This is a genomic window from Streptomyces sp. NPDC101234 (genome assembly GCF_044767525.1).
GTDB lineage: Bacteria > Actinomycetota > Actinomycetes > Streptomycetales > Streptomycetaceae > Streptomyces > Streptomyces sasae.
Window position 1 is genome coordinate 1 of the sequence record NZ_JBIWOA010000026.1, and the last position, 57,671, is coordinate 57,671.

47 protein-coding genes (1 of these 47 running past the window's edge) are annotated in these 57,671 nt (G+C 68.5%); 22 read left to right on the top strand and 25 right to left on the bottom strand.

Going from position 1 to position 57,671, the window contains the following annotated elements; genetic code table 11:
* On the bottom strand, positions 1-626 hold a 626-nt coding region (locus ACIRR9_RS37370; RefSeq protein WP_403761411.1), incomplete at its 3' end, for an ATP-binding protein.
* 12 nt (positions 627-638) lie between these two features.
* Positions 639-2,276, bottom strand: coding sequence for an IS21 family transposase (gene istA, locus ACIRR9_RS37375; protein ID WP_403761414.1), 1,638 nt, complete (start codon positions 2,274-2,276; stop codon positions 639-641).
* Between the two features lie 457 nt (positions 2,277-2,733).
* Between istA and ACIRR9_RS37380 the strand changes: the two genes are divergently transcribed.
* Positions 2,734-3,456 carry a hypothetical protein gene (locus ACIRR9_RS37380; RefSeq protein ID WP_403761418.1) on the top strand — a complete coding sequence of 241 codons (723 nt, stop codon included), beginning with the start codon at positions 2,734-2,736 and terminating at the stop codon, positions 3,454-3,456.
* 329 nt (positions 3,457-3,785) lie between these two features.
* Here ACIRR9_RS37380 and ACIRR9_RS37385 read toward each other — a convergent pair whose 3' ends face one another.
* Positions 3,786-4,766, bottom strand: coding sequence for a TRM11 family SAM-dependent methyltransferase (locus ACIRR9_RS37385; protein WP_403761421.1), 981 nt, complete (start codon positions 4,764-4,766; stop codon positions 3,786-3,788).
* A 22-nt stretch (positions 4,767-4,788) separates the two neighbouring features.
* Complete coding sequence (locus ACIRR9_RS37390; protein ID WP_403761424.1) at positions 4,789-5,460, bottom strand: hypothetical protein; 672 nt, start codon at positions 5,458-5,460, stop codon at positions 4,789-4,791.
* Between the two features lie 469 nt (positions 5,461-5,929).
* Here ACIRR9_RS37390 and ACIRR9_RS37395 point away from each other — a divergent pair, with 469 nt between their 5' ends.
* The 10 genes from ACIRR9_RS37395 to ACIRR9_RS37440 all read left to right on the top strand — a co-directional run bounded on the left by ACIRR9_RS37395 (position 5,930) and on the right by ACIRR9_RS37440 (position 18,682).
* On the top strand, positions 5,930-6,718 hold the full coding sequence (locus ACIRR9_RS37395; protein WP_403761427.1) for a hypothetical protein: 789 nt from the start codon (positions 5,930-5,932) through the stop codon (positions 6,716-6,718).
* 429 nt (positions 6,719-7,147) lie between these two features.
* Positions 7,148-7,420, top strand: a complete 273-nt coding sequence (locus ACIRR9_RS37400; protein ID WP_403761430.1) for a hypothetical protein — start codon at positions 7,148-7,150, stop codon at positions 7,418-7,420.
* Positions 7,421-7,695: 275 nt separating this feature from the next.
* The gene (locus tag ACIRR9_RS37405; protein ID WP_403761433.1) at positions 7,696-9,390 is read left to right on the top strand and encodes a hypothetical protein; all 1,695 of its coding nucleotides are present in this window, start codon (positions 7,696-7,698) and stop codon (positions 9,388-9,390) included.
* Between the two features lie 7 nt (positions 9,391-9,397).
* Positions 9,398-10,348 (top strand): PrgI family protein, encoded by a 951-nt coding sequence (locus ACIRR9_RS37410; protein ID WP_403761436.1) that lies wholly within the window; start codon positions 9,398-9,400, stop codon positions 10,346-10,348.
* Positions 10,345-12,201 (top strand): VirB4 family type IV secretion system protein, encoded by a 1,857-nt coding sequence (locus tag ACIRR9_RS37415; protein WP_403761439.1) that lies wholly within the window; start codon positions 10,345-10,347, stop codon positions 12,199-12,201. The genes ACIRR9_RS37410 and ACIRR9_RS37415 overlap by 4 nt, the downstream gene beginning before the upstream one ends.
* Complete coding sequence (locus tag ACIRR9_RS37420; RefSeq protein ID WP_403761442.1) at positions 12,198-14,603, top strand: type IV secretory system conjugative DNA transfer family protein; 2,406 nt, start codon at positions 12,198-12,200, stop codon at positions 14,601-14,603. Before ACIRR9_RS37415 ends, ACIRR9_RS37420 begins: the two co-directional genes overlap by 4 nt.
* Before the next feature lie 54 nt (positions 14,604-14,657).
* Positions 14,658-15,647, top strand: coding sequence for a replication-relaxation family protein (locus ACIRR9_RS37425; RefSeq protein WP_403761445.1), 990 nt, complete (start codon positions 14,658-14,660; stop codon positions 15,645-15,647).
* Complete coding sequence (locus ACIRR9_RS37430) at positions 15,644-16,582, top strand: NlpC/P60 family protein (RefSeq protein ID WP_403761448.1); 939 nt, start codon at positions 15,644-15,646, stop codon at positions 16,580-16,582. The genes ACIRR9_RS37425 and ACIRR9_RS37430 overlap by 4 nt, the downstream gene beginning before the upstream one ends.
* Positions 16,579-17,430, top strand: a complete 852-nt coding sequence (locus tag ACIRR9_RS37435) for an extensin (protein ID WP_403761451.1) — start codon at positions 16,579-16,581, stop codon at positions 17,428-17,430. The genes ACIRR9_RS37430 and ACIRR9_RS37435 overlap by 4 nt, the downstream gene beginning before the upstream one ends.
* Before the next feature lie 373 nt (positions 17,431-17,803).
* Positions 17,804-18,682 (top strand): hypothetical protein, encoded by an 879-nt coding sequence (locus tag ACIRR9_RS37440; protein WP_403761454.1) that lies wholly within the window; start codon positions 17,804-17,806, stop codon positions 18,680-18,682.
* Between the two features lie 727 nt (positions 18,683-19,409).
* Here the strand turns inward: ACIRR9_RS37440 and ACIRR9_RS37445 are convergent.
* Positions 19,410-21,932 carry a hypothetical protein gene (locus tag ACIRR9_RS37445; RefSeq protein ID WP_403761457.1) on the bottom strand — a complete coding sequence of 841 codons (2,523 nt, stop codon included), beginning with the start codon at positions 21,930-21,932 and terminating at the stop codon, positions 19,410-19,412.
* A 631-nt stretch (positions 21,933-22,563) separates the two neighbouring features.
* The gene (locus tag ACIRR9_RS37450; protein ID WP_403761459.1) at positions 22,564-22,857 is read right to left on the bottom strand and encodes an SH3 domain-containing protein; all 294 of its coding nucleotides are present in this window, start codon (positions 22,855-22,857) and stop codon (positions 22,564-22,566) included.
* 544 nt (positions 22,858-23,401) lie between these two features.
* Here ACIRR9_RS37450 and ACIRR9_RS37455 point away from each other — a divergent pair.
* A protein-coding gene (locus tag ACIRR9_RS37455) for an IS5 family transposase (RefSeq protein WP_403761462.1) occupies positions 23,402-24,210 on the top strand; the annotation gives its coding sequence in 2 pieces (ribosomal slippage) (positions 23,402-23,719 and positions 23,722-24,210; 807 coding nt in all).
* Between the two features lie 19 nt (positions 24,211-24,229).
* Here ACIRR9_RS37455 and ACIRR9_RS37460 read toward each other — a convergent pair.
* The 3 genes from ACIRR9_RS37460 to ACIRR9_RS37470 form a co-directional block, all read right to left on the bottom strand.
* Positions 24,230-24,631 (bottom strand): hypothetical protein, encoded by a 402-nt coding sequence (locus ACIRR9_RS37460; RefSeq protein WP_403761464.1) that lies wholly within the window; start codon positions 24,629-24,631, stop codon positions 24,230-24,232.
* A gap of 109 nt (positions 24,632-24,740) precedes the next feature.
* On the bottom strand, positions 24,741-25,235 hold the full coding sequence (locus ACIRR9_RS37465; RefSeq protein WP_403761466.1) for a DUF4265 domain-containing protein: 495 nt from the start codon (positions 25,233-25,235) through the stop codon (positions 24,741-24,743).
* A 170-nt stretch (positions 25,236-25,405) separates the two neighbouring features.
* Positions 25,406-25,894: an HIT family protein gene (locus tag ACIRR9_RS37470; RefSeq protein ID WP_403761469.1), complete on the bottom strand. Its 489-nt coding sequence runs from the start codon at positions 25,892-25,894 to the stop codon at positions 25,406-25,408.
* Positions 25,895-26,037: 143 nt separating this feature from the next.
* Between ACIRR9_RS37470 and ACIRR9_RS37475 the strand changes: the two genes are divergently transcribed.
* Positions 26,038-26,802: a transposase family protein gene (locus tag ACIRR9_RS37475; RefSeq protein WP_403761472.1), complete on the top strand. Its 765-nt coding sequence runs from the start codon at positions 26,038-26,040 to the stop codon at positions 26,800-26,802.
* 159 nt (positions 26,803-26,961) lie between these two features.
* On the opposite strand, the gene ACIRR9_RS37480 is transcribed toward ACIRR9_RS37475, so the two are convergent.
* Positions 26,962-27,282 carry a hypothetical protein gene (locus ACIRR9_RS37480; RefSeq protein ID WP_403761474.1) on the bottom strand — a complete coding sequence of 107 codons (321 nt, stop codon included), beginning with the start codon at positions 27,280-27,282 and terminating at the stop codon, positions 26,962-26,964.
* Positions 27,279-34,286, bottom strand: a complete 7,008-nt coding sequence (locus ACIRR9_RS37485) for an RHS repeat-associated core domain-containing protein (protein WP_403761477.1) — start codon at positions 34,284-34,286, stop codon at positions 27,279-27,281. The genes ACIRR9_RS37480 and ACIRR9_RS37485 overlap by 4 nt, the downstream gene beginning before the upstream one ends.
* Positions 34,287-34,832: 546 nt before the next feature.
* Between ACIRR9_RS37485 and ACIRR9_RS37490 the strand changes: the two genes are divergently transcribed.
* Positions 34,833-39,923: a LamG-like jellyroll fold domain-containing protein gene (locus ACIRR9_RS37490; RefSeq protein WP_403761480.1), complete on the top strand. Its 5,091-nt coding sequence runs from the start codon at positions 34,833-34,835 to the stop codon at positions 39,921-39,923.
* 115 nt (positions 39,924-40,038) lie between these two features.
* Here ACIRR9_RS37490 and ACIRR9_RS37495 read toward each other — a convergent pair whose 3' ends face one another.
* The 4 genes from ACIRR9_RS37495 to ACIRR9_RS37510 form a co-directional block, all read right to left on the bottom strand.
* Positions 40,039-40,296: a hypothetical protein gene (locus tag ACIRR9_RS37495; RefSeq protein ID WP_403761482.1), complete on the bottom strand. Its 258-nt coding sequence runs from the start codon at positions 40,294-40,296 to the stop codon at positions 40,039-40,041.
* Between the two features lie 30 nt (positions 40,297-40,326).
* Positions 40,327-40,722 carry a peptidoglycan-binding protein gene (locus tag ACIRR9_RS37500; protein WP_403761485.1) on the bottom strand — a complete coding sequence of 132 codons (396 nt, stop codon included), beginning with the start codon at positions 40,720-40,722 and terminating at the stop codon, positions 40,327-40,329.
* Positions 40,723-40,820: 98 nt separating this feature from the next.
* Positions 40,821-41,177: a hypothetical protein gene (locus tag ACIRR9_RS37505; protein ID WP_403761487.1), complete on the bottom strand. Its 357-nt coding sequence runs from the start codon at positions 41,175-41,177 to the stop codon at positions 40,821-40,823.
* Between the two features lie 40 nt (positions 41,178-41,217).
* Complete coding sequence (locus ACIRR9_RS37510; protein ID WP_403761490.1) at positions 41,218-41,427, bottom strand: hypothetical protein; 210 nt, start codon at positions 41,425-41,427, stop codon at positions 41,218-41,220.
* A gap of 56 nt (positions 41,428-41,483) precedes the next feature.
* Between ACIRR9_RS37510 and ACIRR9_RS37515 the strand changes: the two genes are divergently transcribed.
* Complete coding sequence (locus ACIRR9_RS37515; RefSeq protein WP_403761493.1) at positions 41,484-41,711, top strand: hypothetical protein; 228 nt, start codon at positions 41,484-41,486, stop codon at positions 41,709-41,711.
* Between the two features lie 107 nt (positions 41,712-41,818).
* On the opposite strand, the gene ACIRR9_RS37520 is transcribed toward ACIRR9_RS37515, so the two are convergent.
* The 6 genes from ACIRR9_RS37520 to ACIRR9_RS37545 all read right to left on the bottom strand — a co-directional run bounded on the left by ACIRR9_RS37520 (position 41,819) and on the right by ACIRR9_RS37545 (position 47,229).
* The gene (locus tag ACIRR9_RS37520) at positions 41,819-42,196 is read right to left on the bottom strand and encodes a hypothetical protein (protein WP_403761496.1); all 378 of its coding nucleotides are present in this window, start codon (positions 42,194-42,196) and stop codon (positions 41,819-41,821) included.
* Positions 42,197-42,782: 586 nt separating this feature from the next.
* On the bottom strand, positions 42,783-43,118 hold the full coding sequence (locus tag ACIRR9_RS37525; RefSeq protein ID WP_403761499.1) for a hypothetical protein: 336 nt from the start codon (positions 43,116-43,118) through the stop codon (positions 42,783-42,785).
* Positions 43,119-43,187: 69 nt separating this feature from the next.
* On the bottom strand, positions 43,188-43,625 hold the full coding sequence (locus ACIRR9_RS37530) for a hypothetical protein (protein WP_403761502.1): 438 nt from the start codon (positions 43,623-43,625) through the stop codon (positions 43,188-43,190).
* A 41-nt stretch (positions 43,626-43,666) separates the two neighbouring features.
* On the bottom strand, positions 43,667-44,143 hold the full coding sequence (locus ACIRR9_RS37535) for a hypothetical protein (RefSeq protein WP_403761504.1): 477 nt from the start codon (positions 44,141-44,143) through the stop codon (positions 43,667-43,669).
* An 89-nt stretch (positions 44,144-44,232) separates the two neighbouring features.
* The gene (locus ACIRR9_RS37540) at positions 44,233-46,071 is read right to left on the bottom strand and encodes a hypothetical protein (RefSeq protein WP_403761507.1); all 1,839 of its coding nucleotides are present in this window, start codon (positions 46,069-46,071) and stop codon (positions 44,233-44,235) included.
* An 87-nt stretch (positions 46,072-46,158) separates the two neighbouring features.
* On the bottom strand, positions 46,159-47,229 hold the full coding sequence (locus tag ACIRR9_RS37545) for an AAA family ATPase (protein WP_403761800.1): 1,071 nt from the start codon (positions 47,227-47,229) through the stop codon (positions 46,159-46,161).
* Between the two features lie 1,151 nt (positions 47,230-48,380).
* Here ACIRR9_RS37545 and ACIRR9_RS37550 point away from each other — a divergent pair.
* From ACIRR9_RS37550 to ACIRR9_RS37570, 5 genes are all read left to right on the top strand, one after another.
* Positions 48,381-49,487 (top strand): tyrosine-type recombinase/integrase, encoded by a 1,107-nt coding sequence (locus ACIRR9_RS37550; protein ID WP_403761510.1) that lies wholly within the window; start codon positions 48,381-48,383, stop codon positions 49,485-49,487.
* The gene (locus tag ACIRR9_RS37555; protein ID WP_403761513.1) at positions 49,469-49,807 is read left to right on the top strand and encodes a helix-turn-helix domain-containing protein; all 339 of its coding nucleotides are present in this window, start codon (positions 49,469-49,471) and stop codon (positions 49,805-49,807) included. Before ACIRR9_RS37550 ends, ACIRR9_RS37555 begins: the two co-directional genes overlap by 19 nt.
* A gap of 1,181 nt (positions 49,808-50,988) precedes the next feature.
* The gene (locus ACIRR9_RS37560) at positions 50,989-51,630 is read left to right on the top strand and encodes a hypothetical protein (RefSeq protein ID WP_403761516.1); all 642 of its coding nucleotides are present in this window, start codon (positions 50,989-50,991) and stop codon (positions 51,628-51,630) included.
* Positions 51,631-51,686: 56 nt separating this feature from the next.
* The gene (locus tag ACIRR9_RS37565; protein ID WP_403761519.1) at positions 51,687-52,256 is read left to right on the top strand and encodes a hypothetical protein; all 570 of its coding nucleotides are present in this window, start codon (positions 51,687-51,689) and stop codon (positions 52,254-52,256) included.
* Between the two features lie 49 nt (positions 52,257-52,305).
* The gene (locus ACIRR9_RS37570) at positions 52,306-53,829 is read left to right on the top strand and encodes an ISKra4 family transposase (RefSeq protein ID WP_403761522.1); all 1,524 of its coding nucleotides are present in this window, start codon (positions 52,306-52,308) and stop codon (positions 53,827-53,829) included.
* 61 nt (positions 53,830-53,890) lie between these two features.
* On the opposite strand, the gene ACIRR9_RS37575 is transcribed toward ACIRR9_RS37570, so the two are convergent.
* Positions 53,891-54,301 carry a nuclear transport factor 2 family protein gene (locus tag ACIRR9_RS37575; protein WP_403761525.1) on the bottom strand — a complete coding sequence of 137 codons (411 nt, stop codon included), beginning with the start codon at positions 54,299-54,301 and terminating at the stop codon, positions 53,891-53,893.
* Between the two features lie 265 nt (positions 54,302-54,566).
* Here ACIRR9_RS37575 and ACIRR9_RS37580 point away from each other — a divergent pair, with 265 nt between their 5' ends.
* Positions 54,567-54,962 carry a hypothetical protein gene (locus tag ACIRR9_RS37580; RefSeq protein WP_403761528.1) on the top strand — a complete coding sequence of 132 codons (396 nt, stop codon included), beginning with the start codon at positions 54,567-54,569 and terminating at the stop codon, positions 54,960-54,962.
* Between the two features lie 57 nt (positions 54,963-55,019).
* Here ACIRR9_RS37580 and ACIRR9_RS37585 read toward each other — a convergent pair whose 3' ends face one another.
* The gene (locus tag ACIRR9_RS37585) at positions 55,020-55,643 is read right to left on the bottom strand and encodes a DUF6000 family protein (protein WP_403761530.1); all 624 of its coding nucleotides are present in this window, start codon (positions 55,641-55,643) and stop codon (positions 55,020-55,022) included.
* Between the two features lie 224 nt (positions 55,644-55,867).
* Here ACIRR9_RS37585 and ACIRR9_RS37590 point away from each other — a divergent pair, with 224 nt between their 5' ends.
* Positions 55,868-56,446: a hypothetical protein gene (locus ACIRR9_RS37590; RefSeq protein WP_403761533.1), complete on the top strand. Its 579-nt coding sequence runs from the start codon at positions 55,868-55,870 to the stop codon at positions 56,444-56,446.
* Here the strand turns inward: ACIRR9_RS37590 and ACIRR9_RS37595 are convergent.
* Positions 56,428-57,012 carry a YrhB domain-containing protein gene (locus ACIRR9_RS37595; protein WP_403761536.1) on the bottom strand — a complete coding sequence of 195 codons (585 nt, stop codon included), beginning with the start codon at positions 57,010-57,012 and terminating at the stop codon, positions 56,428-56,430. The two genes, ACIRR9_RS37590 and ACIRR9_RS37595, sit on opposite strands and share 19 nt — an antisense overlap.
* 259 nt (positions 57,013-57,271) lie before the next feature.
* Positions 57,272-57,671, bottom strand: the final stretch of a protein-coding gene (locus ACIRR9_RS37600; RefSeq protein WP_403761539.1) for a DUF6461 domain-containing protein. 407 nt of this gene lie beyond the right edge of the window; the window shows 400 of its 807 coding nt (coding positions 408-807); the start codon falls outside the window, past its right edge — the gene reads right to left on this strand; its stop codon occupies positions 57,272-57,274.

Here is a 57,671-nt window from a genome sequence, read left to right on the forward strand (position 1 = left end):
CCGCGACTATGCCGAGCATCACGGCCCTCACACCAACTGCAGCCCCGCTCAGGGTCCTCAAGCTCGGCATAGTCGCGGTCTCGGCATAGGTCAATACAGAGAAGATCGACCCGTCCGTAACGGGCGATCGTCTTGGTCAGCACCTTCTCGTCGGCCGCTTCGACGAGCTCGTTGACCAGCTTGGTGGCCAGGACGTACTTGACCCGGAAGCCGGCCATCGCGGCCTCGGTGCCCAGCGCGATCAGCAGGTGCGACTTGCCGGTGCCGCTGTCGCCGATCAGACACAGCGGCAGCCCTTTGCGGACCCACTCGCAGGAAGCAAGGGTGTGGATGGCGGCTGGGTCGATGGCGGGGTTCGCGTCGAACTCGAAGGTGCGCAGTGCCTTCTCGCGGGGGAAGCCCGCGGCTTTGATCCGGCGCTCGGAGCGGCGGCGGTTGCGGTCGTCGCACTCGGCCATCAGCAGCTCGGCCAAAAACCCGCGGTAGGTCATCTGGTCGCGGGCCGCTGCGTCGGCGAGCTCGGAGAACTGGCCGCGCATGGTGGGCAGCCGCAGGTTGCGGCAGGCGGCATCAATGGCTGCGTCAGCAGCTGGTTCGGTCAGTCCGCGGTGACGGGTGACGCTCATGGCGGGACTCCCTTAACTGGTGGGACGCCCGGCCGACGGCCGGGTATGACGCAGGAGTTGGTCGTAGGCCGCCACCGACGGCAGCGGACGTGAGTCGGGCGGCAGCGCGGCCAGACGGCGTTCAGTCAGCGAGACCACAGGGGAGACGATCCGCCCGAGTGCGGTGTCAGGGCCGGCCTCGCTCGGGGTCTCGCGTTCGGCGGCTCGGCGTGCTTCCAGGGCGACCGCGTCCGAGGTCAGGGCCCCGGCCTGTAGGGCGGCGGCGATCCCGGCGACGACGTGGTCGTGGCTCATGTGCCGGTGCAGCAGCAGGACTTCGATCAGCGCGCGGGTGCCGGCCGCGTCGCCGTGTGCGCGGCTGGTGGCCTCCCACCAGGCGTCGTGCACCGGGGTGAACTTTCCCGCCGCCCGGGCCTGGTCCAGCGCGGTGGCGCCGGGCAGTGCTCCGGGTTTGCGCAGCAGTCCTTCCAGGTAGTGGTCCAGGTCCAGGCGGCTGCCGCCGCGGGTGGCCAGGCGCTCGTGGCGGGCGACTTCGGTGCGGCCGTCGTAGACCACCACCTCCGAGGCGTGCAGCAGGACGCGGACCTGGCGGCCGATCAGTCGCACCGGTACCGAGTAGCGGTTCATCCGCACGGTGATCTGCGCGTAGCGGTCCACTCGCGGGGTCAGGAGCCGTCCGGTCTCGAAGTGGTCCTCGGGCAGAGGTTGCAGCAGGGGCTTCTCGATGGCGAAGTACTCGCCGACGGTGCGGGGGCGCTCGCCGATCCGGCGGTGGTCGTCCTGCTGGTCCCATGCGTCGATGCGGGCGTTGAGCTCGGCGAGGGTGGTGACTTCGGGAACGGGCACGAGGTGGTTGCGGCGGAATCGGCCGACTTCCCCTTCGACGCCGCCTTTCTCGTGGGCGCCGTCGATGCCCGGCGTGCAGTAGAAGACCTCCAGGCCGGCCCATGAGCGGAACGCCGTCCAGCGGTCGGTCTCCACGCGGGCCCGGGTGAAGCCGAGGACCCGGGCGACGGCGGAGGTGAGGTTGTCGTAGCGCACCTTGCCACGCGGCAGGCCGCCCAGCACCTGGAAAGCGTGGAGATGGCCTTCGAAGAAGGCTTCCTGTCCCTGTGAGACGAAGATGCGGTGGACAGCCTTCCCGGAGAAGGAGAGCCGGAAAACGAACAGGTAGCACAGGGTGCGCACGCCGTTGAGGGTGATGTAGACGTCGCCGAAGTCGACCTCGGCTTCTTCGCCGGGCCGGTGGGTCTGCGGGATAAACACAGCGGGCGGTCCACGGCCCTCCTCGACCCAGATCTCGGGCCGGCGGCGCTTGATGTAGTCGCGGACCCGGCCGTAGGAGACGTTGTCCATGCCGTGCTCGTCCACCAGCCGGTCGAAGACGCGCTTGGCGGTGTGACGCTGCTTGCGCGGAGCATTCAGGTCGGCGCGCAAGATCGCGTCGATCAGGTGCTTGTACGGGTCCAGGACCGATGCACGCTTAGGCATCGGCTTACGCGGAGTAGGCCACGGTGAAGTCAGTGCCTCGCGGACCAGCCGCCGGTGGACCCCGTAGCGGCGGGAGAGCTCATGGATCGACAGCTTCTCCGTACGCGAGTCCCGGCGGATCGCCGCGAAGAGCTCAACCTTGGATCTCGGGCCGTCCATTCGGGCCCCCTGGCTGTCGGAAGCACAACTGATGCTCCCACCGCAAGACCGCACCTGGGGCCACTTCTGACGAACACTCAATTCCTGATCAAGCCCCTGGGGCCAACGGACTCGTTCCACCGGGGCCAGAGAAGCCGTTCACAGCCACCCGCCGCCTGATTGACATAGGCGCCATCGGACTCGCTCCGCAACGCCCTTCTGCCACATAACGGCCGCCCCTGAGTTGGTCGGACACCGAGCGGATAACCAGCGCTTGACTTCATACCCGTATCCGAGCGTCCATGGTCGCGGCCGACCGCCGAGGGGGATCACGGACCACCGCGATCCACCACGTCGTCGGCCCCGTCAGCCCGGATCACCCGCGATGCGCACGCGCCGGCGACACCAGCGGCCCGCACGGGACCGCACCCCGGCCGGGGACCTCACCTCTTCACCTCTCAGGAAACGAGGCCCCTTCATGTCCCAGACCACGACGGTCGATCAACTGGCGGACCTGGCCCCCGCCGCCATCACCGTCTACACCCAGCTGGTCGCCTTCACCGAACCGGCCGCCGTCGACGACATCGCCAGTGCAGCCGGAGCCGCCCGCTCCAGCACCTTCAAGGCTCTTGTCGCGCTCGAGAAACGCGGTCTCGCCCGCCGCGACCGCGGGATCCAGAACGGACCCTGCCGCCGCCCTGACCTCTGGTGCGCCACCACCGTCGATTCCTGTGCGGCGCCCGACAAGGCCGCCGCCCAAAAGGGCCCGGTCGACCCAATGACCGACGCGACATCCGCCGGCGAACCGGCTGCGGACGTCACCGACTCTGACGCGGTGCCGGACGCGCCCACGGCGGACAGGAGTGAGAGCACCTGTGATGCCCCGGAGCCTGAGAAGACCGCCGCTCCCACTCCTGCCCAGCACACCGAACGCGCGGTGCCGACCAGCCTCGCCCCCGGTGGCTCCCTGCCCGGCGGAAACCAGCGACTCGCCCCCGGAGGCCTCCGCCAACTCGTCACCGACCACCTCAACGCCCACCCCGGTGAAGCCTTCACGGCCACCCGGATCAGCCGCGTGATCGACCGTTCCTCCGGCGCCATCGCCAATGCCCTCGCCACTCTCGCCAGGCAGGGCCTCGTCGAACAGGTCACCGACCGCCCGCGCACCTACCGCGCGGCGATGCCGGAACGGACCGTGTAGTCCATCGACGAGGCACGCCGGGCCCGTTCCAGTCCAGAAGAGGAACGGGCCCGGCGGCTCACGTCCTCGCTTTCCCACCGACTCCGCGAACCGCGCCCAGTGGGGTTCAAAGCGGTGACGGACCGCTCCTTGGCAGCCATGGGGCGGTCAACTGCCTTGACGCCCGTCACGAGCGGTGGTCGAAAGAACCCGGTGCTGCTCGCGCGCAGGGTGATGCGGAGGTGGCGTTTATGCAGGAAGCCTGGTGCGCGAGCCACCTGCGAGCCACTGCCGGACCACCTGCCGGGAGCCGCGCGTCCGGGGGTTGAGGTCCGAGTCGACGTCCGCCATCAGCGTTCGCCGCGATTGCCTTCTGGCATGCATGTGCGAGAACGGCACGTCTTTCCGGTGGCCGGTGTACGGGTACCCCGGGTCGTGCATCGCGGTGTATTGGGCAGTTGTGTGTGGCCGGCGGGGCACATCGGGGTGAGGGCGGGGCGGGTGAAGACCAGGACGTCCTCGTGCTGGATCACGGCAAGTGGGATGCCCTGGCGGCGGGCGTCGCGCACATTCTTCATCTGGAAGAACGACGGACGCATGATCAGGCGGCTGTTACGAATCCCGGCCAGGAGCGCGACGCAGCGTTCGGTGGGGGTCAGTCCGGCCGCCTGGCCGGCGGCGAGGACAGCGGAGGGCAGGTCGATGAGTTCGCCCTGCTCGCGCCAGGGGCGGGTAGTGACGACCACGGTGCCGCCGGGGCGCAGGACGAGCCGGCACTGGGTGAGGATCCCTGCGAAGGCGTCCAGGAGTTGCTCGGTGGAGACGTGGGCGAGGTTGGAGGGGTCGTGGCTGTAGCGGTAGTCCTTCTTGACCACGCCGCGGTCGCCGGTCTCGCGGCTGGAGCGGACCTGGCCGTGCACTGAGTTCCCGTACGGCGGTGAGGTGACGACGAGTGCGATCCTGCCGTGGTGGCGTTCGTCGATCAGGTCGGTGAGGTGGCGGGCGTCGCCGCATGCGACCTGTCCGCTGCCGCCTTCCGTCGCCTGCAGGGTGTGGGTGACGTTGGCCCGGGCCAGGTCGGCCCAGCGCGGTTCGTACTCGGTGCCCAGGGCGTGGCGGCCGAGGCGGATGGCTTCGACGAGGGTGGTGCCGATGCCGCACATGGGGTCCAGGACCAGTTCGCCGGGGCGGGTGTAGGTGGTGATGGCGTGGGCGGCGATCTGCGGGAGCATCTTGGCGGGGTGGGCGGCGGAGCCGGATACGTATCGGTCGGCGCGCTGGGCGGGGGCGGAGGTCGGGGCGGTGTTCCACACCGAGAGGGGGGAGGGCATTGCGGTTGTCCTGTTCCTCGGTCTACGCGTGGGTGATCGCGGAGAGTGCGATCAGGTCGCAGTGCGCGACGCCGCGGGATGCGTCCGGGGGCGGTGCGGGGACGAAGCGGTTGCCGATTGGGGGGCCGTAGACGACCGCGATGTGCTGGAGGTAGCGGAAGCCAGCGGTGCGGGCGGATGCGATCAGCGTGCCGAGCGGGTCGGTGAGGCGTCCGGAGTCGCGGCGCTGGCGGGTGGCCAGCAGCAGGAAGCCGTTTGTGGGGAGGAGCCGGTGGGCGCGGTGGAAGAAGCCGGGCCAGCCGTCCTCCAGTGCGCCGGGCATCTCGCTCGGGCTGGCCGGCAGGTCGCCTGCGGGGGCGGGGAGGGCGTCGGGGTGAAGCTCAGCAAGAAGAATGGGCGGCTTGACCGTGACGTCTTCGGCGTCGGTCTTGGAGGAGAAGGACGTGCACGGGATCCGGGCGTCCATGCCGGGCGCCATGTCCCGGATCGCGATCTTGAACAGCGGGGCGGGCCCGTGGTCGGGGCGGCCGATGAACTCGGTGCGGACCTTGTCGATCGCCCAGGCGGGCAGTACCGCGCCGGGGATGGGGGCGGCGTTGGGCTCGTCCGGGTCGGGGAACCAGATCGTCGTCGGCAGGGGGCTGGACGTATGCGGGCGGGAAGCGGTGGAGCGGCGGGACGGAGTCTTCGACATGGGCGGGGTGGCGCCCGGGATCGTGGGTGCGGCCGTCTCGTGCTGACGTGAAGTAATAGGAACTCAGCAGCCGATCTTTGCCATCGCCGGGCACGTGTTCGACCAGCGGTCAGCTGCCGCTGCACGCTAGAAGGTGTCCCCGGTCGCCCCCGCCGCGCACCATGTCTGTGCAGGTCATCACGTATGCGAACCAGTGGCGCGCCAGCACCGAGCCACCGCCGGGCCACCTCAGTTCACCGCACAGCGAGGACGGAAAACCGGAGCCGAGATTTTCTGTGTTCGATTCCCGTTCCGGCGGCTGACGCGTCGCATCAGGTCATCAAGGGCGGGCCAGTGTCAGGCCATCGCACGCGCCGGACCATTCGACCGCGGCAGGCACGGCGTTGGCGTGGGGGTGGGTCGTTGATGGCACGAAGGCTTGGGAGGGGTGGCGGCGGAAGTTGTCCGCACCGCTCACGGGAGATGCGCCATGCACCACCGTCACCACGCCAACCGCCCTGTCGTCCACCCGGAGAGCGCCGCGCGCTCACCGCTCGGGGAACTGGAGCAGGCGTTCCTCGCCCTCGCTCACAGGGTGGAGCCGCTCACGCTGCCCGCGCACCTGGTGTGCGACGCCCCGGACCGCACGGCGTGGCCCGTCGACCGGGTGCGCACGCATCTCGCCCACCCCTCCACTCGGCCCGAACTGCGTGAACGGACCTGGAACGAGGTGATCCGGCGCGCCCACGAACTGGGCGAGCCGTGGGACGTGGTGGCGGTCGCCATGACGGTTCCGGTGCTGCGCCGGATGCTCGCCCGGCTGGCCCGCCCCGTTCACCTGGAGCGCGCCGAAGTCGAGCAGGAAGCCCTGGCCGCCGTCGCCGCAGCCCTGCGCACACTCGCCCCCGGGGCGGAGCGGCTTGACCGGGAGCTGTTCAGCGCCGCCGACCGGGCCGTGCACCGACTGGTGTACGCAGCACACCGTCGCGCCAACCGAGAAACCGTCCCGGCGGCGCTGCTCCTCGACCACCTCTGCTCCGTCCCCCAGGCAGAGCACGGTGAGCCGGCGGACGAGTTCACCGTGCTGGCCCGCGCCGTACAGGCCCGCGTGGTGGACGTGTCCGAAGCCCGGCTGATCGCCCGTACCCGCCTCGGCGGCGAGCCCATGGACCGCTTGGCGGCCGAGCGCGGGGTGAGCGTGCGTCAGCTCTACCGGCACCGCAGCACTGCCGAGCAGCACCTGGCCACCCATCTGCGGTGCCAGTTGCAGGAGCAGTAGGCGGCCGGCCGGGGGATGTTCGGTGGTGGGATGTCAATTCCCGTCACCGGGATCTCTATTCACGGTGACGGCGGCCCGCCCGGCTTTGTGTCGGACCGTCTGTCGTGGTCCGGGGCGGCGGCCGACGCCCCGGACCACAGCTCCGCGACACCGTGCGGGGTGAGCACGACCGTCTCGTGCTGACACCCGAGAACCGCCTGCTGCCGCACTTCCGCGAGGAGGTCGGCGCCCGGGCCAAGGGTCTGCTCGCCCCGCACCGTCTCTTCTACGCCCCTGCGGCGTCCTCGTCCCCTCCCGCTCCCGTCCGGCTGTGTGCCCCGATGGAGGTGTGCTGTCTTGCCCGCAAGGTTCCCTCGGCCACGCCGACCGCTCGCCCGCTGGTCCCTCCGGCTCGTTTGCACCACTGCCCTCACCACGTGCGCGCTCCTTATGCAGGCGCCTCACGTTTGGGCGGTCGCCGACATCCCGACCGTCATCAACAATCTGCGGGACTGGATCATCGGCCTCCTCACCGCACTGGCCACCCTGTTCCTCACCTTCGGTGGGCTACGCTATCTGATGGCCGGCGGTGACCCGGGGGAAGTCGAAGCCGCAAAGAGGGCGTTGAGGGCCGCGGCCATCGGCTACGGGCTGGCGGTCCTCGCCCCGGTGATCGTGACCGTGTTGCAGGGCATCGTCGGCGCGGACGGAGGCGGGCGGTGACTCCCGGCGGGCGCCGCGCCCGCGCTGTGCCCGCGCTGCTCGCTCTGGCCGTCTTCGTCCTGGTACCGGTGGTGGCCACCTCCACCGCCATGCGCCCGGCGTATGCGGCGACTCGGGCGCCTGTGGCTCCGCTGCCACCCGAACCTCAGCCCGCTCCTGGCCCCTCCGCTTCCACGCCCGGTCCCGGAACTGAGCCGAGACCTGATCCGCCCCCGACACCGGGTCACCCCGCACCCGCACCGAAGCCCTCGCCACCAGCACCGTCACCGGGCCCCATGCCGTCCGCATGCGAAGCGACCGGCGTCGGATGCGACAAGGGCACCAGCTGGGACTTCCTCGACATCCCCGGCATGATCGTGAACGCGATCACCTCGTTCCTCGGCATGCTGATCGAGCAGATCATGAAGCCGGTCCGCGAGTTCCTCGCCGACACCCTGCTGGCCACCCCGGATGTCACCCGGCAGGCCGACATCAAGCGGCTGTGGGCCGCGATGCTGGGCATCACGACGGGGATCTACGTGCTGTTCGTGACCGCGGGCGGCATCACGGTCATGGGCTACGAGACCGTCCAGAGTCGCTACGCCATCCGGCAGATCGCCCCGCGCCTGCTGCTCGGCATGATCGCGGCTGCCACCTCGCTGACCGTGATGGGCAAGGCGATCAGTCTGTCCAACGCCATGGCTCACGCAATCATGACCACCGACATGTCGGACGCCGGGCAGGGCATGGTCGAACGCGTCCTGCCCTTCGCCCTGTTCGGCGTAGCCGGGCTGAAGCTGTACCTGCTCATCCTCGCGATCGTGATGATCGCTCTGGTGCTCGCGGTACTGATCGGGTTCCTGGTGCGCGTCGCGGTGATAGCGCTGCTCGCCGTGGCCGCACCGCTGATGCTGGCGTGTCACGCTCACCCGCTCACCGATCCTGTCGCACGGTTGTGGTGGCGTGGACTGGCCGGCTGCATGGCCATCCAGCTCGCCCAATCGACGGCCTTCATCCTCGCTCTGAAGCTCTTCTTCGCCCCCGGTGCCACGACCCTGGGCATCGCCCACTCCGACCAGCTGGGCACGATGCTTGCCGGAGTGGCCCTGTTCTGGGTGCTGTTCAAGATTCCCGGCTGGACTCTCCAGGTCGTTCTGCGCGGCACCCCCGTGCACAACCCGCACGCCCCTGCCGGAGTGCGGGTCCTCAAGCACCTGGCCGTGTACCGCCTGATGGATCACTACCTGCCGGGCATCCGCCAGCTGCCCCACCGACCCGGCGGAGGCGCAGGAGGCGTGGGAGGCGCCGGGTTCGGCCCTGGCCGCGGTGGACCGGGAGGCCGCGGAGGCATCCGCCCAGGACGAGGCGGTGGCGGTGGCCGACCACCTGCAACCGGGCCGGGGCCCGGTCGTGGTCCCGCCCGCGGGGCCCGGGGGTGGGGTCGTGCGCTGCTCGCCCACGGGCGTGGGGCCCTGGCCCGCCCCGCCGGCCGATCGCCCGCAGTCGGCCAACCCTCAGCCAGCCAGTCCGCCCAAGGTGCTCAGGCCGGGCAGCCAGGCGGGCGTCGCGCGGGCACCGGTGGCGCGCGACCGGCGTCTACGGCGGGTGCCAGGGCCCGCGCCCAGACGTCTCGGCGCCCCGGCCGTGCCGTCAATCCCCCCGTTCGTACACCGGGAGGTCCCCGCACTGTGATCCACCCCGCTCAGGCGCGGCGGCGTCGGCAATTGACCCTGCCGATCGACGCCCAACGCGCTCCGGCCAGTCCTGGCCGGTCCACCCAGTTGTGGCTGCCCATCCGCGCCGAGCGCGTCCCGGCCTCATCCCCGGCAACTCCGGCAGCCCGAGCCCTGCCCGCCACACCACCCCCGGCCCGCCCCGCTAACGCACCCCGCGCACGCCAACTGGCCCTGCCCATTCCCGCACGGCGAGTCCCAGCCCGCCCACCGCGCCCCATGCAACTGCGGCTCCCCCTCGAACCGCCCCGGAGGTAGACCGTCCGTGAACCCGTCCGACGAGACCGCTCAGGCCCCGCATGCCACCCGCATCCCTGCCGACATTTCCCGCCCCGACCGCCTCCTGGGACCCTTCACCGCTCAGCAGACCGCCGTCCTCACCACCGCGGGACTCGTGCTGTACGGCGGCTGGTGGGCCACCCGCTCCTTCATGACGCCGCTCGCCTACGCGGTCATGGTGATCCCCGTCGCCGGAGCCGTGGCCGCGCTCGCGCTCGGCCAACGCGAAGGCATCGGACTGGACCGGTTCCTGACCGCCGCCCTCCGGCACGCCCGCACCCCCAAGCGCAGGGTGCACGCCCCGGAAGGCATCCCTCCGCTGCCCTCCGTCGTCCCCGACCACTGGGCCAGAGCCGCCGGACCACCTCCGGCAACGATGGACATGCCGTACGGCGGCATCACCGCCGCTGGCGTGCTTGACCTGGGCAGCGAAGGCACCGCGGCCCTGGCGACGTGTTCCACGGTCAATTTCGAGCTGCGTTCGGCGGCAGAACAACAAGGCTTGGCTGCGGCATTCGCGCGTTGGCTCAACTCCCTGACCGGGCCGACCCAGTTGCTGGTCCGCTGCCACCGCATCGATCTCGCCCCGCTTGCCGACTCCCTCCAGCAGGACGCCGCCGCGCTGCCGCACCCGGCGCTGGAGCGGGCCGCCCGTTCACACGCCGATTTCCTTGCCGACCTCGCCACCGGCGACAACCTGCTCGGCCGGCAGATCGTGCTGGTCGCCCGCGAGGAGATCCCACCACACGGGCTGCGGCGGAATGCCGGTGACGGACGGACGCTCCAACGGCTCGATGAGGCAACCCGGGCCCTGGCCGCTGCGGAGATCGCCGTCACCCCCCTCGACGCCGATCGGGCCGCCGCCCTCGTCGGCGCGGCCTGCAATCCCGACACCCCGATCCCGCCCGCTGCCGCGCCGGAAGGTGACCGCGCATGACCCGAATCCGCCTCGGCAGGCGACTCTCTGCTCCCCCAGCCCCCAGCCTTGACACCGCGGGACTGCTCGACGTCGCCGGCCCCGAAGCCATCGAGGTCCACGCCCGCGCTCTCGCGGTCGGCGCACACCTCGCCACCACGCTGGTGGTCACCGGCTACCCGGCCGAGGTCGCCCCCGGCTGGCTCGCCCCACTCCTGAACTTCCCCGGGCACCTCGACATCGCCCTGCACATCGAGCCCGTCCCCAACCCGATCGCGGCCGCCGGGCTGAAGAAGCAGCGGGCCCGTCTGGAGTCCGGCCGCCGCACCGGCTTCGACAAGGGGCACCTGGACGACCCGGAGGTCGAGGCCGCCGCTGCGGACGCCGCCGAGCTCGCGTACCGGATCGCGCGCGGCGAGGGCAAACTCTTCCACGTTGCCCTCTACCTGACGGTGCACGCCCCCAACGAGGAGAGCCTGGCCGAGCAGGCAGCCGCGGTACGGGCGGTCGCCGAGTCGCTGCTCATGACGGTCGCCCCGACGACATACCGGGCGCTTCCCGGCTGGCTTGCCACTCTCCCCCTCGGCATCGACACACTGAAGATCCGCCGTACCTTCGACACCGCCGCGCTCGCCGCCTGCTTCCCCTTCACCAGCCCCGACCTGCCAGTCACCGCCGACGAGGACGGTACGGCGTCGGGGGTGCTGTACGGGCTGAACGCGGTCTCCGGCGCCCCGGTGCTGTGGGACCGCTTCGCTCAGGACAACTACAACTCGATCACTCTGGCCCGTTCCGGCGCCGGAAAGTCGTATCTGGCCAAACTGGAGCTGCTCAGGCTGCTGTTCACCGGCGTCACGGCCTCGGTGATCGATCCGGAGGACGAGTACGTCCGCCTCGCCGAAACCGTCGGCGGCAACGTCATCGCACTCGGCGCAGACGGTGTACGCCTCAATCCCTTCGACCTCCCGGCAGCGGCGGACAGCGGAGAGGATGTCCTGACGCGGCGCGTGCTGTTCCTGCACACGTTCGTCGCCGTCCTGCTGGGCACCGACCTGACCGCGGCCGAGAAGGCGGCGCTCGACCGGGCCTTCCTCGCCGCGTACGCGCGTGCCGGAGTCACCGGCGACCGGCGCACCTGGAGCCGTACCGCACCCACGCTCACCACCCTGGCTGCCGTCCTGGCTGAGGACGGCAGTCAGGCGGCGGCAGAGCTCGCCGACCGGCTGGTCCCCTACACCAGTGGTTCCCACGCCCAGCTGTTCAACGGCCCCAGCACCGCAGCCACCGCCGGGCATCTGGTGGTCTTCGCTCTCCGGCAGCTTCCGGAGGAGGTCAAGGCCCCGGCCATGCTGCTGGCTCTGGACGCGATCTGGCGGCAGGTCACCTCCCGCCGCGGCTTTGGCCGCCATCTGGTGGTGGTCGACGAGGCGTGGTTGCTGATGCGCGACGGGGCCGGCGCCCGGTTTCTGTTCCGCATGGCCAAGGCCGCCCGCAAGTACTGGACCGGCCTGGCCGTGGTCACCCAGGACGCCGACGACGTCCTCGCCTCCCCGCTCGGCCGGGCCATCGTGTCGAACGCGGCCACCCAGGTCCTGCTGCGCCAGGCCCCGCAGGCCATCGACACGATCAGCGTCACCTTCCACCTCTGCCACGGCGAGCGGGAGTTCCTGCTCTCCGCCGGCCGCGGCGAGGCGCTGTTGCTGACCGGTGACCGCCGCCACAAGGTCGCTCTGATCAGCATCGCGGCTCCCGGCGAGCATGAAGTGATCACCACGGATCCAGGCGAACTCGCCGCCCAGTACGAAGACGACCGCCATGACCCCAACAACCTCTACGCCGATGGGTCCGAGGCAGATGAGGGGTGGGCGCCGTGACCGGGCACGGCTGGCCGGCCGCCGCCCAGCCGCACGGATGGCTGGTCGACTTCCTGACCCACCCGGGAGCCCTCGGCACGGCGACGCTCACCACGGCCGTGGACTGGTGCGCAGCGTCCGCCCCCATCCTGATCCCCACGGCCCTCGCGTGCACAGCCTGTGGGCACGCCGCCCGGCGCCGACTGCTGCGCCTTCGGCAGCAACGCCTCACCACCGGCGCCCGCTGGGTGGAGCTCCTGGCTCCGCCCCAGGCCGCCCCCAAAGGCGGGGAAGTCCTCTGGGCCCAGCTGTCCGGGCTCCTACGACCATGGTGGCGCCGGATCCTCACCGGCCAGCCCCATCTCGCCTTCGAATACACCTGGTCCCACACCGGCCTGGGCATCCGCCTCTGGGTCCCCGGCACCGTCCCGATCGGCCTCGTACGCCGCGCCGTAGAAGCCGCATGGCCCGGTGCCCATACCCGCGTCACCGAGCCCAGCCCCCTGCTGCCACCGGCGCACGAAGTGACCGCCGGCCGGCTCCGACTGGCCCGCCCCGACGTCCTCCCCGTGCGCACCGATCACGCCACCGATCCGCTGCGCGCACTCCTGCAGGCCGCGACCGGCATGTCCGAGGACGAGTCCGCCTGCGTCCAGATCCTGGCCCGCCCAGCCACCGGCAGTGCGCTGCGCCGAGCCCGCCGCCAGGCACGCCGCCTCAAAGCAGGTCAGACTCCCCACCGGCTCCCCGCCCTGGCCGCGCTCCTCCTCCACCGCGCCCAGCCCGTCGCCACCGGCAAACAAGACCCCGAACACGCCACCGCCGTACGGCAATCGGCTGCCAAGCTCTCCGGATCCCAGTGGCAGTGCGCCATCACCTACGCCGCCACCTGCAGCCCCAAAACTGAACGCGCTCAGGACGTGGCGCGCGGACGAGCTCACGCGCTCGCCTCCGCCTTCGGCCTGTACGCCGACCGCAACTACCTGGCCCGCACCCGCCTACGCAACCCCGAACCACACCTGAGAGCCCGGGAGTTCCCACGCTCACACCCTGCCCTGCTCTCGGTACCGGAACTCGCCGCCCTCGCCCACCTACCCACCGACCCGGACGCCCCCGGCGTCCAACGAGCCGGCGCCCGCTCGGTCCTGCCACCCCCGCAAGTCCCCCAACCAGCACCCGGCACCGGGGTCAAGCCTCTAGGACGCTCGGACACCGGCGCCCGCCGCGGCGTCGGACTCGCCGTCCCCGACGCCCGCCACCACCTCCACGTCATGGGCGCGACCGGCTCCGGCAAGTCCACCCTCATCGCGAACCTCGCCCTGGACGACGTACGCCACCACCGCGGCGTCATCGTCATCGACCCCAAGGGCGACCTGATCACCGACCTTCTGGACCGCCTCCCCGACACCTGCGCCGACCGTCTCGTCCTCATCGACCCCGACGACCCGCACACCCCGCCCTGCCTGAACGTCCTCGACGGCACGGACATCGACGTCGTCGTCGACAACATCACCGGCATCTTCCGCCGGATCTTCACCGCCTTCTGGGGGCCGCGGACCGACGACGTGATGCGCGCCGCCTGTCTCACCCTTCTCAAGCACCGCGAGCGCACCCGCCAGCTGGTCACCCTCGCCGACGTTCCCCGCCTCCTCGGCGAATCCGCCTTCCGGCTGCGGATCATCCCCGCGCTCAAGGACCCGGTGCTGCGAGGCTTCTGGGCCTGGTACGAGTCGATGTCCGAGCCCTCCCGAGCGGCCGTGGTCGGCCCAGTGATGAACAAGCTGCGGGCCTTCCTGCTGCGTGACTTCGCCCGCCGCGCCATCGCCGCCGGGCCCTCCACCTTCGACCTCGCCAGCGTGCTCGACGGCGGCATCCTCCTCGCCCGTCTCCCCAAGGGAGCGCTCGGCGAGGAGACCGCCCGGCTGCTCGGCTCGTTCATCGTCGCCGGCACCTGGCAGGCGGCAGCAGCCCGTGCCCGTACCCCCGAACACACCCGGATCGACGCGACGCTGAGCATCGACGAGGCCCACAACTTCCTCACCCTGCCGTACCCGCTGGAGGACATGCTCGCCGAGGCCCGCGGCTACCGGCTCTCCATGCTGCTGGCCCACCAGCACCTCGCTCAGCTCCCGCGTGACCTGCGCGAAGGCATCTCCGCCAACGCCCGCAGCAAGATCTTCTTCAACGCCTCCCCGGAAGACGCGAACGCGCTGGAACGACACACGCTGCCGACGCTCGCAGCGCACGATCTCGCTCACCTCGGCCCGTACCAGGCCGCCGCCCACCTGCTGGCCGGCGGGGCGGAATCCGCCGCCTTCACCCTCACCACCCGCCCGCTGTCGCCTGCGGTGCCCGGCCGGGCCAAGGACCTGCGCGCGGCAGCCGGCGGCCGCACCGGATCACGCCCGACCACCCGCCCCTGAAGCCCTGAAGCACACCCTCTTCCGCTCAATTCACCCTCCTGGTGGTGCCCCGTCATGCCCGCACTCCCCCGCCCCGCCGTCGGCCCCGGCTCCCGCTACACCGCCCGCGCTTCCACAACCCGTCCACGCCCCGCGCGGCACACGGACGTCGCCGCGTTGTCCCGCATCCTGACGGCCCGGGACCTGTGGTTGGCCCGGATGGTCCACGAACACCGCGTCCTGACCACTCACCAGATCGCGAACCTCGCCTACAGCTCACTCCGCTCCGCCCAGCGCCGCCTGCGCACCCTGCACCGGCACGCCGTCCTCGACTCGTTCCGCCCCCTGACCCAGACCGGCTCCGCCCCCGAGCACTACACCCTGGGCCCCGTCGGCGCCGCCGTACTCGCCGCCCACGCCGGCTGCGACTTCGCCGACCTCGGCTGGCGCCCCAGTCACACCGGCCGTATCGCCTACTCCCCCTCCCTCGGGCACGACCTCGGCGTCAACGAACTCCTCACCCACCTCGCCGCCCACGGGCGCACCGCCCCCGCAACCGGCCTGCCCCTCTGGCTGTCCGAACGTTCCTGCTCCCGCCGCTGGGGCGACATCGTCCGCCCCGACGCCTACGCCCACTGGCACGACGGCGACCAAGTCCTGCCGTTCTTCCTCGAATACGACACCGGCAGCCAACCCCTGCCCCGCGTCGAGGCCAAACTCACCGGCTATGCCACCTTCGCCAACGCCACAAGCACCCGGCCGGCCCTGCTCATCCACACCCGCACCGCTTCCCGCGACCAGGCGATCCGCCACCGCCTCGCCACCCCCGCGCGGGAACTGGGCCTGTACATCGCAACATCGTCCGCAGACTTCACCACAACCAGCCCATGGGGCCCCTGGTGGAGCCCCCTCGGCCCCGGAGACACCCGCCGCACCACCCTCACCAGCCTCGCCACCCGCTGGTCCCGGCTCGCTCCGGCTTCCGATCTGGAACCCACCGACGCCGACACCGCCCTCACCCTCCCCGTCCCCCCGCTCCCGCCACCGCCCGAGGCGGAAGCATGAGCTCCCTGTTCGCCAAGGCCACCGGAGGCATCGGCTGCGCGGTCCTCGCCCTGCCGATGCTGGCCGCCCTCTCCATCGCCGCGCTGCCGGGCGGACCGTTCTCCGGCGGCAGCGCAGCCGCCTTGCCGAGCAAACAGGCACTGGCGGACATTCCCTCCTACATGCTCGCCCTCTACCAACGCGCCGCCCCCGAATGCCCGGGCCTGCCCTGGACGGTCCTCGCTGCGATCGGCAAGGTCGAGACCGACCACGCACGCAACCCCACCATGATCTCCACGGCGGGCGCGGTAGGACCGATGCAGTTCCTCCCGTCCACCTTCACGTCGTACGCCTACCCCGTACCGCCTGGCGGAAAGAACCCGCCCACACCGTGGGACCCGGTCGACGCCGCCTACGCCGCAGCCCGACTCCTGTGCGCCAACGGCGCGAAGAACGGTGAAAACCTGCGCCGCGCCATCTGGCACTACAACCACGACGACGCCTACGTGAACCGGGTCCTCAAGATCGCCGACAACTACGCAGCCGCTGCACCCGCCCCGACGAAGGCTGCATCCACCGCCGTCGCCTTCGCCCGCGCCCAGCTCGGCACCCCGTACGTATGGGGCGGCGACGGCCCTGCCGAGGGCGGCTTCGACTGCTCCGGCCTGACCCAGGCCGCCTACCACGCCGCAGGAATCAGCATCCCCCGCGTCGCCCAGGACCAGTACGACGCAGGCCCCCACCTCCCCAAAGGCACCCAACCGGCACCAGGCGACCTGCTCTTCTTCGGCACCAGCCCCAGCACCATCACCCACGTCTCGCTCTACATCGGAGGCGGCCAGGCCATCGACGCCCCACACCCTGGAGCCGTCGTGCGCCAAGGCCCCGACCGCACCGACTTTCCATCCTTCCAAGGCGCGACAAGACCCTCGCTACGAGGAAACAGCACCCGGTGACACGCATCCCGGCCCGCGAGGCGATCGGCCTGTTGCGAACGATGACCTGGGTGCTGTGCGCGGTCGGAGTCCTCACCCTGGCCTTCACCACGGTCAACGTCACCCGATTCGCCACCAGCCGGGACGTCCCCCTACCCATCGCCATCCTCCTCGACCCGATGATCGGCACCGCACTCGCCGGCGTCCTGTACGTCGACGCACACCTGGCCTCCTGGGGAATCAGCCCGCCGGCCTGGTCCACCACACTGCGCTGGAGCACCGGCTCCACTGCCGCCCTCATGAACTCCTGGCAGAGCCTGTGGCCCGACGGACAGATCGGCTGGCCACACCACGCCGACCCAGCAGCCGTCCTCCTCCACCTCACCCCCGCCCTACTCCTGATCGCCCTCACGGAAACGATCGCCGCCTACCGCCGAACCGTCACCGACCTCCTGGACCAGATCGCAGCGACAGATCCTCCCCCGCACCACCCTCAGCGCACCGATCACGGCACCAGCCATCCCGCCCCGCCGACCGCCTCGCTCCCAACGGGCCGAACCGGCCCCGAACCCAGCTCGATCAGTACCCCCACCAGCACCGTCGTTGGCCACAGCCATGCCCGCACGGGCGACGACACGGCCCGTCACACCCCGCCGGCGCCCGATCCGCCACCGGCCGACGACACGGCCTCAGACACCGACGTGTGGCAACGCGCCATCACCCTCCATGAGGCAGCCCGCGCCGCCACCGGAAACCCGGTCAGCATCTGGCGCCTACGCACCGGTCTACGCATCGGCCCACGGCGCGCCCGCCGAATCCGCGAACAGCTCCTGGCCCGGGACGGCAACCCGTCGCTGTCGATCAACTGAACCGCCGACCGGATCCGATCGCCCCGGGACTGATCGGATCCGGTCCACAGAACGCTCAGGCCCCGCTCACCGATCAGCGCACCACTGCCACACCGCACGCGTCGAACGGTCGTACCACCGCTCTGAGCTGGCCCGATCGGGAAACGATCGGCCCGCTTGACTTCCCGGCGGAGCGGAGCGTCCATGGTCGTGGCCGACGCACCCAGCGGACCCACGGACGATCCGTGAACCCGCCAACGCCACAGCCATGTTCACCCGGGAAACCCGCGATGCGCACGCGCCCGGCGAACACCCGCGGCACCGCATCTGCACGGTCCGCACCCCCGGCCGGGGACCTCTCCCACCCGACATCCGACGGAAACGAGGTTCCCCCATGTCCGACACCACGACCGACACCACCCGCACCCTGCACGCCGTGCCCAACCCCGAACCGCTCGCCGGCCTGACCGGCGCACCCGCCGCCATCTACGCCGAACTGGTCAAACTCACCGACGACGACACGGCCACGGCCGCCGAACTCGCCCTCGCCGCAGGCCTGGGCCGCTCCACCACCGGCAAGGCCCTGGTCACCCTGGAAGAACACGCCCTGGCCACCCGCACCCCCAGCGGCCACGACGGCCCCCGCCGCACCCCCGACCGCTGGCGCACCGCACCCACCGGGGAGAACACCGCTACGGACACCGAAACCGGCCAGGAACCCGTGACCGCCGAGCCGACCGACTCCACCTCCAACACCCCGGAGCCGAGCGCCGACAACAAACAAAGCGACAACGTCTCCGCCGACGAGGCCACGCCGAACACCTCCGACACGCCGGACACCGACAACGTGACGGCAGCCGACGTAACGCCGGACACTCCGGCATCGGATTTGGATGCCGAGCGGAGCCATGACGGCGCCAGCGGAGACAAAGGCTCGCATGCCGCCCAGGACAACCACAGCGCGGACACCGAGGAGGCCCCCGTCGCCCCGGAGACCGACCCCGACCAGCCGCCGGTAACTCAGGCGGAAACGAACGCTCTGCCGGATGCGAGGAAGCGGCTCGCCCCCGGAGCACTACGACAGATGGTCATCGACCACCTGTCGGCGCACCCCGGCGAGGCATTCACCGCCACGGGCATCAGCCGCGCCATCGAGAAGTCTTCCGGCGCCATCGCCAACGCCCTGGACAAGCTGGTCAAGCAGAACATCGCGGAACAGGTGAGCAACCGACCGCGCGCCTACCGACTGGCAACACCGCAGGCCAACGCGTAGTCCACCGGCGGAAAGCTAACCGGGCTGGTTCCCACGGGGGTTGGGAACCAGCCCGGTTGCCGTGCGATCCTTCCATACAAGCGGACCGCGGCGCGGACGGGAGGGGGATTCAGTGGCGGAGTGGCTGAGCGCGTTCCTGGCTGTGATGTCGGCGGGCATCGCCGTATACGCGGCGTACTGGACCCGCCAAATCCGCACGCGGCACCTGCGCGCGCACGGCGTACGAGTTGGCCCGCACCTTGCACGCGAATCTCACGACCGGTGCGACCGCTCGGGCGCGGTGCCTTTCTAGGCCGCCCGTTCACCTGACTTCTGCACTGCCGCCCGGAGCACTGATCAGCGCTCCGGGCGGCGCTCAAGAAATCCGTCCGGATGCCGAAACTCCGCGATCACGACTCCCTGAGCAGCTTCTGCGACCCCGTCGAAGACGTCACAGGAGCAGATGAGCACACTGCTGTGCTGCGCGTTTCACCCCCCGGAGCGAGATGTTCCTTCCCACCGAAGGTTGAGCGTTCTCACCGGACTTTGACCGCCACGCTTGCGAGACGGCCCCATCGCCCGCGCCTGGAGCGTGCGTGCCGCCTCGGTCGGTCTGCCCGCTCTCGGCACATTGCTGAACCAATCGCGTGCCCCGCCGAGGCACCACTCTGGTGAAGACGGGAGGCGGGCTCCTCGACTGTCCTGAGAAGCCCGCCCGTACACGAGGACCCGGGTTCTAACGCGCCGGTCAGACCTGCAGGATCAGCGCTTCCACCTGTTCGAGCGTCGTCACGCTGGCCTGGGCCGCGGCCCGCACTTTCGTTAGTTTCTCCATCCACTCGATCCGCTGCTCGGCCGGGAGCGCGTCTTCTCCGAGCTGGACTCGCAGGCGGTGCGCCTCCTCGAAATCCGTCATCAGGGTGTAGGCGGAGTCCACGGCGTGCTGGTAGCCGCCCTCGACGAGTTCCACACGGGCGGGCAGCTCCCGGCGCAGCGTGACCAGCTGGTCGTGCGGGTCGGTAGGCGGAGCGCCGTGCACGGTGGTGGCAGTGGGATTCGTGCTGGTTCCGGCCGTGGGGGATGTAGTGGTGCTTCCGGGGCTGCCTGGGGCCGGGCGACCGAGTTCCACGGGGAAGGTCTCGTCGAACCATGCCTTGTCGGCGACGTAGTGGGTGGGCCGGCCCTCGCTGTCAGGTGCGATCACCATCCCCGCGGTGATCGGCGTCCGGCCCTCGACCCAGTGCTGCTCGCCGTAACAGATCAGAGGCTTACCGTCTTCCGCCTCGGGCGGCTGTGTTGCGTCCGGGTGCTCCAGCACGGCCTTCGCGAACGCGAGGAGAAGCGCCCGGCTGACGCTCGGCGCGCTGGTTGCCGTGTACGCCAGAGTGAGGGCGGCGAGGGCGCTCTTGGGGGTGCGCCGCACACCCTTGCGGCCGTCGCCCGCCTCGCTGCCCTGACCAGCGGTGATGAACGGCTGCGGAGCGTGGATCAGCGCCGGTGCCATGCGCTGGGCGAGGGCGGCCCAGGCGGTCGCGTCGCCGGCCTCTGCCCCAAGGAGGAGCACCTTGAGTGACCGCGGGTCCTGCCCCGCGCCCTTCGCGGTCTCGGGGACGCCGAAGAAACCGAGGGCGGAGAGGATGTTACCCCGGTGCAGGAACAGTTGGGCGATGGCGGCGGACCACAGGCGGGTGCGTGCCTCTGCTGTCTTCGCCCTGGTCTGGCTCCAAGCGGGCTCCTGCAGCGTTCCCCTGACGATCGGCCAGTAGCGCCCTGTGTCGCGGACGGTGCGCGCGTTCGTCTGCTTCGGGGCCTCGGGCGGGATCTCGGGGAACACGAGCGCTGTGATGGCGCGCACCGCGATGTCGCGGAGTACGGCCGGGGAGACGTCGTCGCCCGCGGGCACGAGCGGCGCCAACGGGTTGAGCGGTCCGTTGGCGGTCAGCGCGTCGCGCACCCCGACCAGGTCGAGGAGGTCCGTACCGCGCGCGTCGGGAAACGCCTCGGCGAGCGCGTCCGCGAGGAGCAATTCCCTGGCGTATGCGTCCACGAGCGTCGCGAACAGGGCGATCAGGCGTGCATCCTCGTCGTAGGGCTGGATGCCGCGCAGGTGGTCGTTGACGTTCAGCGTCCGCAGGACGTGTTCGAGCGCCGCTGGCTTGGTGCAGCCGATCACAATCTCCGCGGAGACCGTGGCGATCTTTCCGGCCCGGACCGACGGGTCGGTCGCCTCCGTCTCCGGCTTGGAGGCGGCCTCGTTGAGCCGGTCGGAGAGCCGGTTCAGGATCTCCCGCTGGCTCAGCAGCAGCAGCTCGGGATCAGCCTTCTTGCCTTTCGGCATGGGCAGGAGGGACTGGGGCATCCCCGTGACCAGGTGTTCCGGACGCACACGGAAGATGTTGAGACGGGCCAGGGCACGGTTGTTCCCGGTCACGGCGGCCAGCCGCCACAGCTTCGACACCGTGCCGTCGGGGCGGGTGATCTGCCACTGCTGCAGGACGTTCATGCCCTTGGAGAGCTGGCCCGCGTCCACGAGGGACTCGGCCAGGTCGTAGCCGCGGGTCTTCCCGGCGCGCTCCAGATTCTCGGCGGCGTACCGCTGCATGTGGACGGCCACGTCGTACGGCTGCTCGGCGAGAGTGAGCGCCGCCTTCGGCTCCCCGTCCTCCTCCGCTGCCCGGACCACAGGACGCGGCCGTCGGCCACCGAGGGCGGCGAGGAGGGCCTGGCGCTCGCCTTCGAGTTCCCCCACGCGGCGGTCAGCGTCCTCGTGTTTCTGCGTGGCTGCCGCCAGGGCCTGCGCGGCGTAGGGGTCGTCACCGGCCGCGCGGCGGCAGCTTTCCCGCTCCTTCTCAGCGGTCTTCGCGGTCTTCCTGGCTTCGTGCAGCGCCAGCTCGGCGGCGATGAGGTCCTTGACGCGCTGGCTGGCCTCAGCAACGGGCGGCGACCAGCAGCTGACGGTGCGGTCGTTGAGGTCCCATGGGACCACCGCAGCACCATGGACGTCACACATCAGCAGGAGTACCTGCTCGTCGCCGGCCTGTACGAGACGGTAGGCCGTGGGCTTGAGCACCTTCTTGTTGTTCCGGCTGGCGATAAGGCCCTTGATCTCGGTGTCCGGGAGGGCGGTGGCCAGCCCCTCGGTGATCGCCTGCCGGGGAGGGGGTACGACCCCGAGTTCCGCGCAGGTGTTCTCGATGGCGTCCGCGAGGTACCGGCCGTAGGTATCGGTGCCGATGCGCGGGAAAATGCCGTCAGGTCGTTTCGCGACCATGGTGTTGTCCTTCCACCCGGCGTGCCGGGGGAGCACAGAAGCTCCCGTCTCTCGGGAGCGTGTCACGCGCCCGAGCGCCGAAGCCTCGTGCCGACGAGGAACAGGCCAACACCCTGCAGCAGGGAGTGCGGCGGTCCTCGCCCCGTACGGCCCACCTGCCAACGCCCGAAGGACGATCAGCCCCAACAACGCCTCGGTGGCGTCTGGACGTCTCGCAGCTTGCTCCTGCTCCGCCGACGGCGGCATGAGGCGGACGCCGGTGATGCGCCACCGACGTGCACCACGGAATCTGCCACCGGCTCCCGCGCATTACCGAACCAGGACTGCGGAGTTCGTTAGATCAGGTGAACTGGCAACCAATCGTGCCGACCACAGGTCGACTTGAGGTAATGCACGATGGCAACGGAGCGGTGGCCGCCGGCAAGCCGGGCTATGCGATCTGACCTGCGGGCCGTCGATGGTGAGCAACTCCGACCTGCGCGGAACTCCTGGCTCAGTAGGCCTGCAAGGTAGTCAGAGTTCGGTGAGAACGCTCAACCATCAGTGAAACGGGACACGAGGCATCACAAGGGACCGGCGCGCGTAACCGGCGGTCCGCGACCTGGCACGGAACACCAGGCCGCAGGACCGGTCATCCCCCGGTGGCCGTCAGCGACTCCTTGCCCCATGCCACCAGGGACGAGTGCACGTACCCGACGACGCCAGTGCGCTTCATCGTGACCTTCACCCATGCACCCTCGCCCTCCGCCCAGCCGTGCGCGGTGCAGGTGTCTCCCTTGTACGCAGTGCCGAGCGCCTTCGCGGACTTGCGTGGCTTGACGCGCACCGTCGCCGAAGTCCCGGTGATGCGGCAGAAGTCCTGCTTGAGGGCCACCGATACAGCCGAGACGTCCACTGGCTCGGCGGCCAGTACAGGAGCTGACATCGCGAGTAGCGGGACAACGAGCATGCTCGTCGTGAGCAGCGAGACGTGACGACGGGGCAACGAGCGCTCCTCATCTGCGGGTTCAGCGGCGTCGACCTGAAGACTGCTGCTCCTGCCACACACCCATCGCCCACTTTGACCCATTTAGCCACATACTCCGCCAATTCAGGTGAAGCGGCACCTCTTCGTGAACGCGCCAGTCGTTGTCGGAGGCACCCGGCGAGGCCTTCGGGTCCCCACCTGCCCGTTCCAGACCACGAAGCCCAGAGGCACCTTGCGCCGAGATTGACCAAAGGAGAAGGAGTAGGAGATGCCCCCGTCTCTCGTCCGCAATCATCTGCGTCCCGCCGTTTGGCGGCCTCCTGGGCTTGGTTGCCCTCTGCGGGGGTATCGCACCAGCTATCCCCTGGGCCCAGCCCCAGAGCCGGGCCGAACCGACGCACTGCAAGATCAAGGTGAGGAGCCTTTAGAGCTCGTAACAGGATCTTGTTGAAGTGCCCTCGTCGGGCGTGACCGATGTGACGATTCGGCCGTTCGGGATGGCGTGAGTACCCGGCCGTGGATCGTGGACGACGACTTGTGGGCGCTGATCGAGCCGTTGCTGCCGCCCTGGCCGGAGAAGTCGCCGGGGCCGCGGCCGGTGACGGACCGGCTGTGCCTGCAGGGCATCCTGTACGTCCTGCACAACGACATAGCCTGGCAACTCCTGCCGCAGGAGCTCGGGTTCGGCTCGGGGCAGACCTGCTGGCGACGGTTGGATCGCTGGCAGCAGGCTGGCGTCTTCGACCAGTTGCACCGCATTTTGCTTGCCGAGCTGAACGCGGCCGGACAACTCGACTGGTCCCGCGCGTGCGTGGACGGCTCCCACATCCGTGCGAAAAAAGGGGAGCCGACACCGGTCCGTCACCGGTCGACCGGCGGAAGACGGGCAGCAAGCACCACTTGATCTGCGACGGACGCGGCACCCCGCTCAAGGTCATCACCACCGCGGCCAACGTCAACGACGTCGCCCAGACCCTCGCTCTCATCGACGGCATCCCGCCTGTGGCCGGACGTCCCGGCCGGCCACGCCGCCGCCCCGACTCACTGCTCGGTGACAAGGGCTACGACTCCAACCCCCACCGCGAGGAGCTGCGCAGGCGCCGGATCCTGCCGGTCATCTCCCGCAGGAGTGCCCCGAACATCAAGGGCCTGGGCAAGCTCCGTTACGTCGTGGAACAGACCTTCGCCCTGCTCCATCAGTTCAAGCGTCTCGCCGTCCGCTGGGAACGCCGAACCGAACTTCACGACGCCTTCGTGTCGTTGGCCTGCAGCCTCATCTGCTGGAGGCGCCTGAAGAAGCATCGATCATGATCACGGCACGAGCTTTCGGCTACACCTCACACCACTCACCCAGAGGGTGGTCCGCCGACGTCTGGGTGAAGTCGTGCACCAGATTCCACGCCCGGTCGACATCCAGGACAAAGTCGCCCGTGAACGCGGCGAGGTCGTCGATGATCGGGACTTCGACCTCGGCGCCCGAGGGCACGGTCCCATCGCCCATGAGCAGAGACACCCGCTCGGTGTCACTCACCAGATGGACGACCGCATGATCATCTCGGAAGGCCAGGGTCAGCACCGGGAACTCCCTGTTCGGCAACCGAACCTCGACGTACCCCTGGCCACGGGAACGCAGGTCGTTGAAGCGGTCCGACAGATCTCCCATCTCTGAACGTCTCTCAACCGGATGGAACAGTCCCGATTCCGGCGACGTCGCCGCCCACACCACGCTCATCCAGCCACTCTTCCCCACACAGGTCATCGCCCACGATCCAGGGGCACGTTCCCACGCTCCATCACGACACGACTACGGGGACTGGGGCGCATGATCGTGTTACGAGCTCTTAGGCAGTCCGGAACTCCTTCGAGTCACTCCATTCCCAGAAGGCTGTTCGATCCTGAATTTCACCTTGAACGGAATCGAAAATCGGCTGCATCACCGAAATCTCTGGTACGTCGATCGCGACATGGCGATCCCCATTCCACTCGCTCAAGAGCCCCGCGGATTCCACTGCCTCCTGGAGGGCTGATCGACTATCCTCCCGAGGTCGAGGTTCGGCGAAGAGCACTCTCAGGACACGGCGGCCAGAATTCCTGATCAAGCGGTCAACGACATCGGTTTTCCCGACCACATCGCCCAACGCTAGACCGTATGCATAGAAAGGAATACAACAGACCTCATAACTATCCCCTTCATTGAGTTCCCGAAGCCAAAGCTGCTCAAGCATTCCTTCAAGGTCGAACGGAGCCAAATTCACCATGGCCATGAAGTGGCTTTCACCTCTCCATGCAGGAGTTTCGTGACTGACGTACGTCACTCCATCAATCGCGACCTGCAAGACATCCTCCACTGCTAATTCAGAAATGGATCTGCGGCGAACCACATCGTGGCTCGCCGCATTTGGTCTACGGAATTACTCTAGGGTTTGACACGGTCGCCTTCATATTGGCTGGCCACCAAGAAGGAGGCCACTGAGCCTTTTCCAACCTCACATTGAGGGCGCGGTGATCAGCTGCGGTGTTCGGTGCTGCTGTCGGCGATCGACCGGAACAGCTCGCGAGCCCGCTGGCAGAACTGCTCGACCTCCGTGATGTCCGGCTTGTCACCGTCAGCCAGCATCCGGGCCTGGAGCTGCTCGGAGCGCAACCCGCCGTAGCGGGCCCGCACCTCAGCGGTCACCGGCTGGACCGCGATGTGCAGGTGCTTGCGCGCGTCGCGGCCGTGCGACCACATGCAGACGTAGGTCTGCTCGGGCTGGCACAGCGTCTCCACGACACGAGCGGTTTCGCGCAGCAGCGGGCCGAGTTCCGCCGCTGCCGTGTCGTCGAGTTCGGCGATGGCCACGACGTGGTCCCGCGGGCCGACAATCAAGGTGCCGAGATTCATCGGGCCGACGACGTGGTTCACCACCCAGGCAGCGGTCTCGTGCAGGACGCCCCCGGGCAACTCCCGGCGCCCGGTCAGAAGGTCACACCCAAGACACCCCGTTACATCCACGCCCAACAGCCTATACAGAGCTGGCAGCGATGAGGGCCGTCGGCCAACTCGGCTGATGAATACACCGGTTGGACTACGCACGCGATGAAGCTCCTGGTAGACGGGTTCACGACCAAGATCGCCCGTGCCGCCAGGAGCTTCATGTGCTTGTCTACCCGTCTGCCCTCGACCTGTCCACCCGGCACCTGCGGTTCCTGACCGACCAGTTGGCCGCGCATCGGGCGGCGCGTGGGACTCGGTGGCGCCGGCTGTCCGCTGGCCGCCAGGCGCTCCTGGTGCTGGCACACCTGCGCCTGGGGCACACCTACGCGCAGCTCGCGGCCGGGTTCGAGGTGGGCGTGAGCACGGTGTACCGGTACATCACGGAAGCCGTCGCACTGCTCGCGGTGCGGGCGCCCGACCTCGCCACAGCGGTGAGGGCTGCCTCGGCAAAGGCGTTCGTGATCCTGGACGGGACGCTGCTGCCGATCGACCGGATCGCCGCCGACCGGCCTTTCTATTCCGGTAAACACAAGAAGCACAGCATGAACGTGCAGGTCATCGCCGATCCACACGGGAAGCTGCTGTGGGCCTCGCCCGCCCTGCCCGGCGCCGTGCATGACATCAAGGCCGCCCGAACCCACGGAATCATCGGCGCCCTCACCGAGGCGGGCCTGACCTGCTGGGCGGACAAGGGCTACCAGGGCGCGGGCGGCACTGTGCGGGTGCCCTTCCGCGGCCGGTGGGACCGGCTCTCGGCAGGCCAACGCGCGGTCAACGCCGCGCACGCCCGCATCCGGGCCCTCGGCGAGCAGGCCATGGCGATCCCGAAGACCTGGCGCCTGCTACGGAAGTTCCGCTGCAGCACCACCCGAATCACCAGCCACGTCCAAGCCGTCCTCACCCTCCACCTGACCTGCTCAAACTGAGGTTGGCAAAGGCTCACTGGAGCACCCTTAACCCAGTCACCCCGACCTTTCAACCTCAGCGTCAACTACTGCCGTCACCACCACGCAGAAGCCCCGCCGATCCCGGCGGGGCTTCGCGTATGCGATCACATGCTCAGCTGTGATCGAGACCGAACTGCTTCAACTCTGGCCACGGCTCCCAGAGACCCAATCGACTAGCTTCTCGAACTCTGTCCTCAACTGGTCGGCATGCACGTTGGACAAGTGCTTCTCGCAGGGAGAGGGGTCGACCTCGTAGTCGATAGTCGACACCTGAACCTCGCCCGAATTCCAGACCGTCAGGTAGAACCCCCTCCCCTCTTTCTCTACATAGATCCCGAAGGATTTCTTCTCCGTACGCACCGTGGCATCGAATACCTGAAGCGTAAATCCTACTCCTTCAAGACGGGGACCCGATTCATGGATTCTCGCCCTGAGCAGGTCAGGTAGGGCTTCATTCATTTTCTGTCCACAATCCTGAGGTTCTCGAATGAAGGCATTTCTGGCGGCGGAAGGCCGCGCCTGGCATTGAGCTTCGCGTAAATCGGATGCTGCGGACCGGGTATCTGGGCCCACCCGGGTTCACCAGCAGGCTTCAGACAGGAACACGGCACATCGAACTCCGCGTATATCGACCCTGGCGCAGCCTGCTTCCGGTAGGCATCAGAGTTAGCGGGATGCGCTACGTATGTTGAAGTACCGCCACTTCCCGCTTGCACCTTCCCCGTGTCACTCATCGCTTGATACTCGTCTTCCGACATCCATCGGCCCACAGTGGCGGTGTCGCAATTGTGAACGAGTACCGGCGTCTGCCCCGCCAGCACATAGTACGTGTGGAGCTGCTGAACCGTGAGGTTCCAGCGGTTCGCGGCGCCGACTGTGGTTTTGAACGCCACGACGCTGACGTGGCCGTTGGTGGCTGTGGCTAGGGCGTCACCGGGCCGGACCCCGTTCGCAGGCACCCAGCTGTGGGTGGTGTCGTCCCAAAAGGGGTGGTTGACCGTGGTGTGAAGGGTTGCGGTGTGACCGTCCTTGGTGCGGATGCTGAGGTCGAGGAGGTCGTGGTCGTGGTTGATCCATATGCGCTGGACGGTGCGGGAGCCTTGATGTTTTCCGGTCTTCGGACTGGCGGCCTGGACTTTGTCGCCGACCTTGATCTTGCTGATCGGCTTGGTATTTCCGCCGGCCATCAGGACGCGGGTGGACGGCGCAAAGCTGCACATCTCCTCTTCCATACCAAGGCGACCTGAGATGGCGCCGAGGTCGCCCATCGATCCGCCGATCATTCCCGATAGCATCGCGAAGGCGAACAGAGTGTTTCGTGCACCGCACAAAGTATTGCCGGCGGCACAATCCACAACCTTGGGTATCACTGTTTTACTGACGGTCTGAGCCTGGCAGCCGTAATTCATGCCCATCGCGTAAACACAGCCTTGGGCAGTCGAGGAACTCGTATGTGCGGTGCCCGTAGAACTCTTGTGTGTTGTGCCGCTGCTGATCGGCTTGCCGTATCCGGGGTCGACTCCGCCGCCGGTGGGGTTGCCGTTCTTGGACAGGCTGCCGTCGGCGTGGGTGACGTTGCCGTTGCCGCAGCTGATGCCGTATTCCTTGCCGCAGGCGAGGCCCTCTCCGCTGGGGTCAGAGAAGGAGATGGGGTTGCCGCCACCGTAGGTGTAGCCGCCAAGTTCCTGTGTGCTGGTGGCGTTGAAGAGGGGGTCGAGGCTGATGAAGCGGCCGATGGTGGGGTCGTATTCGCGGGCGCCGATGTCGGTGAGGCCGGTGGTGGTGTCGGTGGTCTTGTTGAGGAAGGTGCGGTTGTCGGCCCAGGTGGTGGTGGTGCCGCGGGAGTTGCCGTAGGGGTCGAACTGGCGCCAGGTGGGGGTCTGCGCGGTGTAGTCGAGGGAGAGGCTGTTGGTGCCGTGCTGGTCTGCGGCGAGTTCGAAGCCGTAGCTGGTGCCGGTGCCGGTGCGGACGATGGTGGCGCCGCCAGGGGCGGTGTAGTAGCGCACGCCGGTGGCGGTGCCGGCGGAGTCGTTCAGGGTGATCTGTTCGCTGCCGAGATACAGGGTGGTCGTGCTGGGGTCGACCTGCAGGAGCAGGCTGCCGTCGGCGTCGTAGATGTAGCTGGTGGCGGTGCCGGTGGTGCTGTTGGAGACGTTGGTCAGCTGTTCGGCGTTGTTCCAGGTGAGGGTCTGGTCGCCGGTGCTGGTGCTGCGGGTATGGGTGTTGCCGGCGTCGTCGTAGCTGTAGCTGGTCGAGCCGGTGGTGCCGCCCGTGGTGGTGGTGCCGGTCAGGGTGTTGGGCTTGCCGGACCAGACGCTGTTGGTGACGGTGTCGCTGCCGGAGCCGGAGACGGTGTGCTGGGTCTGGGTGAGCCGGTTACCGATCTCGTCGTAGGTCCAGCTGGTCCAGTACGTGCCGCCGCTGATCCCATCGCCGACGGTGCTGTGGTCACTGCTGGACGGCGTCGCGCTGCAGGCGTCGGTGGCGGTCCAGGCGGTGGTGAGGCGGTCGAGGGTGTCGTAGGTGTAGCACTGGGTCTCGGCCGTGCTGCTGGAGCCGGAGCGGGTCTCGGTCTGGCGAGTGATGTTGCCGGACAGGTCGTACTTGTACGCAGTCTCGTCAACGCTCGCAGGAGTGGATGTGGAGCGGGTGACGAGCTGGTCGTTCAGCTCCCCGGTGTGTGCGTCGTAGCCGTCGGTGACGAGAGCGTACGAGCTGGCGGAGCCCAGCTGGACCTGGGCGACCTGGTTGTAGGCGCTGTACGCGGTGCCTTGCACGTAGCTGTAGGCGGTGGTGGCCAGACCGTCTGCTTCGTCGTCGTTGTTGTAGCCGTGGGTGACGACCTCGGCGGGCAGCCCGCCGCCGAGGGCGTAGCCGTCGGTCCACAGCAGTCCGTTCACGCTCGTGTAGGAGTGCGTGATCTTCCACGTCTTGCCCAGGACACTGCCCTGCGCGGCGGGCGGGATGATGGTCTCCTCGCCCAGGGACTTCCCGAAGACGTTGAAGTTGACGGCCTGCTGGATATAGGCGTAGCCGCCGCTGTAGGAGGTCGCTGTGGTGACGTGCCCGACCGGGTAGGTCATGCCGGAGATGGCGGTGTTGGAGTTGTCGTAGACCCAGGATGCGGTCTGGTTGCCGGGCGATGCGGTGGAAGCGTAGGCAACCTGGTCGGCCGTGGCTGCGGCGTACTGGCCGGTCTTCCGGTCGAGGGCGTCGTAAGTGTAGGAGACGTACTGACCGCGGGAGTCCTGGGCCTGCAGCAGGTTGCCGTCCCCGTCGTACGTCATGGCTGAGGTCTTGCCGGCCGTGGGGTCGGTCTTGGAGACCACCTCACCGGCCAGGTCGTACGTGTTGGTCCACACCTGGTTCTTGACGTCGGTGGTGGTGGACTGCTGATTGTGGCCGTCGTAGCCGTAGGTAGTGGCACTGGCGGTGCCGCCCGTGAGGTAGAAGATCCCGGTGGCGGTGTTCAGCGGCGTGGTCAGCGTGGGCGCGGCGGTGTACTCGTCGAGCTCACTGGTCCGGCCGAGCGGATCGGTGCTGGTCGTCTTGGTGACACCGCCGGCGGGAGGGATGACGGTGGTGGCATCGCCGTTGTAGACCGTGGTGCTGGTCGAGACGATCGAGCCGTTCTTCTCGGAGATGTCGTAGATCTGCCGGCCGAGCCCGTCGTAGGTGTACACGTCCTGGATGGGGACGCTGGTGTCGGGTATCGAGTCCAGGGCCAGCGTGGGGGTGGTGGTGGAGTCCCAGTAGTTGGTGTTCTTCTTAGCCTTCCAGCCGCGTGAGTCGTACAGGGTGTCGTTGATCAGACGGCCGCCCTGGGGGGTGTAGGTCTGGGTCTGGCGGGTGCGGCCGAGGGAGTCCTCGATGCTGACCGAGGTGAGGTAACCGCTGTTGTCGTTGAGGGTGTTGGTGACCACACCCGAGAGAGCACTGCTGGACAGGGTGTAGGTGTAGGCGAGGTTCGCCAGCGAGGTGGTGGCGCGGGAGTTCTTCCACACCGATGTGGCCCGGCCCAACGCGTCGTACTGAACAGTGGTAACCACATGGTTGACGTCGGTGCTCGTGAGGGTGAGCCCGCGCTCCGGGTCCAGTGTCGAGCTGGTGGTGTGGGCGACGCCGCTCACGGTGGGCGCGGTGACGGTCTGCCCGGTGGTGAGGTAGGCGGAGTTGACCGTGTAGCTGGTCGAGGTGGTGTTGCCGTTGCCGTTGATGGTGCTGGCCAGGCGGCGATAAGTGCTGTCGTAAGCGTTCTTCGCGGTGGTGCGCCAGGTGAAGGCACCTGAGCCGTAGTCGGTGGCCTTGCGGGTCATCGTAACCAGCCCCATGGTCGGGGCGGCGGACTGCGGGAACGTGGTGGAGAAGGTGGCGTCGTCGTAGAACGTGCGGGTGGTGGAGACGACCTGGTCCGGGCGATTGACGCTGGCGGGGGCACCCAGGGTGTTCAACCCGCTAGGCACGGAGGTGACGGTTCCCTCGGTGAAGCCGGAGCAGGCCACCGAGTCCTCTTCGGTGCCGGAGACGAGGCCGACGAGGTTGGCGCTGGTGTTGGCCGGGGCGTAGGTGGTGGCGGTGCAGCGGTCGTAGTTGGTGTCGGCCGGCACGGTGTGCGTGTAGGTGTAGGTCGGCAGGCCGAAGTCGTCGTCGCTACGGGTGGCGTCGTAGGTGGTGTCGGTCTCGTTGTACCGCCAGTTCGTGGTGCTGCCCTTGTCGGTCAGCCGCTGCCGGGTCCACTCCTCCGCGGTGGCGGTCGCGTTGGCGGTCAGGTCTGGCAGTCCGGACCGGGTACGGGTCGCGGTGGCGGCGGAGATCCAGTACGAGGTGATGGTGGAGTGGTCGACGCCTCCGCCGTTGCCGAGGTAGGAGGTGGACTCCAGTAGCTGGCCGGCGAGTTGCGGGGAGTCGGTGTGGCTGCCGCCCTGGGAGTCGGTCAGCGGCACACTCCGGGTCTTCGTGGACGAGAGCCAGTCGCCGTCCATGCCCTGGTAGTAGGAGTCGACCTGCTTGGTCTGGGCGTCACCGGCACCATTGCCTGTGGTGGTGGTCACCTGCTGGTAGCCGCGCCACTGCCCGTAGGTGCGGTACTTCGCCTTGGTGTTCTCGTCGTCGTCGTAGTGCCAGGCCGCACCGCTGTAGGAGTAGTCCGTCTCCTTGATCGCCGAGCCGCCGGTGGTGTCGGTCTCCAGGACCTCCTGCACCGCGTACTTGTTGAACCAGTCCAGCATCGGGCTGATGTAGCCGCTGGGCGTCCAGTACTCCGGCAGGCACGACGCGGTGTTCGAGGAGGGGGTGGCCGAGGTCGAGCAGGCGGTCGGCAGTGTGTAGGAAACGCCGGTGATCCCGCCGAGCTCGTTGGTGATCGCCGTGATGCGGTAGCGGAAGAGGCCCGGGTAAGTGGAGGTGCTCACCCGGTTCTCCAGTGCCGAGCCGGTGAACTTCACCGCCGGCATGGTGATCGACGAGGTCGAGCCGCCCGCCGTGGTGTCCGAGCCGGTGCGCTGGACCGAAGACAGCCACAGCGTCGCGCTGGTCGCATCCCCGGTGGAGGGCTCCGTCTGGGTCAGGGCGTAGGAGTCGACGGTGACATACGCGCTGGAGGAGACCGAGTACTGCTGGGTGGTGATGGAGGTCAGGCGGACGGTGGAGAAGAACGACGGCGCGTACGCGCTGCAGGTGGCCCCGGATGCGCAGACGAGGTCGTAGGGGACGTCCGGGTAGTAGGCGGCGTTGGAGGAGGTCTCCGCGCTGCCGCAGTTGGTGCTGGTGGAGGTGCAGCGCACCGACGTGTTGTAGACGATCTTGTCGGGGACGGTGCCGTAGGGGCCGGTGGCGGTGGTGAAGCCGTAGTCGATGTGCGCGAGGTAGGAGTCGCGGACGTACTTGACCTCGGAGTCCCCGTTGTGGGCGCCGTAGTAGTTGGTGTCCTGCTTGTAGTAGTACGCCATCGCCGCGCCGGTGGCGGTGGTGACGTAGTCCAGGTGCCACTTGTAGGCCATGGTGCAGTAGCTGCTGGTGGCCGTGGAGTTGTAGCAGGGGTCGCTGGAGTGGGCGGCATACACGCGCTCGGAGTCGACCGAGTTCGTCGTGTCGTTCCCGGATGCCCAGCCGGGCAGCTCGTTGCGGCCGAAGTAGTACTTACTGCCGTCCCGCTCTGTGATCACCCAGTACGACGTGTCATACGTACCGGACCCGTTCGACGAGCCCGTCACCTTCGACACGGTCGCACCGTTGTCGCTGGACAGCTTGTAGGTGGACGTGTCCTTGTCGTAGACGATCGACGTCGACGACCCGTTGAGGGACATCGTCAGGACCGGGCCGTCGTAGCACTCGTCCGAGGTGGTCACCGAGCCGGCGCTGCCCTCGGGCGAGTCGGAGCAGGGCGTGAACTCCTGCGCGACGAAGGAGTCCTGAGTGGTCCAGCCGTCACCCACCCAGGACGACTGGGCCTGAGTGTTGGCCGTCTTCCCGTCCACGCTGCCGGAGTCGTAGGAAAGCGACGCATCCGGCGCCAGCGACGTCGTGGCCGCCGGTGACTCCACCTCGTAGGTGTAGGTGAAGTCACCCGACGACCCCGACTGCCCCCAGGAGCCCGCGGACGACAGGGTTGACGCGTAGTTTCCCCCGGCTCCGCCCTCCTGTCCGGTCGAGTCGGTGGCCGCGATCACACTTGCCGCGCCGGAGGTCGAAGCGGTCTGCGCCGTTGCCGACTCGGAGACGGAACCGGTGTAGACAGCCGAGGCCGCCGACCCGACCCCAGTCCGGCGGTTGTCCATGGCGGCGGCGTTCTTCACCGAGCTGGTAACGCCCAGTGTGACTTCTGCGGATACAACCGTTTTCTTGGGGTCGTTGAGGGACGTCAGAGGCGTCTGCTTGCGGCACTTGGCGAGTTGAGGGGTGGTCAGCGCGCAGGCAGGCAGTTCCACCAGACGCAGTCGGGAAGCGTAGTTGCCGCCGACGGCCTGGCTGAACGCACCGTAGTCCAGGCCCACTTTCACCCGGCCCGAGCCAGACGCGGTGGCCTCGCCGCCCGAAGCGGCAGCGAGGGACCAGACCGGGCCGGATACGCCCAGTCGCGCGGACAGCGACCGCGACTTGATCGAGACCCCCAGCGTCGTCGGGCCGGCGTAGGTGCCCTTGCGGGGGGCTACAGCCTGCGCCCACACCGGTGTTCCAGCTGCGACGGCCTTGGAGCCGGTAGTCGCCGAGTGCTTCGGCACCGCGAGTCTCAAGGTGCCGGCCTTGGCGGCCGGCCACGCCGTCCGGGTCGGTACGACGGTGTGCCGGGTGGCAGTGGACAGACGCACATGCTTGTGTGGAACAGGCTTCAACCCCGTGACTGAACGGCCGAGATCCGCCTTCGGGTCCGCAGCCGACGTGGTGGACAGCGTCAGCGCCGTGGCCGTGGAACCGAAGGCCAGGCTCAGGCACAGGCACCAGGCCAGTACCGCGGCCCATCCCATCAGGAGCCTCCCAGCCATGCGCCGGTATCGCGCCCTTACCGCTCCGCTGCTTCCGCGCACGCGTCTACCGGACACGGCTCCCCCTCGTCGTGACGACATGCCGAAATACCGAACACACCTGGACTCAATGGCCGTACCAGTGATCGTTCGCCTGACGGAAAGAAGTACATGAAGGTTCAATCCAAATGAATAAGGAGTTAGAAAAAAACCATCCCAAGAAGATCCACAAACTTCACCAGAAGCGGACATCAACGGCATGTACATGCAGTGATCTAGGTCACATAGCCCCACGTCGGGCCACGCAAACCCCATACGGTGGCGCGGCCCCGACCAGCTCATATTGCGAACACACGCCCCTCATTCGGGCCAGTGTGCGACCCAACGAACCCCCACAAGATCACCAAGAGAATTTTACGAGTCATTGACTCTCCCGTGGGGTCAGCTAACACCGGTCGAGGGTAATGCCTGTGGAATTTCCCATCAGCATGAATATTTGGGGGAAAGAAAGTGCAAAAGAATTCGCGGACATCTCTGCCCCGTTCATGGGTGCGCCGCGCGATAGTCGGTGCTACCGCTCTCGCGGTCACCGGCGCCCTGGGTTTCCCCGGCCTCGCGCACGCGGCCACGTCGACGGCTCACGCCAACACGACAGCCCACACGGCTCACACATCGGCCGGCGTTTCCGCCGGGCTGAGTGAGGCACAGGCCCTGGCAAAGGCCCGATCCACCGGTAAACCGGTCCAGGCAACGGCCGCAACCACGGACTCCTCCACACTCACCGCGAACCCCAACGGCACGCTGACGCTCAGACAGACCATCGCCCCGGTACGCAAACTGGTCCACGGCAGATGGAAGAGCCTGGATCCGACGCTCGTGCGTCAAGCGGACGGCACCATCTCCCCCAAGCTGTCCACCAGCTCGCTCACCCTGTCCGGCGGCAGCACGAACGAACCACTAGCAACCATGCAGGCCGGCAGCAGCTCCCTGGCCGTCTCGCTCCCCTCGACCTTCGCCCTCGGGACACCTACCCTGTCGGGCTCCACAGCTACGTACCACGACGTCCTGCCCGGTGTGGACCTCGCGGTCACCGCGCAGGACACCGGCGGGTTCAGCGAAGTCCTGGTAGTCAAGAACGCCACCGCCGCGGCGAACCCCGCACTCACCGACCTGAACCTGTCCACCAAGGCCACAGGCGTGACCCTGGCCAGTGACACGGCTGGCGACATCACCGCCAAGAACCGCACGGGCCAGACCGTGTTCTCGGCCACCGCCCCCACCATGTGGGACTCCAGCCGACCTGCCACGAACACGCCGAAGACGACCGACCCGCACACCGGACAGACCGTGGACCGCCGCAGCGGCATCCCCCTCGCCTCCAGCCCCGCTTCAGCGGGCGACGCTGCCCAGAAGGCGAGCCTGAAGGCCGCCTATCATCGGGGGCACATCAGCCTGTCTCCCGCGCGCACCCTGCTGAGGGGCAAGCACACCGTCTACCCGGTCTACATCGACCCCACTTTCGCTGTCACCTTCACGCCCTCGAGCCAGACCGACACCGTCCAGGCGTGGGCGTTCGTCGACAGCGAGTGGCCCAGCACCGCGTTCTACAAGCCCGCCGCGTCCACTCCCGGCCCCTTGCACGTCGGCTACACCGACTGGACCTCCGACGTCTCCACCAACCGGGCCTACTTCCAGACCAGCATCCACAGTGGCGTCTGGAACGCGGACGACGTGATCTCCTCCAAGATCTCCTTCTACGAGAACTGGTCGGCCTCCTGCACCAAGGAGGAAGTCGACCTCTACGCGACCGATCCGATCTCCTCCAGCACCACCTGGAACAACCAGCCCAAGCACCTCCCGATCGCCATCGACCCCCAGACCGTCGCCAACGGCTGGTCCACCGACTGCGGTCCCGCGGACGTCACCTTCGACATCCAAAAGGTCATGGAGCAAGCCGCCGCCGGCAAGTGGTCGAAGGCCACCTTCGAGCTGAAGGCCGCCGACGAGGGCAACGACCTGGCCTGGAAGCAGTTCAGCAAGCAGGCCACCATCACCACCACCTACGACCACAAGCCCGACACTCCGACCTCGCTGACCACCAGCCCCTCCACCAGCTGCTCTGCCGCCACCCCCACCTCGCTGGGCCTGGGTGACGTGACCCTGCGTGCCGGGGTGTCCGACCCGGACGGCACTACCAGCCCGCTCACCGCGAACTTCACCCTGAAGAACATGTCGAGCGGCACCACCTACACCCGGGCTATCCCCGCCACCAGCGGTACCCCCGCAAGCACCCTCTACTCCCGCACGAGCAGTTCCGGGCCCTTCCAGGCGCTGACCGCGAAGACCGAGTTCGCCTGGTACCTCACCGTCACCGACCAGCGCCTGACCAGCAACCAGTCCAAGACCTGCCACTTCTACTACGACCCCACCGCACCCGGCGCCCCCACCATCAGTCCCGTCACGTCCTCCACCAGCCAGTGCACGGAGCTCACCGACAGCCCCTCGGGTGACAGCCTGTGCACAGTAGGCACAGCCGCGAGCTTCGCGATCACGGACACCGACACCACCACCGCTCCCGGCAGTTACCGCTACCAGCTCAACGGCGGCAACCCGGTCAGCGTCCCGGCAGCCACCAGCAGCCCCTACACCGCCACCATCTCGCTCAAGCCCACCACCCAGACCGACGTCCTGACCGTCACCGCCGTCGGCACCAGCGGAAACATCGGAGACACCGACGACTACCGGTTCATCGCCAAGGCTCCCGCCACCGCCACCAACGACGACCTCAACGGCGACGGCAACGCCGACCTGCTGACCGTCGGCGGCAAGAACTCCCTGCCCGCAGGGCTCTGGCAGGCCACCGGCGCGGGAAGCGGCAAGGTCGACCCGGTCGCCCGCAACGTCGGCATCGACGGCAACGGCATCTCGACCACCCAGACCGCCACCTCCTTCACCAGCACCCAGGCCATCACCGGCCACTTCTTCACCGGCTCCGGCTTCAACGACGTCCTCGACTACTACTACGACACCGCCACCGGTGCCATCAGCGGCGAGATCCTGCGCGGCCAGGGCGACGGCACCGATCTCCAGCCCGTCGACTCCCTCCCCGTCACCAACTCCGCCGGAGTCTTCGCCCTATCCGACGCCGCCGGCAACGATGACGGCACCACCGCCGGCACCACCACTGCGGCCACGTCCATCGCCAGCGGCGGCAGCCTGTACAACACCCTCAACGGCTTCACACCGACGGGCTACCCGGACCTCCTCCTGCTGATCAACGGCCACCTGTACGACGAATCCGCCGACAACGGCCGGGGCAAGTACACCGGAGCCGACAACGCCATCGACCTGGGCAACTACAACCCGTACTGCCTCGCACAGAACACCAGCACCACCACCAGCTGCACCGCCGACTGGACGGGCTGGACCATCACCAGCACTCTCAACGCCAACGGCCTGCCGGAGCTGTTCGCCCGAGACACCAGCGCCAACCACACCAGCGACCCCTCCGCCGGCCAGCTCTGGTACCTCAGCCCCGACAATCTCCAGGCCCTCGCGAACGGCGCCTCCGCCCTCACCTCCGTCGAGGTCGCCACCACCAGCTGGGACTCCGTCAGCCAGCCCACCCTCCAGGCCGCCGACATCAACAACGACGGCACCCCCGACCTGTGGACGGTCAGCAACACCGGCACCGCCACCGCCTATGAGATGACCCTGTCCGGCAGCACCGCCACCCTCACCACCCCTATCCCCAACGGACAGGTGCTGAGCACCGACACCCACGACTGGCCGCTCAACGACTACGACACCACCGCGCTCACCGCAGACGACTCGGCCAGCAGCGCGATCGCCCTCACCGGAACCAGCGGCGTCACCACCCCCACCGGCGGCCTGTTCAGCCCCGACGTCCAGCTCGACTCCACCGACCACGACTACCTGGAGGGCAGCAAGGCCCTCGACCTGGCCAAGTCCTTCACCGTGTCCATCTGGGCCAACCCCACCGACTACGGCGGCACCGTCCTCTCCCAGAGCGGCCTCACGGTGTACCTCAGGCCCACCGGCTCCGGCATCCTGCTGATCCCCACCTCCAGCGGCTGGCAGTTCAGCCTGAACACCACCCCGGGCACCGCCTCGACCTTCGACACCATCACCGGCGGCACCGTCCACCTCGGCACCTGGGCCCACCTGACCGCCACCTACGACAAACCCACCGGCGTCATGAACCTCTACGTCGACGACGTCTTCGTCGCCACCGGCAACCACACCGCACCCAGCACCGGCGCCAGCGGCAACTTCGAGCTCGGCGACGCCTTTGACATCTCCGCCAACACCAACGCCACCCGCATCGACTACTTCAGCGGACAGCTCGCCCGCGCCCGCACCTGGACCGGCTCCGTCATACCTCCGGCGCAGCCCTACACCCCGGCCGGCTACCACCAGGCCGTTACCCCCACCCGCATCCTCGACACCCGCAGCAGCAGCGGCCTGACCTACACCAGCGGCATCACCGCTGGCGCCAGCACCGTCGCCTCCGGCTCCGTCACCCAACTGATGATCGCGGGCGACACCGTCACCACACCCGTCAGCGGCGCACCCGCCAAAATCCCCAGCACTGTCACCGCCGTCGCCATCGACGTCACCGCCACCGGCGAGACCGACCACGGCTACGTCACCACCTACGCCGACGGCACCCAGCGCCCCGTCACCTCGTCCACCAACTTCACCGCCAGCACCACCAGAACCGGCTACCAGATCGTCCCCGTCGGCAACGACGGCAAGATCGACCTCTACACCCACCTCGACACCAGCAGCGCCACCGCCGCCCTCATCGTCGACGTCACCGGCTACTTCACCAGCGACCCGTCCCTCACCGGCAACCAGACCTACACACCGCTCACCAGCCAGGTCCGCGCCCTGGACACCCGATCCAGCGTCGCCCACACCAGCCTGACCAGCACCGGCACCGTGGCCGCCGGCACCAACTTCACCCTCCAGACCACCGGCCTCAACGGCATCCCCAGCAACGCCACCGCCGTCGCCGTCAACCTCGCCGCAGCCAACGCCGCCGGCACCGGCTTCCTCCAGGCATACGCCACCGGATACGCCCCCACCGCCGACACCAGCCTCAGCTTCAACCCCGGCAACGCCATCGCCTCACTCTCCGGCGACGTCCCCATCGGCACCTCCGGAACCATCACCATCTCCGTCCACAGCAGCGCCGCCGCCGTCATCGCCGACATCTCCGGCTACTACACCACCAGCACCACCGGCCAGAAATTCCACACCATCAACCCCACCCGCCTCGTCGACACCCGCAGCGGCATCGGCGGAAGCACGGGCGTTGTAGGCCCCCTCGGCACCTACAACCTCACCGCCAGCACCACCCAACACGTCACCACCGCCACCACACCCACCCTCGCCGCCATGCTCACCGTGACCGACACCGCCGGCAGCGGGTACGCCATCGCCTACCCGACCGCTGTCGGCAAACCCGCCACCAGCAGCCTCAACTGGGGCACCGGCGACACCCTCGCCAACCTCACCCTCACCCCCACCGACACCAGCGGACAGATCAGCATCTACAACAACAGCGACGGCAACGCCGACTTCATCGTCGACACCAGCGGCTACTACACCTGATCAATCCATCCCGCCGATATGGTGGGTGATTCCAAGAGGTCGAAGGCCCTCGCCGTGAGGCGGGGGCCTTCTTCCATGTGGGGTCACGAATAGTTCAACGACATGCCGTCATCCCTCAGGTCGGCGGCAACGAGAGCCCCGGGGCCGCGTACTTCGGCGGTCGCGCGTACCCCAGCAGCCAGCCGAAACGCGGCGACAGGTGCTCCTCGGCGAGACGGAACACGCCGTAGTACGCGAAGGTGACAACCGGCGTCAGGACACCCGTGACCGCAGCGGCGTCAAGGGCGAGGCCATGGCGCAGTGCGAGCGCGACGAGCCAGCCGACGGCGGCCGGAACACCTGTGCGTACCAGCGAGGTGAAGAGGTTGTTCATGGAGTCTTGCTCCTTGGGCTGATGGGAAAGTCAGGAAAACAGTCGGCACCAGATCTCGGGCCCGGGGTAGCCGTCGGCGTCGGATCCGGTCCACGTCTGGGCGCGCTGGAAGGCCGCGACGTTGAGGCGGTTCGCTTCTCCCCAGTCGCGGGACGGTCCGACCCGGTAGTGCTCGCCGTATCCGCGACGGACGAGCTGCTGGCCCAGCAGGAAGATGGAGGCGTTCGACTTGTCAGGGCCGAAGGCGCTTCGGCCGGGGAACGCAGGCGGGCCCGGCTTGGGCGTCGTCGACGTGGCAGTCAGCCATTTCGGCATCGGGCCCGGATCGGTGTGCTGGTTCTCGGGCGTCTGACCGTGGCCGTAGTGCCCTCCCTCCGTCTCCCAGGTGCGCTCGTCGCGGTTCGCCTTCCAGGTCGGAGAGCCCATCGGCCAGGTGTCCGGCACTCCCCAACTCCGAGCCCAGGCCAGGACCTTGTCGAGACCTTTGGCCGGGGTATCCCGGACAGTCGCGTACGACTTCCCGTTCACGCGGCAGTACGGGAAGAACAGCGTCTCGACTTGGAGACACACCTTCCCGGTGCGCGGTTGGTCCGGGTGCCGCCGGCGGTGTCGACGACCGACTTGGACCGGCTGTTCGCCGGGTAGAACTGGGCGATCCTGCCCGTGAAGGGATCCCAGAGCAGATGCGGCGCGACTGCCTTGCCGCCGCCGGTGAAGTACTGCACGAGCTTGTCGAACGCGACGAGATCGGCGGGCTTGGCCGCCGTGGCGTTCTTGTCCCACGTGATGTGCCAGATGACGCGTGGGTCGTACTGCGTGTCGGTGGGTGCGGTGTCGCTGAGCGGGTGCCGCTCAGCTCCAGGCAGCCAGAGATCAGGCATGGCGCGTTCCTTGTTCTCCCCCGCGCCTGCTGTTCTGAGCCTACAGTCCGAGCTTGCCGGTCACGATCGCGACGATCACTCCCACGACGACCGGAGCCACGAGCGCAGTGATAGCCAACCGCCTTACGCTGCGGGTCTCTTGGCGTTCCGACTCGCGTTCGCGCCGTATCTGGGCGACGTCGTCCTCGACAGCTTTGACCCGCACTTCGTCGGTGCGCCGATCGGCCTCGTACTGGATCTTCGTCACCATCTCGGCAGTCCATCCAGCAGTCCCTTCGTCTAGCGGAAGAGCCCGGCATCGAGGCCGTGATCAACCGGCTGCGGACCGACCGTGTCACCCTGACAGAGCGCATCGCCAAGGTCGGGCTCGCACACGAATGGAGCTACGCCCACACCGCAGGAGTGCCCCTGGACCCTGGCAGACAGGAAGCCCGGGCGTCGTGCGACTCCGATGCGCCGATCTCCTTCCTCGTGGCGCCGGCGTACCTCGTGAACGGGCGCATCTACAGCCGCCAGCTCGTCTATACCGGATGACGGACAGAGGCCCCATGGCCGTGGGCCCCGATCCGTCTTGTCCCTGGCGGCGGGAGATTACGCCGACGACCGCCAGGCCTGTCAGCGGCCAGATCCCGCTGCCATGATCATGACGGGGGAACCTCCTGCAGTGTGCCGAGCGCGCGTGCCAGGCGGAGGGCGAGGCTGTTGCCTTGGTCCGGGCCGTCGGCGAAGCCTCGGCAGATTGCCGGCAATTCGGTTCCGAGGGTTTTGTGGCAGACCACGTGCCCCTCGATCTCGCGGGCCCGGCTGACCATGGATGCGACACGTCCGGGCTGCAGGTGCATGAGGTCGCCCGGATGGAAGATGCAGGTGTCGCAGCGGCGGGCGCATACCCGGACGGTGCCGGTGAGCAGGTCGGCGACCTCGTCGTACGGCTCGGCGCCGTCGGGCTCGACGCCGCCGTCGTCGAAGGCGTGCCGCATCGTCAACTCGGCGTCGCCGCGCGGGGCATGCCGGTTCATCGTCGTCCTCCGCAGCCCGCGTGCCCGCAGCCTCCGCAGAAATCACCGTTGTTGCACGGGCACGGGCAGGACCCCCTCATGTGGCTCCGCGGGGCCGTCTGTCGTCCCGGGGCCGGGGCGAGCTTGGCGGACGGCAGGATGCTGTGGGGGTCGGGTGCCGTGTACCGGATGGCCACGGTGAGCAGGCCAGCGCGGGCCGTACGCGGGAGTCGGTCGAGGGCCTGCAGGTAGTCGCCGCGTTAGGGTCGTCCGCCGTGACGGGGATCTTGCAACGGGCGAGCAGTCGTGCGGCGGCCTCTGCCACGGCCCGGGTGAGGGCGTGCGGGTCCAGGTGTTCGCCGTCTTCGGCCTGCACATGGTCTGCCGCGCGGGCCAGCAGGCCGGCCAGGGGCGGGTCTTCCTCGTTCTCGGAGGCGATAACGAGTGAGTGGGCGCGCAGGAGGATCTGGTGCACCAGCGTGGGGTGCTGCGGCATGTCGGTACCGGGCATGGGGGGAGTCCTTCCAGAGCAGGCGGGCCGGGGGTCCTGGTCCGCGAGCGGGTGCGGGGCCCGGGTGCGGGGCCCCGCATGGTCAACGGCGCCTGGTCACAGCCTGGTACGGCGTACTGCTGCCTTCAGCAGGAGGAGGCGCTCAGGCAGGGGGCGTCGGTCCAGATCCCTCATCCGGGTGCGGAGGTCTTCGTCGAAGGGACTGGTCACACGCTGGGGCGTGGCCAGGTTCAGCAGGCAGGCGGCGGCCTCATCGACCGTGCCGCCCAGCGAACGTGTCCGACCGCCAAGGCGGTCATGGTCGTAGAGCTCGACGACGAGCTGGGCCAGCAGGTCGTCCAGGGGCGGGACGGATTGGTCGGGGTGGTCGGACAGGCGGTTGTGGGTCTCGGTGAGCAGGCGGTGGGCAGCGATGCTGTGGTGGGCGTTCACGACCGGTTCTCCTTTGTACGGATGTGACGCGTGGGCGGGATGGGGGCCCGCGTGCGGGCCCCCATGGGGTCAGCTGCGGTCGGTGACGCCTGCGGTGCGCCGCATGACGGTCTGGTAGCTCTCCACGACCAGGGCGAGCTGGTTCATCTGTTGGGCGAAGCGCGCGGCGTGCAGATCGGTGGCGTGGCCCGTGTTCTGCAGCAGGCCGGTGCCCGACACGAAGGCGGGATCGAGGCGGGGGTTGAAGAGTTCACCGAGGCGGTCGCGGGCGTGGGCGGCGTGGCGGCGCAGTTTGCCGTGGAGCCGGTCGGCTTCGGCGGCGGTGTTGAGGACCAGGTCAGCCAGTTCGCCGAGTGCGGTGTCGCGTTCGTGCCGTTGGTGGACGAGGCGCTGGTATCCGTCTTCGCCGAGGACCGTGCGTAGGGCCTCGTGTCCGGGGGCTCGACCGGGAGTGGGGGGTGGGGCGGTGGGGGTGGTGCTTCGGATACGGCTGGCGTGTTCGGTCATGGTGGTGGGTTTCCTTCCTGCCTGTGCGGTGGGTTGGAAGGTCAGAAGATTTCGCCGTAGCAGCAGGTGCTGGTGTGGCCTTCGTCGCTGGCGAAGGTGTCCGGCAGGGTGTTCGGGTGCGTGATGTCCTCGGGGGTGAGGGGCGGGAGGGTGAGGTGGATGCCGAGGTCGGCGAGGTGTCGGATGGTGGCGAGGGGGACCTGGCCGGAGCATTCGGGGCAGGGGCCGAGGAGTTCGAAGGGTTCGTCTTCGTAGATCGGGAAGCGGGCGAGGAAGACGTATTCCTCGGTGGTGTCGGGGCAGGTGGCGGTGGCCAGGACCGGCTCGCCGGGGGTGGTGCGGCGTCGCAGCGAGTCCGGGGCGGTGGTGATCTGGTCCAGGCCGAGGCCGAGGGCGGCGGCCAGTCGTACTGCGGTGCGGGCGTGCTCCTCACCCCGGTAGGGGCCGCGCGGGTTGACGGCGGTGTTGTGGCGGATGTAGTCGGCGGCGGCGTGGGCGCGTTCGGCGAGTGAGGTCATGGGGTCTGAACTCCTTTGTGAGGGTGGTCGGTTGAGCGTCTGAGTGGTGAGCGGGTGCCGCCCCGGGCGGGGGGCGGCACCCGGGTGCGTCAGGGGGTGATGGCGGCGAGGGCTGCGGTGGCGGCCTTGCCGATCGCGGTGGCGGCCTGGGTGGGGTCGGTGAGTTCGAGGAGGGTGGTGCCGGGGAGGGGGCGGGGGTCGGGGTCGAAGGCGAGCCACAGCACCGCGCATCCGGTTGCGCGCAGGGCGGTGATGCGTGCGGCCGCCCGGGCGGCTTCGCTGGAGCCGTAGTAGCCGTCGGAGGCGATCACCAGGAGGCGGCCTGCCCCGGGTTGGGTGAGGCCTGCTCCGGCTTCCAGGGCGTCGAGGGCCTCGGCGAGGCTGTGGCCCATCCCGCTGGCGTCGAACTCGGTGACCCGGTTGGGGGCGCGGCCCGGTGCGGTGATCGCAGTGACCGACCGGTCGTAGGCGACGGTCGCGCTGCGCGAGTCGGGGTCGGTGAGGGCGGTGGCCTTGGCCACGATCCAGGCGGCCGAGGCGATCGGTCCGGCGGCAAGACTCATGGAGCCGGAGACGTCCACCGCGATACCCACCCGCAACGGCGGCATCGGGCCTGCCCGGTGCACGGTGTGCACCCAGGGGGTCGCCGTCGGGATCGCGCCTGCGGCCTTCTGCGCGTCGCGGGCGAGGGCCTGGCGCATGTTGAGGCGTCCGGGCGGGGCCGCCGAGGCGGTGACCGTGGTGGTGCGTTCGCGGTAGGCGGCGGCCCGTAGTGCGCGGGCGAGCTGCCCGGCGGCCGCCTTCTCGGCCCGGGTCGGCGGGCGGCTTCCGGTGACCGGGGAGCGGCCCCTGCTCTTGTTCTTGGTGGTGGCCTTGCCCGGGGTGTGGGGGGTGTAGGGGCGTGCGCCGGGGGCGAAGACCTTCTCGGCCGTTTGTGCGGCTTGCCGTGCGTGGGCGGCCTGGGCGGCCTTCGCCCGTGCCCGGCCGGTCTGGGCGGTGGTGACGCGTGCCTGGGCTGCGGCTTGTGCGGCCTCGTTCGTGGCCACGGCGCCGAGGACCCTGCCGATGGCCTCGGCGAGCTCGCCCTGGTGTCCTGCGGTAGGGTCCGGGGCCGGTTCCGGGCCGCAGGAGTTGGCGCCGAGTGCCTGGCACCAGGCCCGGGCGTGCTCCAGCATGGCCTGCTCGTCCTCGTCGGCGGTGGCGTGGGCGGCGGTCCAGATCGCGGTGAGGGTGTCGAGGAGGTCGGGGCCGAGGATGGCGGTGACGGTGTCCTTCAGTGCTTCGGTCTCGTCCTCGTCGAGGATTCCGGCGTCCCGGCGGGCGAGGATCAGCCCGGCGGCCACGGCGGCCTGCCACCGGTCGGCGGGGGTCTGGCTGGTGAAGTCCTCCATGACCAGGGTGTGTACGGCGGCCCGCAGGTACCTGCGGTCACCGGGGCGGCGGGCGAGGTGGGCGTGCTCGGCGCGCGACTCCTCCAGCAGTTGGGCCGCCGTGTCCAGGGCCGTGCCGCGCAGCGGGGGCGGGGTCGACCAGCGGCTGTGGGCGGCGTGTGCGGCCTCGTGGGTGAGGGCGCCCCAGGCGACCGGGTAGTTCTCCTCGTCGCCGACCTGGGTGGGGTCGATGGTGGCGGGGGCCAGCGGGGCGAACAGGGCGGCGTCGATCTCCAGTTGGGCCGTGACTGGGTAGAAGGCGGCGGGTGCGCCGGAGCGGGTGCCGTGTTCGCAGGTCACGATCACGTCCTCGCGTCCGGCGAGCTCCGGGAGGCGTTCGGTCAGGGCGGCCGCGATGCGCAGCCACTGTCCGGCCTGCGGACCGGGTGGGGGTTCGAAGGCGGGGCCGCCGTCGTCCTCCCAGCGGGCCAGGGCCTGTTCAGTCTCGGACAGGGCGGGCGGGGTGTGCTGGACGTGGGCCTGGGCGTGCGTAGGCATGGCGGATACGGATCCCTTCTGGGAGGGGGCGGTGGCGGGTTGGGGTGGCGGCCCGGGCCCGGCGCTCGGCAGGGCCCGGGCGGGCGGTCAAAGCTGGCTGCCCAGGGCCAGGGCCGTGACCGGGCGGCCGGTCGCCTTGGTGACGACCTCGGCGACCGTGTCCCGGTCCTCCAAGGGGGCGATGCCGACCAGGTTGGCGAAGGCCGCCTCGGCGCCGAGGACATCGGCGATCTTCTGGAAGGCGATCAATTCCCGTAGCTGGGGCGCCCATCCGAGGTCGCCCGCCTGCTGGAGGGTGGCGAGGTGGCGGGCGATGCGTACCGCCGTGCGGTTGATCTTCAGGGAGGCAGCCAGGTCGTAGTCGGAGCCGACCTGGATCTGCATGCTGAACCGGGAGGCGAGGGCCTCGGTGAGGACCGCCCCGTGCACGCCCGGGTTGTGTCCGGCGATCACGTAGAAGCCGTCGGCGGCGGTGATCGTCTCGCCCTTGTGCGCCTTGACCTGGATCTGCCTGCGGCCGTCCATCGCCGGGTACAGGGCGGCCAGCACCTTCGGGGAGATCAGCGTGGCGTCGTCCAGGAGGAGGGCCCGGCCTTCCTGCATGGCGCTCACCAGCGGCCCGTAGATGAACTCGTATCCGCCGTTCGCGTCCTGGGTGTACTCGCCGATCAGGTCGCCGACCGTGGTGTCCCCGTCCCCGGCCACCGTGATCAGGTCCGGGAAGGCCGCCTCGATCAGGGAGGTCTTCCCCGTACCCGGCGGCCCGTACAGGAGCACCGCCACCTGCGCCGTGCGTAGCCGCCGCAGTGCCTCCACATCGGGCAGCTGGGCCAGCGCCCGGGGGTGGTACGTCTGCCCGTTCGGGCGGATGATCGGTACCGGTCGGCCGTTGGGCGGCGGGGGCGTCGGTGCCTGGCGGGGTACCTGGGGCATGCTGGCCGGGGCGGGCCGAGGAGGCGGTACGGCGGGCTGGGCTGCGGCGGCCGTCGCCGAAGTCGCCCGGTACGTACGAGGTTTGGAACCGGACCGCTCGGCCTCGCCCCGGCTCACCAGCGTGTCGCACGCGTTGCCGACCGCCCCGCCCGAATGCCCCAGCCTCCGGGCCAGTTCCGTGACCGTGAAGACCCGCCCCGGACTCGCCGCCAGCAACTGGGCGATCCTCGCGCGCAACTCGCCCGGGCGTGCCTTGATGCCCGGGCCGGGCACGGGCGCCGCAGACGTCGCGGGGGCCGTGGGGGTGCAAGGCGGCGGTGCGGAGACGGGCTGCTGCCCTGCGGGGGCCGAAGGCGGGGAGGCAGGCGTAGACGTGGCGGTGCTCGTCATCGAGGAATTCCTTTCATCGGGTAAGCGGATCGACAGGGGCGGCAAGGGGCCAGCAGGGGCGCCTTATCCGAATTCGAATTCGGCCGCCTTTTGGGCACACTCCACCCGTCATCCGTTTTCGGGCGGCCCCATTGGCGGGTTTTCCATTCCCGGCCCTTCCCGGGAACAATTCAAATATAGCTCGACCCGCACCCCACCTGAAGCCGTATTCCGGCTTGATAATGCTGGAATTCTCGTGAATTCACGACTCTTTTTCAGGGCTTTTCCCGGCGGCACGACGCAAGGCGTCGTGCCGCGTGACCTGCACGACAGATTCCCAGGCGCCTGCGGGGCGGCGGCAACCTGGGAAATCGAGTACATGCGCGAACAGGCGGCCACCGGCTCACCCCCCGGTACGGCGAGGCCTCCTGCCCCGTACCTGCCTGTGCGGCGGGGCCGCCTGCCCGCCGGGGAGGGCCGGGCCGGCCAGGTCCAGGGCCGTATCAGGATCTTTGGAAGCGAAGTGACGAATCAAAAAGGGAACGCAGCACGTCGGGGATGTCCGGGCACGGGAGTCCATGCGGGATGTTCGAGGCCTGGGCGGCAGCCGTCAGTAGATCGGGATGCGTTGCTGCACCGATATACAGTCGCCCTCGCCCGTCGGCGGCTCGCAGGCCGCTTGGCCTGTTGGAACGGGCCGGCAGGGGGCGTCGTTTCCAAGCACGCGCAGGGAAGCGATGCCGGAGACGGCACCGGATGCGACGGGGTGGACGCCAGGGGGTCTTGGGTGGCGGATGACGAGGCGTGCGTGGACCGTGGGCTGCTTCTTATACTTCCAGGCTGTCGTATTGCATTGAATGCAACACATGTCGCGCTGGGCCAACTCGCTGACTGCAGGTGGTGCTCAGGCTAACGCCGGGTTGGTGGCTGGTTGGGATGCGCTGACCAGGTACCCGTTACCGACTCAACGATGATGCGTTAGATGCATCGTGAGTGCTGTCGTTGATATGCCAGGAGCTGCGCATCTGGTCCTTGCCGACGGAGTCGTGCACCTGGACCCCGAACCCGCCGTCCTGGAAGCCATGCTGGAGGGCTGGGCACTGCAGCAGCGCACGCGCTTCTTGAACTGGGAGTCGACGATCCGCCCCCGGATCGCGCTGATCCGTCGGCTGGCCCGCTTCACCAATGAGTACCCGTGGCAATGGGACCCCGCCGAGGTGGAGGCATTCTTCGACGACCTTCGTACCCGGCGCCCTGGCAGGCCGCTGGCGGTGTCGACCGCACGGAACTACCAGAACGACCTACGGCTGTTCTTCGACTACATCACCGACACTCGCTACGGCTGGCCGTCCACATGCGACGAGCGATTCGGGCGGGCTCCGGTCCAGCTCCTGCACGAGTGGAACACGGTCACCCACACCAGCGAGTACGAGGGAGCCGCCGAACGTCGTCCGCTCACCTACGACGAAGTCCAGACCCTCTTCGACGCCGCCGATGGCCGTGTCGAGGAGATCCGCGCACGACGACGCAAGGGCTCGCTCGCGGCCCTTCGCGACGCCATCGTCTTGAAGACGGTCTACGCCTTCGGCCTGCGGCGCCAGGAAGCGTGCGGCCTGGACCTGTGCGACCTGCGCCGGAACCCCAAGGTCGCCGACTACGGCCGTTTCGGAGCGATCTTCGTCCGTCACGGCAAGGCCCCCAAGGGCGGACCTCCCAAGCGCCGCAGCGTTCTGACCGTCCCGGAAATGGACTGGATCGTCGACGTTCTCGACCAGTACGTCAGCGAGGTCCGACCCGCTTTCGTGCCGGGCAAGCACCCGGCATTCTGGATCACCGAGCGGCGCGACCGGATGTCCTTGCGGCGGTTGAACGAGGCCTTCGAGACGGCGCGTCGGTCCGCCGACCTGCCGGCGGAGCTGGACCTGCACTCGCTGCGGCACAGCTACGTGACCCATCTGATCGAGTTCGGTTATCCAGAGAAGTTCGTCCAGGTCGGCCACGCCTACGCCAGCACCACGGCCATTTACAGCCACGTCTCGGACGAGTACCGCAACCGGCTGCTGCGACGCTCACTGCAAGCCCGGCACGGCGATCTATGGGGGCAGGAAACGTGATCAGGAAGATGGGCATCGACTGGCAGCTACGGATCCGGATGGCGGAGAAGGGCATTTTCCAGACCACGGAACTGGTCCCGCTGCTGGCCGAACGCGGCGTTCATTTGTCACGTGAGCAGGTCTTTCGTCTCGTGACCCAGACACCGCAAAGACTGTCCATGGACACGCTCGCCGCACTGTGCGACATCCTCGCGTGCGAGCCCAACGACCTGATCCGGGTGGAGGCCACCAACGCTGAGGTACGCAAGACTGCCGGCGAGCAGCCGGTGTCCCGGCCGCAGGCTCGTCGCACGACGATCCGGCGCCCTGGCGCGCAATGACCGCTCCCCTCCGCCTCGACGAGGCACATCGACAGGTCGTCGCATACCTCACCTCCCAGCTCACAGGGATGACCGGCGAGCAGGCCACGGAGGCACTGAACCGCGGGAAGATCACAGCACGTTCCTGCGTCGGCCTTGCCCGCCACTTCCAGCAGCACCAAGATGCCCTGACGAATCCGGGCCCGACGCCTCCACAGAGTTTAGTGAGGCTCGCCCATGCCCTGGCGGCCGCTGGGCACGGCCCGGTCACCCTGCCGACATGCGCCAGCTGCGGAAAGATTTCGCGCGAGCTCACGCATCGCCTCCCGGCCGGACACTGCTGTTCGAGCTGCGCCTACCGGGTGCGGTCGCCGAAGACCTGCTCAGGCTGCGGCCGCCAGATGAGGATCAACGGTAGCGGCCCGAACGGCCCGCTCTGCGGCACCTGCTACGGCAAGCAGGTTGCCACCGCATGTGGGCAGTGCGGGCGAGTGCGCCGCGCGACCTACCGCATGCCCGACGGCAGTGTCCGCTGTCAGGGGTGCCACCCGCGCCCCGAGCGGACCTGCGTCGGGTGCGGAGCTCAAGCCCCAGTCCAAGCGATCTCGGCGGACGGTCCGGTCTGCCGGCGCTGCTACCGACAACCTGAGCGCCGCTGCGGCGGCTGCGGAGAAGTACGCACGGTCGACCGGCGCGGTGGCGACGGCAGGCCCGATCTGTGCTCCCGCTGCTATCAGGCTCCGCCGGTCGCCTGCTCCTCCTGCGGCCGGCTCCGAACCTGCGCGCGCAGGGTGGCGGGCAAGCCGTTTTGCCAGAGCTGCTGTCCCCGCCCTACGGGCCCATGCGCACGCTGTCTCCACGACCGTCCTGTCCACGCCTTCTGGCCGATGGGCCCGGTCTGCAAACACTGCTACGCGGCAGTGCGCGCACGCCCCCGCGCCTGCGCTCAGTGCGAAGAACGACGGCCACTCATCGGTTCCACCGATGCAGGGGCCGGCTTCTGCGGACCCTGCGCAGGAGTCGATCTCACCTACGCGTGCCAGCGCTGCGGCACGAGCGACAGGATCTTCCGCGAGCAGTTGTGCACCCGTTGCTTCGCCACGAAACAACTGGCCGAAGCTCTCGGTGGACAAGACACAGCGGTCCCCGCACAGCGGCAGAACTTCCACTCGGCTCTCGCCGCCGCAGGACACCCCCGCAGAGTGGCACACTGGCTGACCCGCGCAGGAGTGCCCGCCCTCCTGTCCCAGCTTGACATTTCCGATGAGGAGATCACCCACCAACAGCTCGACGATCTCCCCAACACGCCGACCACTCGCTACATCCGCGACGTCCTCGTCGTCGCCGCGGTGCTGCCGCCGCGCGACGAACGACTGGAGGCCCTGCCCCGCTGGGCGGACACCCTCTTGGCCCAGGCACCGCTCCCCCAGCGGCAACTCGTCACCCCCTTCACCCATTGGTATCTGCTCCACCGCATCCGCCGGGCCCACCGGCACCGCCCGCTACGCGCCAGCACACAGCACCAGATGCGATCGCGACTGCGCCGGGCCCTGGAACTGCTCGACTGGCTCGACGAGCACGGCACCGCTCTCGGGGAACTCACACAGCCAGAACTCGAGATGTGGTTGGAGGAAGGGGCGGTAGAACGTCGTGAGGTGCGTGCCTTCGTCACCTGGGCGCGAGGTCGGGGCCTTGTCGGCGAGCTCGTAGTTCCCCGGGCACGCATCGCCGCACCCAGCGTCTTCATGACGGACGAGGAGCAGGCCGAGCAACTGCACCGGTGTCTCGGCGACGATTCTCTGCCTCTCGATGTTGGGTGTAGCTCTCCTCGGGGGACGGTTTGAGCTGGGAGAATGCCTTTGCGGGTGATGGCGGCGTGGTCGGGTCTCTACCGTGTTGGGTGGAGGAGGCGACGCTGATGGGGTCGTTGATCGAGGAGTTGGAGGCGCGGGAGGCGGCGGCCCGTGCCCGGGTGGAGGCCCTGGAGGCCGAGATCGTGGAGTTGACCGCGCGTCTTGAGGGTGAGCGGGAGGCGTGGTCGCGGTTGCGGATCACGCGGGAGACGGTGGCCGAGGTGATCGCGGATCTGGGTGGGCCCGGGACGGTTGTGCCGGTGGCCGGGGGCTCGGAGCCGGAGGGTGTGGTGGAGCCCGGGGTGCGGGTGGTGGGGGCGATCATGGTGCCGCACTGGCGGGAGGGGCTCTCGGTGGACGTGCTGCCAGATGTGTACCGGGACATCGTCGAGGTCGTCATGGACGCCGCGAAGCCGGTGCAGGCGAAACAGATCGTGCCGAGGATCGGCCTGCCGGCGGTGACCGCGAAGATCGAGGGGACCCGGGGGAAGCTGAAGCGTCTGGTGGAACGGGGCTGGCTGGTGGAGGACGCGCCGGGGCAGTTTTCGGCGGCGCACCCGGGCCGGGACGTGGGGAATCAGGTGAACTCGCCGAACGATAAAGGCTCTTCTCTCTAACTTCGGAGGTAACCAGCCAGACCGAAGCGCGGAAGAAAGAAGAGCCGTTGTGGAACCGTACGACGCCTTCGATCCGTTCGCCGCCGCGGCAAGGGCCTTCGACCGCCTGACAGGTGTGTTGGCCGCCCCGGAGTCGGCCGCGCTGCCCCACCACGGGCTGGAAGACCTCATCGAGGCGCGGGGCCGTGAGCTGCTGCGGCTGCTGTTCCAGGCCCATCTGGATGTGCGGGAGCGACGTGAGCGGGACCAGGTGCGGCAAGGGGACCGGGAGGTGGTCCGTGGCGCGGACGGCAGGGTTCGCCCGCATCGTGAGCCGGGGCATTGCCGGCGTCTGGCCTGCGTGTTCGGCACGGTCACCGTGACGCGGACCGCGTGGCGGGGCAGGTCGATGAGCAACGTCTGCCCGCTTGACGCGGACCTCTCGCTGCCCGCCGGGCTGCACTCGCACGGCCTGCGCTGGCTCGCGGTCACCGAGGCCGTCCGCGGGTCCTATGACCAGGCCAAAGAGGCGATCGACCGGCGGTGCGGGAAGGTGCTGGGCAAGCGGCAGGCGGAGCACCTGGTCATCGAGGCGGCCCGCGACATCGACAGTTTCTACCGCTTACGGGTGCCCATGCCGGCGACCGCGTCCACCGCGTTGGTCCTGCAGGTCGACGGCAAGGGCATCGTCATGAGGCCCGAAGCCCTGCGGCCCGCGACTTTGAAGGCGCACCGGGACAAGAAGCAGGCGATGCGCACGAGGCTGGCGCCGGGGGAGAAAACGAACCGGAAGCGTATGGCCACGCTGGCCTGTGTGTTCGATGTCGATCCCGCGGTGCGTCGTCCGCACGACATCATCGCCCCGCCCGAGGGACGCGGCGGCAACCGGCCGCCCCGGCCGGGGCCGAGGGCGGTCGCGAAGTGGCTGTGCGGCTCGGTGATCCATCCTGCCGAGCACACCGTCGCCGCCGCCTTCGACCAGGCCGAGGCCCGCGACCGGGACCACGCGAGGGACTGGCTCGTGCTCGTCGACGGCGCCCACCACCAGATCGATCTGGTCCAGGCCGAGGCCGACCGGCGCGGCGTCGGGGTGCACATCCTGATCGACATCGTGCATGTGAGTGAATATGTCTGGGGTGCGGCCCACTGCTCCCACCCGCCCAGCACCCCCGAGTGCGAAGCCTGGGTCGCCGGCCACCTGACGACCATCCTGCACGGTCAGGCCGCCCGGGCCGTTGCCGAGATCACCACGCAGGCAGACCAGGGCGGACTGCGCGGGACCAGCCGCGAGGGCGCCGACGCCTGCATCCGCTACCTCACCCATCACGCGGAGCGCCTGCACTACGACACCGCGCTGGCCTCCGGCTGGCCGATCGCCACCGGCCCGATCGAGGGTGCCTGCCGCCACATCATCGCCGACAGGCTCGCCATTACCGGGTCACGCTGGGGCCTGGCCGGTTCCGAAGCCATCCTCAAACTCCGCGCGCTGAAAGACAACGGCGACTTCGAGGAGTACTGGCGACACCACCTCGCCCGCGAACACGAACGCCTCTACCCCACCCCCGACCGACACGACCACCGCCTCACAGCCTGATCAGCGGCCTTCGCCCCAGCGAGATCCACATCCGGGCTTCCTGCAAGGGGCTGTGCCCGTTTCACTTCCTCCGCCCGCCCAACGGCACCCGCCGTGCGACGACCTTGCGGTAACTGATGCGCCAGCCCTGGCCGGTGAACACAAAGGTGTCTTCATAGGTCACGCTGCCGCTCGTGCCGTCCGTATTGATGCCGATGCCCTTGGAACGGGCGTGCACTTGGCCGTCGTCTCCCTCCGTGAGGACGATGTTCGTCACGTGATGACCCACTGGATTCGCGTCACCCAAGGAGACAGCCGCCGCTCGGATGGCCTCCACTCCCGTCAGCGGCTCCTGGCCGAAGTCCGTGACGTCGTAGACGACGTCGTCGGTAAACAACTCATCCAGCCGGTCCAACTCTCCCTCGTCGCACAGATGACCGTGCATCGCGATCAACTCGGAGATGACGGTGCGGTCCTCAATGCTCAGTGCCATGGGAATCCTTCACGGGCCGCTGGAGGAACTCAACCAGGTCCTGGAGAGCGTCATTCTGTGACCGATGGCCTGGCCAAGGGGCAACAAGGCCATCTCGGCCGCATCATGCCCCGACGTTACGAGCCAGCCCCACCACAGGCAGCCACATCAGCAAACTTCCAGCTCGCAGCGTCCCTGCAAGCGAGCTACACCCCTCGATGTTCGTACGGCCGGCACCCTGACACTCCTCTTCGGACTGCAGCACACCAAACTGCTCGAACTCACCGTGCGCGACGTCATAGACGACAACGAGATGGTGGCGCTCAACCTCGCAGGCCATCGCCTTCCACTGCCGCCCGAGGTCGCCCGGTTGGTCCGTGCGCAACGCGACCAGTGCCAGGCACGCTGGCAGCTCGATCAGACAGCCAGCACAACACCGTGGCTGTTCCCCGGCCAGGAGCCCGCCCGCCCTCTCGGAGCCACCTACCTCAATTTGAAGCTGCGCCGACACGGCATCGCGCCTCGCGCCGGCCGCAACAATGCTCGTCTCGCGCTGGCCACAGACCTGCCGGCGTCCGTCCTCGCCGATTTCACCGGCACCAGCATCAGTAACGCCACCCGCTGGACCGGATACGCCAGACGCGACTGGCTCGACTACATCGCGTCCCGCGCACAGGTCTGACTGTTTCCAAGTGTGCCGGGCAATGGAGTAGAGAGATCACCACGAGATGTGAGGCCGTCATATTGCCGCGGCGCATTCATCGACGACGGCATAAAGCCGACGAATCAGGCTCAAGGAGGAGGGGAGAGGGTCCGGGTTGGCCTGCATGTGAGGCGCGTCGTGGAGCCACTGCTGCCACAGGCCGTCCAGGCCCAGGAAACGGTTGGCTTGATCGCTTCCAAGATTCAGGCTGATGAACTGGAGAGCACCCATGACGACGGTCTGGTCGTAGCCAAGGTCAGGGCGGCAGAGATAGCGATCAAGGTAGGCGGCGAGCAGATCAGCATCGCGCTCCGTTCCGAAAGTGGCCAGGGCCACGCAGTAGGCCAGCCCAGCACAGCAGACCTCGCTGGCCAGCAGGAGTTCTCCGAGGCGCTCGCGGAACTCGGTCCGTCGAGAGACGGCTACGAGCCAAGCTGCCGTTCTCCGTTCGCGCCAGCTGCCCTCAAGAAGGGTGGCGATCTCATCCGCGGTGATGAATCCTGCGTCCTCGCGGAGATCGCGTATGAACCGGTCGTACTCAGGGCTTCGCATGCGTAGCAAGCTGCCTCCGAGCTTCAGGTAGCGCCGTCGCTCACCCTCGGGCGTGACATAGCGGCGAACCAGGGCCAGCAGTTCGGGATCCTCGTGGGCATGGCGCATCACAGGGCCGATCCTGCCTCGCTGGTGCGCAACGAGGCCAGCCCATTCTTACGCTGCTCGTCCGCTGCCCTCTCTGGGACCAGCGCGACGGACTGGTCAAGTTCGTCGAACACGACTGGACCGGCTACATCAGCAGCCGATGAAGCGGCAGCTAGGAAGTCGGTTTCTCTCGTGGATGCGCCCCGGCATCATGGTCGTCGGCGGGTACAAACGCGAGAGGACGAGTGCAGCAGGTGTCTGGAGACGGGCAGGCGGATCTGACGGAGCTGTGGCATCAGCATTGGCCCCATTGCCCGCCGGTTGGGTACAAGCTCCGTGACCCATATAAGGATGTCTGGGTACGTTTTCACAGTCTGCCGGAGTCGAAGCGGTATGCGCAGGACGAGAGCGAGTACGCCGTTGTCCTCGAGCGTTACAACACCGTCCTCGATGAGTTGTTCGCTGGCACAGAGGTCTATGTGATCACTCCGCTGTGGACGGCCGAAGCCGATATTCCGTCACCGCAACCCGCCACGGGGTACTGGCAGAGCCTGTTGGTGCAGGACGATCCCGACCCTGAATTCCGCACGTACTGCCACCTTTTCGCCACCCGCCAGCCCTGGCAGCGTGGCTGCATCGACGAGCTGCTCCGAGACATCGCCGACGACAAGGTGGGGGGCGTCCTCATCACTGACACCCAGATGCAGCGCATCCACCACCCCTACGACGGTGGCGCTGACGTCTTCCTCACCACCTCCAAGGAACGGGATCGGATGCGCGATCGGCATGCCGAATGGCTTTCCCGTCACCCCTTGGGTTTCTGACCGGCTCGGATCTCCGCTCCGCTCAGAATGGTCCGCACCCTAAAGACCGGGTTGAGAGGCTCCACGAGTTCCTTGGCGACGACGGCCACCAGGTGCGCGGGCGCATCACCGTCCAGCAACGCACTCACGTATTCGATGGCCCCCGCAGGCGAGAGTACAGGCAGCCTCTGGCGCAGTGTCCGCACAGCGTGCATGCGTCCACGCGTGGCGGCGACTCCGCATAGTGCATCGTGTAGATCGTCTACTGCGGTTCGTACCGGCAGCCCACGTATCCGGGCTCGGTAGTCGTCCTCCCACGCTCCGGTTTTCGCAGAGACGACGGCGATCTGGTGCAGTCCTCCGTCGACGCGGTCGACTAGGTACGGCCCATTGCCAATCAGCATGCACTTCGAGTTCCGAGTGCGTGCGAACTCCTCGGACTGCCAGGAGACGATCCACACCAGCTCGTGCTCCTCGACACGGACCACAGCCATCTTCACCGCGTCCGCGCTCACAGCCCGCCACTGCTGATAGTCGCGCTCCAGCTGCTCTTCGACAGCCCGAACGGCGACTTCTCGCTCGATCACGCGTGCAGCATCCCGTACGGGCCCGGTTTCGACCAGCGAATTCCCACGGCTCAGAGCCGTGCAGAAGGGCCAATGAACCTTCTCGCCCAGGAATACAGCAGCTGAGCAACAAGTGCTCTGCGCCAGTACGAAACGGGCCATAACGCAACGGACTGGGCGAACTTCGTCAAACGCAACTGGACCGACTACATCGCGACCTGCCGAAAGGGCGGCTAATCACCCAGCTCACGCTCTCGGCTCAGGCGTAGCGCACTGCAGGTCAGGGAGTGGGTGATGAAGGCCCGCGGTTGATAGCCAGTCCTGTGGCCTCGCCTCGAGCGCGGGCAAAAGCGCCCTCGACCTCGTCGCGGGTGACTTCCTTGTAGAGACGTTCCCCGTGAGCGTCGGAGATGTCGATGACGATGCCGGTCCACTCCTCTGCGGGTTCCTCGGGCACAAGCCCGAGTTGGTATTCGGCATCCCGGAGCACTTCCTCCGTCACCCGAACCCCGGTCAGCCGCTCGGCGAGGGCGAAGACCGCCGCCTTGGTGTCGACACGCTCGCCCTTCTCGCCCTCGTCGTCCGACAGCGCGAAGCCAACCGCACGCATAACCGAGTTGAGGGCATCGGGAGTGCTGCCAGCCCTGGCCGTGGGCCACTCGAAGGTGGTCCGGAGTTCC

Coding starts and splice junctions, on each gene's coding strand:
- ACIRR9_RS37535 (WP_403761504.1), bottom strand. CDS start 44,143: ATGACCTCACTCGCCGAACGCGCCCACGCCGCCGCCGACTACATCCGC.
- ACIRR9_RS37390 (WP_403761424.1), bottom strand. CDS start 5,460: ATGTCGAAGACTCCGTCCCGCCGCTCCACCGCTTCCCGCCCGCATACG.
- ACIRR9_RS37460 (WP_403761464.1), bottom strand. CDS start 24,631: ATGAGCGTGGTGTGGGCGGCGACGTCGCCGGAATCGGGACTGTTCCAT.
- ACIRR9_RS37380 (WP_403761418.1), top strand. CDS start 2,734: ATGTCCCAGACCACGACGGTCGATCAACTGGCGGACCTGGCCCCCGCC.
- ACIRR9_RS37395 (WP_403761427.1), top strand. CDS start 5,930: ATGCACCACCGTCACCACGCCAACCGCCCTGTCGTCCACCCGGAGAGC.
- ACIRR9_RS37520 (WP_403761496.1), bottom strand. CDS start 42,196: ATGAACCGGCATGCCCCGCGCGGCGACGCCGAGTTGACGATGCGGCAC.
- ACIRR9_RS37445 (WP_403761457.1), bottom strand. CDS start 21,932: ATGGTCGCGAAACGACCTGACGGCATTTTCCCGCGCATCGGCACCGAT.
- istA (WP_403761414.1), bottom strand. CDS start 2,276: ATGGACGGCCCGAGATCCAAGGTTGAGCTCTTCGCGGCGATCCGCCGG.
- ACIRR9_RS37405 (WP_403761433.1), top strand. CDS start 7,696: ATGCCGTCCGCATGCGAAGCGACCGGCGTCGGATGCGACAAGGGCACC.
- ACIRR9_RS37440 (WP_403761454.1), top strand. CDS start 17,804: ATGTCCGACACCACGACCGACACCACCCGCACCCTGCACGCCGTGCCC.
- ACIRR9_RS37555 (WP_403761513.1), top strand. CDS start 49,469: ATGGGGGCAGGAAACGTGATCAGGAAGATGGGCATCGACTGGCAGCTA.
- ACIRR9_RS37485 (WP_403761477.1), bottom strand. CDS start 34,286: ATGGGATGGGCCGCGGTACTGGCCTGGTGCCTGTGCCTGAGCCTGGCC.
- ACIRR9_RS37540 (WP_403761507.1), bottom strand. CDS start 46,071: ATGCCTACGCACGCCCAGGCCCACGTCCAGCACACCCCGCCCGCCCTG.
- ACIRR9_RS37500 (WP_403761485.1), bottom strand. CDS start 40,722: ATGGGCTCTCCGACCTGGAAGGCGAACCGCGACGAGCGCACCTGGGAG.
- ACIRR9_RS37430 (WP_403761448.1), top strand. CDS start 15,644: ATGAGCTCCCTGTTCGCCAAGGCCACCGGAGGCATCGGCTGCGCGGTC.
- ACIRR9_RS37575 (WP_403761525.1), bottom strand. CDS start 54,301: ATGGCACTGAGCATTGAGGACCGCACCGTCATCTCCGAGTTGATCGCG.
- ACIRR9_RS37385 (WP_403761421.1), bottom strand. CDS start 4,766: ATGCCCTCCCCCCTCTCGGTGTGGAACACCGCCCCGACCTCCGCCCCC.
- ACIRR9_RS37585 (WP_403761530.1), bottom strand. CDS start 55,643: ATGCGCCATGCCCACGAGGATCCCGAACTGCTGGCCCTGGTTCGCCGC.
- ACIRR9_RS37480 (WP_403761474.1), bottom strand. CDS start 27,282: ATGAATGAAGCCCTACCTGACCTGCTCAGGGCGAGAATCCATGAATCG.
- ACIRR9_RS37450 (WP_403761459.1), bottom strand. CDS start 22,857: ATGTCAGCTCCTGTACTGGCCGCCGAGCCAGTGGACGTCTCGGCTGTA.
- ACIRR9_RS37415 (WP_403761439.1), top strand. CDS start 10,345: ATGACCCGAATCCGCCTCGGCAGGCGACTCTCTGCTCCCCCAGCCCCC.
- ACIRR9_RS37530 (WP_403761502.1), bottom strand. CDS start 43,625: ATGACCGAACACGCCAGCCGTATCCGAAGCACCACCCCCACCGCCCCA.
- ACIRR9_RS37505 (WP_403761487.1), bottom strand. CDS start 41,177: ATGCCTGATCTCTGGCTGCCTGGAGCTGAGCGGCACCCGCTCAGCGAC.
- ACIRR9_RS37510 (WP_403761490.1), bottom strand. CDS start 41,427: ATGGTGACGAAGATCCAGTACGAGGCCGATCGGCGCACCGACGAAGTG.
- ACIRR9_RS37495 (WP_403761482.1), bottom strand. CDS start 40,296: ATGAACAACCTCTTCACCTCGCTGGTACGCACAGGTGTTCCGGCCGCC.
- ACIRR9_RS37550 (WP_403761510.1), top strand. CDS start 48,381: ATGCCAGGAGCTGCGCATCTGGTCCTTGCCGACGGAGTCGTGCACCTG.
- ACIRR9_RS37400 (WP_403761430.1), top strand. CDS start 7,148: ATGCAGGCGCCTCACGTTTGGGCGGTCGCCGACATCCCGACCGTCATC.
- ACIRR9_RS37425 (WP_403761445.1), top strand. CDS start 14,658: ATGCCCGCACTCCCCCGCCCCGCCGTCGGCCCCGGCTCCCGCTACACC.